This window comes from Rhizobium sp. P28RR-XV (assembly GCF_012641385.1).
GTDB lineage: Bacteria > Pseudomonadota > Alphaproteobacteria > Rhizobiales > Rhizobiaceae > Rhizobium.
Window position 1 is genome coordinate 282,161 of sequence record NZ_JABAIG010000009.1, and the last position, 57,398, is coordinate 339,558.

Consider the following 57,398-nt stretch of genomic DNA (forward strand, 5'->3'; position numbering starts at 1 on the left):
CATCAAGGGCGGCGAGCGCATTTACATCGGCAAGGCCGATCGAAGTCTCAATCCAGGCCCGCATACGTTCCGCATCACCTACGACACTAATCGTCAGATGCGCTATTTCGGCGATCACGACGAGCTTTATTGGAACGTCACCGGCAATGGCTGGCTGTTCCCGATCGTCAATGCCAAGGCGACCGTTACATTGCCAGATGGCGTCGAGCCTCAGCAGCTTGCCTTCTTCACCGGGCCGCTGGGCGCCAGCGGCAAGAACGCAAGCGCCAGCGCACAGGGCAATACGGTCACTTTCGTCACGACCAGGCCACTCGCCATGGCCGAAGGCCTGACGATCGCCGTCAAGCTGGCGAAGGGGGCGATCGCGCCGCCGAGCGCCAGCCAGCAATGGGGCTGGTTCCTTCGGGATCATCTCGACTCGACCATCGCCATCGGCGGGCTGATCCTGCTGTTTGCCTATTATATGCGCAGCTGGATCAGGGTGGGCCGCGATCCTGCGCCCGGCGTCATGGTTCCACGCTGGGATCCGCCTGAAGGCATCTCGCCGGCGCTGGTCAATTATATCGACAACAAGGGCTTCGCCAGTTCCCGCTGGACGGCATTCTCGGCGACGGCGATCGATCTTGCGGTGCGCGGCTATGTCATTCTCGACGACCTGAAGGGAAAAGTTGTCATTCGCCCCACGGGCAAGGCAGGCAGCGGTCTCAGCGGCGGCGACAAGGTGCTTATGCAGGCCGTCGGGCCGTTCTCACCGCTGGTCATCGACAAGGAAAACGGCGAGGCGGTGCAGCGGCTCGGCTCCAAGTTCCGCAGCGCGATCGAGCGCGATCATCGCGACGAATATTACAAGGCCAATTCGCTCTATGTCATTGTCGGCATTGCGCTGTCGATTCTCATTCTGGCCTCCATCGTCATCTTCGGGCGACTGCATGAGAATGCCCTGCCGCTCATCATCATGCCCGGCTTCCTGTCGATCTTCGTGACGATCTTTACCAGCATCATCGGACGGAGATTCCGCCGCCACGACGCCGGTCTCGCCCAGCGCATCCTTTCGGTCTTGATCTTCGCCTTTTTCGGCTTCGTCTTTGTATCGATTGCCGTCAGTGGTTTTGCCGCGGCGGTCGTGCCGCTCTGGGAAGCGGGCCTGTTGCCGCTGACGGCCGGCATTGTCGGCATTTTCGCGCTGAACGTCGTCTTCTATTTCCTGATGGGCGCGCCGACGCCGCTCGGGCGCAAGATGATGGATGGCATCGCCGGTCTCAGGCAATATCTGACGCTGGCTGAGCGCGACCGGATGAACATGCAGGGCGCGCCGCAGATGTCGCCGCAGCATTTCGAAAAGCTGCTGCCCTATGCAGTCGCGCTCGGCGTCGAAAAGCCGTGGTCCAGCGCTTTCGAGACCTGGCTTGCCACCGCTGCGGGTGCGGCCGCGGCGGCCGCCTATGCGCCGGTCTGGTATTCCGGCAACTTCAACCCGGGCAATATCGGCGGAACGATCGGTGACTTCTCCTCCTCCATGGCGTCCACCATCGCCTCGACCATTCCCGCACCCGTCTCCAGCTCCTCCTCGGCCTTTGGCGACGGGGGAGGCGGCGGTGGCGGTTCCTCCGGTGGAGGTGGCGGTGGCGGCGGTGGTGGCGGATGGTGAACAGACACCCTTCCCTTGAGGGGGGAGGTGTTCGTCCCAACGGTTCAACTTCGCTGATTTCGCCTGTCATCAGATCGGCCTGATCATCGAGCTTGACGGCAGCCAGCATGGGCAGGACACGGCAAGGCGTTACGATGCCGGGAGAACGGCCTTTCTTGAGCGCCAAGGTTATCATGTCCTCTGATTCTGGAATGCCGAGGTCATGGATGAAGGTCGAGGCTGTTCTGGATACGATATTTGCCATTGTGCAGCAGCGGCAAATTTTGCTAGCAGAGGCCGACCGTTTTCACCCCACTCCGGCACGCCGTGCCGACCCTCTCTTTCAAGGGGAGGGTGAGGAACCTTGACATGCCCGATCTCCTTCTCGAACTCCGCTCCGAGGAAATTCCCGCCCGCATGCAGCGCAAGGCCGCCGGCGATCTGAAGAAGCTGGTGACCGATGCCCTCATCGAAGCAGGTCTTTCCTATGAGGGAGCGAGGGAATATTGGACGCCGCGGCGGCTGACGCTCGATATTCGCGGCTTGACGGCGCGCTCGGCCGATGTGCGCGAGGAGCGCAAGGGGCCGCGCACCGATGCCAACGAGAAGGCGATCGAAGGCTTCCTGCGCGGCGCCGGGCTTTCTTCGATTTCCGAGGCTCAGGTGCAGAGCGATCCGAAGAAAGGCGATTTCTACGTCGCGATCATTTCCAAGCCCGGCCGTGCCGCGGAGGAAATCGTCGCTGCGGTCATGCCCGATATCATCCGCAACTTCCCCTGGCCGAAATCCATGCGCTGGGGCAAGGCATCGGCCAAACCCGGCTCGCTGCGCTGGGTGCGCCCGCTTCAGTCGATCGTCTGCACCTTCGGCACCGAGCATGAAGAAACCGCAGTCATCCCCTTCGAAATCGATGGCATCGTCGCCTCGAACGTGACCTACGGCCATCGCTTCCATGCGCCCGATGCGATCACGGTCAAGCGTTTTGAGGACTATGTCTCGAGTCTGGAAAAGGCCAAGGTCGTTCTCGATGCCGAGCGCCGCAAGGATATCATCCTGCATGATGCCCGCGACGTCGCTTTCGCCAACGGCCTCGAACTGGTGGAAGACGAGAGCCTGCTGGAAGAAGTATCCGGCCTCGTCGAATGGCCGCAGGTGCTGATGGGCTCCTTCGAGGAAGACTATCTGTCGATCCCGTCGGAAATCATCCGCCTGACCATCAAGACCAACCAGAAGTGTTTCGTCACGCGCCAGCAGGCCGGCGAGACGCTATCCAACCGTTTCATTCTCATCGCCAATATCCAGGCGACGGATGGCGGCAAGGAAATCATCCATGGCAACGGCAAGGTCGTGCGCGCCCGTCTGTCCGACGCGCTGCATTTCTGGAAGCGCGACCAGGGCGATCTGCCCGATCTCGAAACGCTGGAAGCCTCGGCCGCGAAATTCGGCCTCGATCTGAAGAAGCCGCTCGATCAGCGCATGGCAAAGCTTGACGCGCTTGATGTCACTTTCCACGCCAAGCTCGGCAGCCAGGGCGAGCGTGTTGCCCGCATCCGCGCGCTGGCCGCTGAACTCGCCAGGATTACCGGCGCCGATACCGCTCTAGTCGACCGCGCCGTCGTGCTCGCCAAGGCCGACCTGCGCACCGAAGCTGTCGGCGAATTCCCCGAGCTGCAGGGTCTCATGGGCCGCAAATACGCGTCGCTGCAAGGCGAGGATGCCTCGGTCGCTACTGCGATCGAAGATCATTACAAGCCGCAAGGTCCTTCCGACCGCGTCCCCGAGGACAAGGTCGCGATCACGGTCGCGCTTGCCGACAAGCTGGATACGCTCGTCGGCTTCTGGGCGATCGACGAGAAGCCCACAGGCTCGAAGGACCCTTATGCGCTGCGCCGCGCCGCCCTCGGTGTCGTCCGCATCCTCTTGGAGCGTGGCGTGCGCCTGCCGCTGCTCGCGACCACGAGGGATGTCGATCTGCTCGTCTTCTTCCATGATCGCCTCAAGGTCTATCTGCGCGATCTCGGCGCCCGCCATGACCTGATCGACGCCGTGCTGACGCCGGAGGCCGACGATCTCTTGATGGTCGCCCGCCGCGTCGAGGCGCTGACGGCCTTCATCACGTCAGAGGACGGCAAGAACCTGCTGGCCGGCACCAAGCGCGCCACGCAGCTTCTGGCAGCCGAGGAGAAGAAGGGCACGGTCGTTGCCGACGGCGTTTCGGAAGCCTTGCTGAAGCTCGATGCGGAAAAGGATCTCTTTGCCGCCGTCAAGTCTGCCTCCGCCGAGGCTTCCGATGCGATTGCCAAGGAAGATTTCCGCTCGGCCATGGCAGCCCTTTCCAAGCTGCGCGCACCCGTCGACCGTTTCTTCGAAGCCGTGCTCGTCAATGACGAAGACGCCGCCATCCGCGCCAATCGCCTGGCGCTGCTGCGCATGATCCGCGAAGCAACCGGCACGGTCGCCGACTTCTCGAAGATTGCGGGATAAGGCGTGGGGGCGCGATGACCGGAAAGATCCTCGTCAGCGCCTGCCTCATGGGCCACGCCGTCCGCTACGACGGCCGCTCCAAGCCACTCGTGCATCCAGCGATCGATCGCTGGCGCGAGGAGGGGCTGTTGGTCACGATCTGTCCGGAAATGTCCGCGGGCATGGCGGTTCCAAGGCCGCCGGCCGAGATTGCAGGCGGCGGAACCGGCGAAGATGTACTCGCCGGCACTGCGCGTGTGTTGGAGATTACCGGCGGCGATGTCACGCAGGAATTCCGTCAGGCGGCGGAAAATGCCCTGGCGCTTGCACGAGAAAGCGGCTGCCATTATGCCCTCCTGATTGACGGCAGCCCATCCTGCGGCTCCGGCTTCATCTATGACGGCACATTTTCCGGCGGCCGGCAGAGCGGCCGGGGCGTCACGGCGGCGCTGCTCAAGCAGGCCGGTATCGAGGTCTATTCCGATCGCGAGATAGAGAAACTGGTCGAGCGGCTGAAAGCCGCAGACTGAAGCAACAATCGCAGCTCAAAATAAAACCGCCGGACGCAAGCCCGGCGGTTCTCATTTTCTGACCTGTAAGGCTCAAGCGGCGCGGCGGTGATCCATAGTGGAGCGACCTTCGTTGACGCGGAAGCCGCGGATGAGGGCGAGAAGATCTTCCGTATCGGCGGCGAGCGTTTCGGCCGATGCTGTGGTCTCTTCGGCCATGGCGGCGTTCTGCTGCGTGGCCGCGTCGAGCTGGTTCATCGAAGACGAGATCGAGCGCAGCGTCGTATCCTGCTCGGAGGCGCTGTGGGCGATCTTCGAGACGATTTCGTTGGCAGCCTTGATCTGGTCGGAGATGCGCTTCAGCGCTTCGCCGGCCTCGCCGACGAGGCGCACACCCTGATCGACCTGACCGGAAGAGCGGGCGATCTGGTCCTTGATCTCCTTGGCGGCTGCCGCGGAGCGCTGGGCGAGCTCCCGCACTTCCTGGGCGACGACGGCGAAACCCTTGCCGGATTCGCCGGCGCGGGCCGCCTCGACGCCGGCGTTGAGGGCCAGCAGGTTGGTCTGGAAGGCGATCTCGTCGATCACGCCGATGATCTTGCCGATCTCGGACGAAGACTTCTCGATACCGCTCATCGCTTCGATTGCCTGGGCAACCACGGCATCGCTGCGCGATGCTTCGGCGCTGACGGCATGAACGCGCTTGCTGGCCTCATCAGCGCCTTCCGCTGTCTGGCGGACGGCAACGGTGAGCTCGTCGAGCGCTGCCGAAGTCTCTTCCAGGCTGGCAGCCTGGCGCTCGGTGCGCTGAGATAGTTCGTTGGAAGCGCGACGGATTTCTTCCTTGCTGAGGCCGATGTCGTTGCCCTTGGCATTGACGCGTCCCATCGCGGCTTCCAGATGCGACAGCGCCTCGTTGAAGTTGCTGCGAAGGCCGGCATAGCTGGCGCCGAGATCGCCGCAGCGTATCGTCAGGTTCCCCTGGGCGAGATCTTCAAGTGCCCGGCCGATGACCGAGACGACACGCGCCTGTTCGTGGGCCTCGTCCTGCTGCTGGCGCAGGTTCTGTTCGCGCTCGTTGCTGATCTCGAGTTCCTGCGCGGCCTGACGATCGGCCAGCATGTGGCGCTCGCGGATCTTTTCCTGCAGCGCCTGGGTCGCCTTGGCCATCAGGCCGATTTCGTTGCGCATTTCGGCATGGGGGATGGCCATCTTCACGTCTTCATCGGCGACTGCCTTCAGCGCGGTATGGACCTCGGCGAGCGGCTTTGTGATGCCGCGGATGAAGTAGAGGGCTGCACCGATGCCGATGACGAAGACGAGGCCGCAGATGAGCAGGGCACGCCACATCGTCGCATTGATCTGCGCATCGAGGTCGTCCATGTAGACGCCGCAACCAAGAACGATTTGCCAAGGCTCGAAAGCGGCCGAGTAGCTGCCCTTCAGGAAGAAATCGCTGTTGGGACGGCCAGGCTTGTTCCAGTAGTAGATCGTGCGGCCACCGCCCTTGATGGCCTTCTCCACCATTTCCTTGCTGAAATGCGTGCCGTTCTTGTCGACTTGGCCGGACATGTCCTTGCCGATATTGACCGGGCTCGGGTGAATGCGCTGCACCACATTATAGTCGAAGCCGAAGAAATAGCCTGATGGCGCGAAGCTGACATGCGACAATACCTTGAAGGCCTCGGCCTGGGCGGCCTCATGCGTCATCTCGCCGGCTTTTTCGCGCTGATAGTATTGGTTCAAAACGGAAATGCCGGATTCGACCTGCGTGCGCAGCATGTCGAAGCGGTCGTCATAGATGGAATCGGCCTGCGACCGGATCTGAAAATAGGTGGCCACGGCGAAGGCGGCCATCAGGACGCCGAGCAGGGCAAATAATTGATGCGCAATCTTGAGATTCTTCATGGTGCCTCTCACAGGTAGGTGAATACCGGTGCGGTATCCTACCGCCTGTGCGATCGCCTGAGAGAATCTCAATACGCTTGCCGCCGCTCGAATGACATGCTGCTGTCCGGTGATCAGTAAAATCGCCGTTTATGTCTAAAAAATCTTTAATTTTAGGGGGATGGTTGTATTTTTCGCAGGCTGAAACTGGAGATATGCCGCCTTGCTGCCAATAATACTTATGCAGGCTTACGAATAACTTCAGTTAATCCATATTCATTTCTTTGTAATTTAGAAAAACAAAATATTTCTAATGTATATCATAGGTGTGTTGCGAGCCGTTGCTCCTTCGGCTGAGCAATGATCGGCGAATGCCGTGGCAACGGATGGCCCGGCAGCTATTGGCGCAGCTGGAAGCCGGAGAGATCGAGGGATTTGGGAACCGCCGTGATACCAGGCAGGGCTGCGGTCTTTACCGCCAGGTCGATCCCATCGACCGGCTCACTGCTGGCGGCCAAGGCTTCCGGTGTCGGCTTGCTGACGAACATGACGGGGGATCCGCCCATCCAGGCCTCTGTCCGCACGACCTTCTTTTCGCCGTCAACGCTGCGGACCACGATCGATTGCGTGCCCGGCGTCAATGTCGGCACTGTATATTCCTTTTCAGCCACTTTCGGCTTGAGGGGAGGGCAGTTGGCGCAGCTCTTGTCGACGATGCTGCTGTCGCCGCTCTGCATCGTGCCATCGATAGACTGGATGGAGGAGGCCATGGCGGGGCCGCTGGCCAGAACGCATGCCAAGGTCAGAAAGAAGGAACGCATAACAACAACTCCGCCTATAGTGACGAAGACTTTAGCGTGCCTTTATTTCCATCCCGTCAGGAGATTAGGTAAACATTTAATGGACCCGCGCCCGCAGAAGCGCAGAGATATTTACGTCTCGCGCTCGACGGCACGCCAGCCGATATCGCTGCGGTAGAAGCCGTTCTCCCATTTCACCTCGCCGGCAAGGGCATAGGCGCGTCTTTTTGCTTCGCCCACCGTCTTGCCCGTCGCGGTGATGTTCAGCACGCGGCCACCGGTTGCGACCAGCGCGCCGTCCTTCAGGCCTGTGCCGGCATGAAACACCTTCGCACCTTCGCCGTCGGCCGGCAGCGCCGCGATCGGCGTGTTCTTGGCATAGGTGCCGGGATAGCCCTTCGAGGCCATGACGACGGTCAACGCCGGGTCGTCGCTCCATTCGGCCGCCACCTGATCCAGCGTGCCGTTGGCGCAGGCAAAGAGCAACGGCAGCAGATCGCTCTTCAGCCGCATCATCAGTACCTGGCATTCGGGATCGCCGAAACGGACATTATATTCGATGAGCTCGGGACCCTTGGCGGTGATCATCAGTCCGGCGAAGAAGACACCGCTGAAGGGATGGCCGCTTTCCGCCATGCCGCGCATCGTCGGCTCGATGATCTCCTTCATCGTGCGCTCGATCATTTCGGGCGTCATGACGGGGGCGGGGGAATAGGCGCCCATGCCGCCGGTATTCGGGCCGGTATCGCCGTCGCCGACGCGCTTGTGGTCCTGCGCTGTCGCAAGCGCCAGCGCATGCTTGCCGTCGCAAAGGCAGAAGAAGCTCGCCTCCTCGCCATCCAGATAGGCTTCGATCACCACTTCGGCGCCGGCCTCGCCGAAGGCACCCTCGAAGCAATCGTCGATCGCCGCAAGCGCCTCGTCGATCGTCATCGCAACGGTGACGCCCTTGCCCGCGGCAAGGCCGTCCGCCTTCACGACGATCGGAGCGCCCTCAGCGCGAACATAGGCCTTCGCCTTCGGTGCATTGTTGAAACGCTGGTATGCTCCCGTCGGAATATTATAGCGGGCGCAGATATCCTTGGTGAACCCCTTGGATCCTTCGAGTTGGGCTGCGGCTGCGGAAGGACCGAAGACGACAATGCCGGCGGCGCGCAATTTGTCGGCAATGCCGGCGACCAGCGGCGCTTCGGGGCCAACCACGACGAAGTCGATGGCCTTGTCCTTGCAGAAAGTAACAACGGCATCATGGTTGTCGATATCGAGCGCGGCGAGCGTCGCGTGCTCGGCAATGCCGGGATTGCCCGGAGCCGCGTAGAATTCGGTCATGTCTGGCGATTGCGCCAGTTTCCAGGCCAGCGCATGCTCGCGTCCGCCCGATCCGATCAACAGAACTCTCATGGCTTGCCCTCTCGTTGTATCCTTTTGCGCGGTTAAGCGGGGTTGGGCCAAAGGTCAAGCGTCAAATCCTGTGGAGGCAGGGCCGGCAACATTGCCATGCCTTTTTATCCCGTTAAAGCGGAAGCGGCTTCAGGTTCACGCCATCTCCATGCCCGGATTGGCGTATTCCGTGCCGAAACCGCTTCTTATGTCCGCGGGATCATGCTTATGGTCCCCTAACGATTGTCCAGTTCAGAGAGACACATGGCCGCCGATATCCGTTCCCTTGCCGCAACCATCGCCGCCGAGATCAATTCACGCCCGGATCAGGCCAAGTCTGCGATCGAGCTTCTCGATAAAGGCGCGACCGTGCCGTTCATTGCCCGCTATCGCAAGGAAGTGACCGGTGGCCTGGATGATACGCAGCTTCGGACGCTATCGGAGCGCCTTGTCTACCTGCGCGAGCTGGAAGCGCGCCGCGCCGCCATCATCGAATCCATCACCGGCCAGGGCAAGATGACCGATGAGCTGATGGGCAAGATCGCCACCGTTGCCACCAAGTCCGAGCTGGAAGACCTCTATCTGCCTTACAAGCCGAAGCGCCGCACGCGCGCCGAGATTGCGAGAGAGCGTGGCCTCGGCCCGTTGGCTGATACCATCCTTGCCGATCGTTCGAAGGAGCCTTCCGCTCTGGCCGAAGGTTTCATCACGGCCGATGTGCCCGACGTGAAGACGGCGTTGGAAGGCGCGCGCGATATCATCGCCGAAGGCATTGCCGAAAATGCCGATCTGCTCGGCAAGCTGCGCAATTACATGAAGACCAATGCCACCCTGAAGGCCGCCGTCGTCGACGGCAAGCAGGAAGCCGGCGCCAAGTTCTCGGATTATTTTGCCCATCAGGAACGCTGGGCGACAGCTCCTGGCCATCGTGCGCTCGCCATGCTGCGCGGCTGGAACGAAGAAATTCTGACGCTGAACATCGAAGTCGATACCGATGCCGTGTCGCCCAATAAGCCGGTCGAGCGTATGGTCATCTCGGCCTATGATATCGGCGCAAGCCGGCCCGGCGACCGCTGGCTGACGGAAGTCGCGAGCTGGACCTGGCGCGTGAAGCTTTCGATGTCGCTGTCGCTCGACCTGATGCGCGAGTTGCGGGAGAGGGCGGAGGAGGAGGCGATCCATGTCTTCGCTCGCAATCTGAAGGATTTACTGCTGGCAGCCCCCGCCGGCTCGCGCGCCACCATGGGTCTCGATCCCGGCATCCGCACCGGCGTCAAGGTTGCCGTGGTTGACGGCACGGGCAAGCTCCTGGAAACGACTACCGTCTATCCCTTTCCGCCGAAGAACGACGTGCGCGGCACACAGGCCACGCTTGCCTCGCTCACCCGCAAGCACAAGGTCGAGCTGATCGCGATCGGCAACGGCACCGGCAGCCGTGAAACCGAGAAGCTTGTGGCCGACATGCTGGCCGAACTGCCGGCGCCGAAGCCGACCAAGGTCATCGTTTCAGAGGCCGGCGCATCGGTCTATTCCGCCTCGGAAACGGCGGCGCTGGAGTTCCCCGGCCTCGACGTCTCGCTGCGCGGCGCCGTCTCGATTGCTCGCCGCCTGCAGGATCCGCTGGCGGAACTGGTAAAGATCGAGCCGAAATCGATCGGCGTCGGCCAGTATCAGCACGATGTCGACCAGCAGAAGCTGTCACGTTCGCTGGATGCGGTGGTCGAGGATGCGGTGAATGCCGTCGGCGTCGATCTGAACACGGCTTCGGCGCCGCTGCTTTCCCGCGTCTCGGGCCTTGGCCCGTCGATCGCCGATGCCATCGTCAAGCATCGTGACGGCGAGGGTCCTTTCGAGACGCGGCGTGATCTCTTGAAGGTCGCGCGCCTCGGCCAGCGCACCTTCGAACAATGCGCCGGCTTCCTGCGCATTCCCAACGGCAAGGAGCCGCTCGATGCTTCCTCCGTGCATCCCGAAGCCTATGGCGTCGCCAAGAAGATCGTTGCCGCCTGCGGGCGTGACCTGCGCACGCTGATGGGTGATATGGCGATGCTGAAGGCAGTCGATCCCAGGCAGTTCATTGACGATAAGTTCGGCCTGCCGACCGTGCGCGACATCATCTCCGAACTGGAAAAGCCGGGCCGGGATCCACGTCCGAGCTTCAAGACCGCAACCTTTGCGGAAGGCGTCAACGAGATCGGCGACCTCAAGCCTGGAATGCTGCTGGAAGGCACCGTGACCAACGTCGCCGCCTTCGGCGCCTTCGTCGATATTGGTGTCCATCAGGACGGTTTGGTGCATGTCTCGCAGCTGGCGGACCGTTTCATCAAGGATCCGCACGAAGTCGTAAAGGCGGGCGATGTCGTCAAGGTCACGGTTGTGGAAGTCGACGTGAAACGCAAGCGAATCGGCCTCTCCATGCGCAAAGATGGCGGCACTGTGGCGGCTTCGTCCGGGCGTGAGTCGCGCGAGCAGGCTAGCGCACGCAACGCTGGCGTCAGGGGGGATACCCGTCCGAAGGCCGAACAACAGGGTAGTTTCGGAGCCGCTTTGGCCGATGCCCTTAAACGAAAATAAGGACTTAGCGGAACTCTGTGCAAGAATGTCACACTCTGGCAGAGTTGTTGCCAGAGTGCCAATGACTGTGAAAAGGTAAGCTTGCCACAATGCTGTGAGGCGTTAAAGTTTGCCTTAATGTCATGTCATAACATTCGAGGCGTCCATGGCGTCGGCACTTTTTTCTCTCGTCAAGAAACTCATCCGTAAAGGTTCACTCAGGCTTACGCTTGCATCCGGCGAGACCCATATGGTCGGCGACGGAACCGGCGAGACGGTGGCCGTTCGTTTTGCCGATCAGCAGGCGGAAGATGCCGTCGCGCGCGATCCGACGCTCAAGCTCGGTGAAATGTATATGGAGGGCCGCTTCATCCTCGAGCAGGGGGATATCTACGAATTCCTCTCGCTGGTGAAGCAGAATACCACCAACGAGATTTTCGATTTCCGCATGGCGGCGTTGCTGCTCGGCCGCATCGCCTTGCAGCAGATCAAGAGCCGCTCGCCGGTCAACCGCAACAAGTATAATGTTGCGCATCACTATGATCTGTCGGCGAAGTTGTTCGATCTCTTCCTCGATGAGGACTGGCAATATTCCTGCGCCTATTTCAATCCGCCCGGCATCAGCCTCTACGAAGCGCAAGTGGCCAAGAAGCGCCATATCGCGGCGAAGCTGCTGGTCGAACCCGGCCAGAAGGTGCTGGAGATCGGCTCCGGTTGGGGCGGCATGGCCATGTATCTTGCCGAGGCCTATCCCGGCCTCGATGTGACAGGCATTACGCTCAGCGAAGAGCAGCTGAAAGTATCGCGTGATCGCGCGGCCAAGCGTGGCCTCTCCGATCGCGTCCGCTTCGAGCTGCAGGACTATCGCTATATGACCGGCCGGAAGTTCGACCGCATCGTCTCCGTCGGCATGTTCGAGCATGTCGGCATCGGTGATTACGGCAAGTACTTCCGCAAGGTTTCGGAACTTCTGGATGACAACGGCGTCATGCTGCTGCATTCGATCGCGCGTCCGAAGCCGAGCTATGCCACCAACGCCTTCATCGAAAAATATATCTTCCCGGGCGGCTACATCCCGTCGATCGGCGAGACCACGCCGCCGCTGGAGAAGGCTGGCCTGCTGACGAGGGACGTCGAAACCTTGCCGATGCATTATGCCTACACGCTGCGGCACTGGCGCAATCGCTTCGTGGCGCGCAAGGCCGATGCCGTCGCGCTCTACGACGAGAAGTTCTTCCGCATGTGGGAGTTCTATCTGGCCGGCTCCGAAATGGGCTTCCGCTGGGATGAGTTGTTCATCATGCAGATCCAGATCGCCAAGAACCAGTTCGCCGTCCCGGACAATCGCAATTACATCTGGGAACGCGAGGCGAAACTGAAGGAATTCGAGGCAGCGCGCGCGCCTCTGGAGAAGGTGACGTTCTGACCGTCGACATAACGCCGGGCCATGGAAGCCCATGATCCGGCGTTTCTGGTCTTGCTCCGTCAAGCCGCAAGGTCGTTATTTGCCGACATGGACGATGAACGTGCCGTCCTGCACGGTGCCGTCGGTATTCAGTCCCGTGAGTCGCATGGTGAATTGATCTGTGCCCGAGAAACCTGGGTTCGGCGTGTAGTAGACAATGTTTCCCTGAACCGCCTTGCCCGAGCACAGGTAGGCGTTGCTGTCTTTCGGAAACTTTGCTGCGACCGGGCCGTGCTCGACCTCAATCTTGCCATGGGCAGGCGCCTTGACGACACCCGTATAGGGAAACCCTGCAAACGTGCGGTCCTGCTTCACAAGAGAAGCGCTTGTAATCTTCGTCTTCTTGCCCGGCGCGATTTGGCGGGAAAACTGGCTTTGTTTTGCCCCGCCGATCGGGGCGCTGACGCAGCCGGAAAACGCCATGGTAGCGCTGAGAAACAGACCTAAGGAAATCAGAGATACGGTCTTCATTCGTTGCTCTTCTTTGAAAATCGAGGGGGGCTGCAAAATGGCGGGCGACAAAGGAAATGCCGACCGTTACCTGTGATTGAGTAACTCATGCGGCAATTAAATCACCGCGACAGATCACCGCATGCCCGATGCCACCGCCCACACAACCTGAATTTGGTTCTTTTCATCGAATTCAGCGTCTTGTGGTTAAGAGAGCGGTAACGCGATCCGAATATTTTGCGGCAACTCTAGGGCTGCGTTCATAGCCCTTTGTATTGCGTATCATGGAGTTGCAGTGTGTTTGCAAAGTCGCGTTTTCTTTTCGTTTTTGGCCTGTCCGTTGCCTGTGCCGGTGCCGCCTCCGCCGCCGATGGTCAGCATTTCTGGTCGGGTGATTGGTACCTAAGCGTCGGTGCGGCCGGTTTCTCCGCGCCGAAATTCGAAGGCGGCAGGCACAACAAGCTGCAGTGGTCGCCGCTGGTCTCGATCGGCCGGCAGGGTCCCGGGCCGCGCTTTTCATCACGCAACGACAATCCATCCTTCGCCCTGATCGAGACCAACGATTTTCGTGTCGGTATCGTCGGCAAGTTCGTGCCGAGCCGCGACAGCAGCGACGGGCGCGAACTGAGGGGGCTGAAGAAGGTGAAATGGGGTGCCGAAGCCGGTGGTTTCGCTGAAGCCTATCCGACCGATTGGCTGCGCGCCCGCATCGAAGTGCGGCAGGGCATTCGTTCCCACAGTGGCCTCGTCGCCGATGCGGCCATCGACGCCTTTACCGATATTACGCCGGAGCTGCGCCTCTCGGGCGGGCCGCGCATGACGATGGCCACCAACGACTATTTCAATACCTACTACGGCGTTGACGCGCGTGAATCCGCCGCTTCCGGCCTCGGCCGCTACAATCCCGGCGGCGGGGTGAAGTCCGTTGGTGTCGGCGGCGCCTTGACCTGGAAGGCATCGGAAAACTGGACCACCAGCACCTTCCTGGAATATACCCGGCTCACCGGCCCGGCTGCCGACAGCAGCCTCGTGCGCGAGCGCGGCGACCGCAACCAGCTGCTGATCGGCGTCTCGGCCAGCTACAAGTTCAATTTCACGACGCATTGAGAAATGGGCGGGGCCAGAGCATGATGCTGAAAGGTGTTTGAGCGGTCTTCGGACAACATCATGCTCTAATTCTTTGATTTTAGGGCGGATTCAGATTTTAGGTCGCTGCGACCTAAAATCATCCGACTCTAACGCCCCGCCGCTTGACCTCCGGCGCCGGATGTCACTACTACTCGCCTATGCAAAACACGGGCGACATCAATGGGCGCGTTGCTGACGCGCCATCCGGCAACTGGGTCTATCGCGTCCTGCCTCCCTGGCTGTGGCCCTATGCCCAGCTTGCGCGCTGGGACAGGCCGATCGGCTGGCAGCTTCTGATGTGGCCGTGTTTCTGGTCGGTCGCGCTGGCGGCCAATGCTTCCGTCGCCATGGGGCACGGCTCGCCAGGCTTCGTGGTGATCTATCACCTCGTTCTCTATTTTATCGGCGCGGTCGCCATGCGTGGCGCCGGCTGCGCCTACAATGATCTGGTCGATCATGAGATCGACATGTCGGTCGCGCGCACGCGCTCGCGTCCGCTGCCATCGGGCCGTGTGACGCGCGCGCAGGCCAAGGCCTTCATCGCGCTGCAGGCCCTGGTCGGTCTGCTGGTGCTGCTGCAGTTCAATTGGTTTGCCGTCGTTCTCGGCGTGCTGTCGCTCGGCATCGTCGCGTTCTATCCCTTTGCGAAGCGCTTCACCGACTGGCCGCAATTCTTCCTCGGTCTTGCCTTTTCCTGGGGTGCTCTGATGGGCTGGGCGGGCCTTTTCGGCAGCCTGTCGCTTGCTCCGATCGTGCTCTATCTCGCCTCCATCCTGTGGACGATCGGTTACGACACGATCTACGCCCACCAGGACAAGGAAGACGACGAGCTGATCGGCGTGCGCTCGACGGCCCGTCTTTTTGGCGATCGGACGCGCCTCTGGCTGGTCGGCCTTTATGGTGCCGCGCTGCTTCTGATGCTGACGTCCTTTGCGCTGGCCGGAGCGACCTGGCTTGCCTATCTCGGCCTGCTTGTCGCCGGCGGCATGTTCGCCTACCAGATTGCCGTGCTTGACATCAAAGATGGCGAGCAATGCCTTGCCCTGTTTAAATCGAACAATCGGGTCGGCCTGATCATCTTTGCCGGTCTCTTCCTGTCGTTCCTGTTTCTGATCCCGTGAGGGAATTGTTCCAAGCTGAAGCGGACAGCAAATCTTGCTGACACCATAAAAGATTTCGGCCGTGGGATTGTTCGTCCCACAGCCGGTCTTTCAGAATGGCCGGATTTCGGCGAATGCGGCTCAACGCCTTGCGATGATCTCGCGGCCTTCGATCTTCATCTTGACGCCGAGCTTGCCTGTGGTGCGGCGCACGAGGAAGCGCGGGCGGCGATCGGCGAAATAGGAGTGGCGGCGGCGCGGCTGGCTGTCCTGCGAGCGGACGCCGCCCAGATGTTCTTCCAGCGGGCGGGCGACGCCGTCGGCTTCGATCATCAGCATCGGAATGCGGAAGGCTTCCGACCAGGAACGCCAGTCGGCGGCGATGTCGCTCAGGTCGTGGGCGACGAGAAGGGGAATGCAGAGATCCGGATCGGAGTGATGCAGTTCCAGCGTGACGGTGACTTCGCCGTCGCCATGGTCGATGGCGCGGGCGGCGACGCCCTTGAAGGCACGTTTCGGCAAGGCGACGGACAGCGGCAGGCCGCTGGACGGCAGGATCTTGCGCAGCACAGCGCCGCGCTCGTCGATCGTAATGGTGACATCACCAACGGCACCGCGCATGGCATAGCTGACCTGTTGCGGGAAGCGCGCCGGATCGAGCCGCAGTGTGGTTCCAGCCCAATCGGGCTTCAGGACGGTATTTGTCATCGATTTTCTACCCTTGCTTTACCTGAGAGCCGGTTTTTCCGGTCTTCTCTCGGAGAACTTTTGTCCTCTCGTTGTTGGGCAGATTAGGCGCCGTCCCTTCCAGACAGCTTAAAAATCGAGGTTAAGAAAACTTTGCGTCCTCAAATGGTTAGCAAAATCGAATGCATCAGGGTTTCCATAAGATGAACACACGGCAGGGCAGCGCGCCAATATAGTGCACGCATAAGGCGAGCCTGTGTAAGTCTCAGGTAAGGTTTGTATGCAATAATGGCAAATAGATTCGTCCCCTTTATTAGAGATCTATTGGGATCCTGCTGATGATTTCCACTTATCTTGGTTATACGATCGCAACCAGAGATATGGCGACCTCGCTCAACCAGGTGGCATCACAGTCGCAAAACAAGCGTTTGATCGACTATTACAACGCCAATATCGGCAAAGTAACCGATGTCGATGACTTCCTGAATGACTATCAGCTATACAGTTACGCCATGGAAGCCTACGGGCTTTCGGACATGACCTATGCCAAGGCCTTTATGAAACAGGTGCTGACCAGCGACCTCAGCGACTCCAGCAGTTTCGCAAATAAGCTGACCGATCCGCGCTACAAGCAGTTCGCGGCCGCGTTCAATTTCGGTACGGGCAGCACGAATACGGCACAGACCAGCACGCAGGAAGACGATCTCATCGGCCTTTATCAGCAGTCGTTTACGAATGAGGAGACGGCCGCGGCGACCGAAACGAACTACTACAGCCAGAATATCAGCTCCGTTAAGACGGTCGATGATCTCCTCGGCAACACTCGCCTGCGCAACTATGTGCTGCAGGCCTATGGCATCGACCCGACCTATGCGTCGAACTCCATTCTGAAGCAGATGCTGACGAGCGATCCCAGCGATCCCAACAGCTACGTCAATCAGAACGGCAGCGCCGCCGACAAGGCCCTGGTGGCGGAATTCAATTTCAATGCCGACGGCACGGTCAAGACATCGACGGCGGACAGCGATACGGCCTATTACGAGGCCAATATCGGCAAGATTACCTCCGTCGATCAGCTGACGTCCAATCCGCAGCTGTTCCAATACGTCAAGACGGCATTCGATATCCCCGCCTATATCACGGCCGATCAGTTCAACGCTTCGGCCGAGGATGCGGGTACGGCGACTTCGAACGGGCTGACGGATGTCATGGCCAAGTTCAACTTTGAGAGCGATGGAACAGTCGCCTCCGGCTCGCAGGCGCAGACCGCGGATCAGATCAGCGCCACGACGACAGCCTATACCGCAAACTATCCGAGAGGCCCCCAGACCCTCGGCCAGCAGGCCGATGTGATGAGCGCCTATAATTCCACCGTGCCCTCGTTCGTCACGAGCGTCGGTGCGGCCGACAATGACCTTTACTACAAGAACCACATCGGTTCGATCACCTCCGTCGACCAGCTGACCTCTGATACGCGCCTCTTCGACTACATCAGGCAGGCCTACAACATCGATCCGACGACGCCGGCGGTCGTCTTCAAGAATGCTTTCGGCGATCCGTCGACCGCCGCCATATTCGGCCTGACTGATGTCGTTTCGCAGTTCAATTTCCAATCGGACGGCACGCTCGCCTCCGGCCAAACCGCGCAGTCACAGGATGAGATCGACGCGGCCTCCAAGGCCTATATGAGCAGCTACCAGTCGTCGCAGTCGACGCTGACGACGGATGCCGTCAACAATTACAAGAACCGCATCTCCGACGTGAAGACCATCAAGGATTTCTTCACGAGCAACACCGCCGACAGCGATACCACCAACGACAGCGCGCCGGAACTCTACGAGATGGCGCTACGGGCTTATGGGATCAGCGAGAACGAAGTCACCAAGTCCCAGCTGACGAAGATCCTCGAAAGCGACCCCTACGATCCGAAGAGCTATGTCAATTCGCTGAAGGATCCACGCTTTACCGAGCTTGCCAAGGCCTTCAACTTCGACAGCAAGGGCAATCTGAAGGCGCCGATCCAGTCCCTGTCGCAGACGCAGGTCAACAGCTATATCTCCGATTATTCCAGCCGGACCACGGCCGGTCTGACGGGCGCCGAGCTGACCAAGGCGACCAGCGACGCCAAGGACGCCGGCACCTATTTTGCGACCAATATCGTCAAGGTCACCAGCCTCAAGGATCTGCTGGCCGACAGCAAACTGACCAATTTCATCCTGACTGCCAACGGCATCGATCCGAAGACCGTCGATACGGCCACGTTGAAGAAGGCGTTTGCTTCGGATCTGTCCGATTCGAAGAGCTTCATCAACACGGATGACGGTGCCAAGTTCAAGAGCATCGTCGAAGCGTTCAATTTCGACACCGACGGAAACCTGACCGACAGTAAGTTGGGCACGGCGCAAAACCAGGGCACGCTCGCCGCAACCAACGATCTTTACCTGCATCAGACGCTGGAAGATCAGGAAGGCGAGACCAATGCCGGCGTGCGCCTGGCCCTCTACTTCCAGCGCAAAGCGCCGGATATCAATTCGGTCTATGACATCATGGGCGATTCGGCGCTTTATGAGGTCATCACCACGACCTACAATCTGCCGAGCTCGATCTCCAACATGGATGTCGATACCCAGGCCAAGATGCTGAGCAAATTCGTCGACGTTACCGACCTGCAGGACCCCGACAAGGTCAACAAGCTGCTGCAGCGATTCTCCGCGATGTACGACCTCGAGAACAATACGACCTCCTCGACATCTCCGGCGCTTTCGATTCTCACCGGCTCCTCTTCCAGCGCCGGCATCAGCGCCGACACGCTGCTTTCCATCGCGCAACTGTCCTCGTCGCGATAGCAGGCTCCCGCAAAAAATTTAACCTGTCTCCTCGTCGCGGTTTCGCGCCGGTAAAGGACCGCCATGCGCTTGTTTCCGTGGGGTTTACCGGGATGCGCAGGGGTCGTTCGACCGGGGCGGGATGGCTGCTTTCCACAACGGCAGGAAGGAACTTATTAACCATCCTTGCCCTATTCGATTTGGGAAGCCAACGGCAATATCAATGACTGGGTTGCAGGTCTCATGCGTCTTTCCCGAACGACAGTTTCCAATGCGTCACAAGGCGTCCAGCCGGAGGGCGATCTCGACCCGGAGCAGGCAGCCGAAGAGGCGCGCCGGTCCGAGCAGATCGCCGCTCGCCGCGCGTTTCTGGAAGAGAAGATTCGCAACGCCCGCGAAGCCAAGCGCAAGGCTGAAGAACAGCGCCGCGCCGAGGAAAAGCGCCTTGCCGAAGAGGTGAGACGGCGCACCGCCGCCGCACCGCCGCCGGTCGTGGAAGCGCTGCAGGCAGCCGCCGCTACGAGCGAGCAGGAAATGGCCATTCTGCCGCAGGGAATCTCCGCGGAAGATCTCGCATCGCCCGGCTGGCAGAATGCCTTCCTGATGGGTCCGAACGTGCGCTTCACCCGCACGCGCGAAAACGAAATCATCAGCCGCCGTCCGCCGGCCGAGCCGAAGGCCGAAGTCAGGCCGCAGGTCTCCGCGCACGCTACCATGCGCGTGATGGAGTCGCCGGTCGTCGAGGCGGCTGCAACCCCGGCTGCAACCATTGTCGTTCCGCCCGCGCGGCAGGACGAGTTCCACCTGCCGCCGCTTGAGGACATGCCTTTTGCGGTCGGGGGCTACATGCCCTCACTAATTCAGAATTCTCCGGCAACCGAGCCGGACGCATTGGAGATGACCGTTATCGCTACCGCATTTTCGAAAGCTCCCGCGATCGCGCTGGATGCTTCCCCTGTACAGTCAAGTGTTCCCGAGTCCCTAGCCGCGCCTGTGGTCGAGTCGCGTCTTGTCCATCTTTCCGATTTCGCCTTCTGGGATGCGATGCCGTTCGACGGTGAGTTCGTCTCTGCCCTCAAGGGTGGGCCGAAGCAGCCGGCAATGCCGCCCAAGCCGGAAGTCGATGCCGAATCGATCATTGCGAAGTTCCGCGTCGTCGAGTGCCGCCGTCCGGCCGCCGCTGTCGAGGCACAACCCATTGTCGTGCCGTCTTCGGTCGCCGAAACGATTGCCCCCGTCGGAACCGCTTCCAGCTTACTGGAGGCAGATCTGAGCACGCCGGCCATGGACGAGCTTGCCGCGCTTGAGGCCGCCGTTCTGGCCCCGGTCGTCGAGGCGGACCCCGTCATCGTCGAAGCACCTGCGGCCGAGCCGCGGACCGTCGCGGAGCCGGCCGAAACATTCGTGCCGCCCGCTTTCGTAACCGCCGTCTATGGTGCCGAAGCTGAAACCCGGCCCGCGCCTGTCATGGTCGTGGCGCCGATGCCGACCAAGGCCGCCGCGCCGGCTGCTGCCCAACCGGTCGCCAAGGCTGCGCCGACGATCCCCGCGGTCGAAGCCGCCGCTCAGCGTTTGATCGACGCACCACCATCGCGGATCTCGCCGCGCCGGCCCGCATCGCTGACGCCGCCCGAATGGCGGCCGATCGCCCGCTCCGCTGACGGCGAATACGAGCTGCCGCCGCGCGAACTGCTACAGGAACCTGCCGTTCGTTCCGGCGTGATCATGACGCAGGAAACGCTGGAGCAGAATGCCGGCCTTCTGGAAAGCGTGCTGGAGGACTTCGGCGTCAAGGGCGAGATCATCCATGTCCGTCCAGGCCCGGTCGTCACCCTTTATGAGTTTGAGCCGGCGCCAGGCGTCAAATCCTCGCGCGTCATCAACCTCGCCGACGATATCGCCCGTTCGATGTCGGCTCTTTCGGCTCGCGTCGCCGTCGTTCCCGGCCGCAACGTCATCGGCATCGAACTGCCGAACGTCAACCGCGAGACCGTCTATTTCCGCGAGATGATCGATTCGCCCGATTTCGAGAAGAGCGGCTATAAGCTGGCGCTTGGCCTCGGCAAGACCATCGGCGGCGAGCCCGTCATCGCGGAGCTGGCGAAGATGCCGCATCTGCTGGTTGCCGGCACCACCGGCTCGGGCAAGTCGGTCGCGATCAACACGATGATCCTGTCGCTGCTCTACCGCATGACGCCGGAACAGTGCCGCCTCATCATGGTCGATCCGAAGATGCTGGAACTTTCCGTCTATGACGGCATCCCGCACCTCCTGACCCCCGTCGTCACCGATCCCAAGAAGGCCGTCATGGCGCTGAAATGGGCGGTGCGCGAGATGGAGGATCGCTACAAGAAGATGTCGCGCCTCGGCGTTCGCAACATCGACGGCTACAACAGCCGCGTTGCCTCCGCCAAGGAAAAGGGTGAGACGATCCACGTCATGGTCCAGACCGGCTTCGACAAGGGTACCGGTGCCCCGATCGAGGAAAGCCAAGAAATGGACCTGACGCCGATGCCCTATATCGTCGTCATCGTCGACGAGATGGCCGACCTGATGATGGTCGCCGGCAAGGAGATCGAAGGTGCGATCCAGCGTCTGGCGCAGATGGCGCGTGCCGCCGGTATTCACCTGATCATGGCAACGCAGCGTCCCTCGGTCGACGTCATCACTGGCACCATCAAGGCGAACTTCCCGACGCGCATCTCCTTCCAGGTCACGTCGAAGATCGACAGCCGCACCATTCTTGGCGAGCAGGGTGCCGAACAGCTCCTCGGCCAGGGCGACATGCTGCATATGGCCGGTGGCGGCCGCATCTCCCGCGTTCACGGTCCTTTCGTGTCCGATGAGGAAGTCGAGAAGGTCGTCGCTCACCTGAAGCTGCAGGGCCGTCCGGAATATCTCGACACCGTCACCGCCGACGAGGACGAAGAAGACGAGGAAGAAGATACCGCAGTCTTCGATAAGGGCGCGATTGCCTCGGAAGACGGCGACGATCTTTACGAGCAGGCGATCAAGGTGGTCATGCGCGACAAGAAGTGTTCGACCTCCTACATCCAGCGTCGCCTCGGCATCGGCTACAACCGCGCCGCCTCGCTCGTCGAGCGGATGGAAAAGGACGGTCTGGTCGGCCCCGCCAACCATGTCGGCAAGCGCGAGATCATCACCGGCAACCGCAATGGCGGCGGCAATTCGGGTCAGGACGATTTCGATTAGTATAATTGGGGGATGACATTGGCTGCGATAATCGCGGAGAGTGTGCACCCCCCTCTGTCCCTTTCGGGACATCTCCCCCACAGGGGGGGGAGATTGGTGACCAGCGGCACATGCCTGCCTCAAACAAACGTCTCGCCCGCAGAAACCAAAATGCGCTGACTTAGTGAAGTGGTGCGACATACTCCCAACAATCTCCCCCTTGTGGGGGGATGTCCCGAAAGGGACAGAGGGGGGTATCGGACGCTCAGCAAACTCAGAGCTGGCTTCTCCTCAGGTGGAGGGCGTCAGATTGATCTCGATATTAAACCCGCTCAAGCTTGATGTGCGGCAGCGGCGGCAGCTCGACACGGATCGTATCGTCGCGCCGCACCCGGCCGCCCTGCGAGACGATGCCCATGATGCCGGCCTTGCGAACCAGTCCGCCATCGGCATCCTTATCGAGCACCGCATGCAGCAGGCCTTTCTGAAAGTTGTCGATCTGCTTGCAGGGATTGCGTAAGCCGGTCACCTCGACGATCGCTTCCTCGCCGATATGCAGGCGCGTGCCTTGAGGTAGGGAAAGCAGGTCGATCCCTCTGGTCGAGATATTCTCACCCATGTCGCCCGGCGCAACGGAAAATCCCTTTTCGGCTAGTTCGTCGAACAGCTCGTCATGGATGATATGCACCTGGCGCAGATTGGGCTGCGTCGGATCGACCGCGACGCGGGAGCGGTGCTTCACCGTCACCCCCATATGCGCATCTCCTTCCACGCCGAGCCCCGTCAGCAGTTGAATATGATCTCTGATCTGCTTGCTGAACTCGTGCACGCCGCTGCTGCTGACCGAGGTCACATATATGCGCTTGTCGCCCATGCCGAACCCTTCCATAAACAATCTGGATCTTTATAAATTGGTATATACCAATTTCAAGGTGACAGATTTGTGATGGATGAGAAAAATCAACGGGACGAAGGTGCAAAAGCTGTGGGAGGCTGGGCGACTGTTGCCGCCGAACTCAGACGCGCCATTGATGGGGGCCGGCATGCGCCGGGCAGCCGCCTGCCGAGCGAGCGTGCTTTGTCCGAACAATTCGGCGTCTCCAGGGTGACGATGCGGCGCGCGATTGCCGAGCTGGAGGGCGAGGGGCTCTTGCGCGTGGCGCGCGGCAGCGGCGCCTATGTCCGCGCCGACATGCCTGTCCGCTTCCAACTGGGCAACAAGGTGCGCTTCAGCAAGGATCTCACCGCGACGGATGCAAACCTCACCCGCAAGGTTCCTTCGGCAAGGGAAGTTCCGGCAACCGCCGATATTGCCGCGAGGTTGAACCTGCAGCCGGGCGATACTGTGCTGGAAATGTGCCTGGTCGCCTATGCCGACGCGCTTCCCGTCTCGGTCGTCATGCGCAGCTGCTCGGCAAAGCACTTTCCCGGCCTCGCGGAGAAATTCGCCGCAATGGGCTCGTTCACGGCGGCGCTGAAGGAGTACGGCGTGACGGATTATTGGCGCCGTTCCACCGACATCACGGCGCGCATGCCCACGGAAACCGAGGCGCGGCTTCTGCAGCAATCGCGCCTGACGCCCGTGCTTGCCTATGCCGGCGAAGACATCGATGCCGGTGGCACGGTCATTTCCTGCCAGGTCGGCTGCTTTGCTTCCGAGCGGGTCGTGGTGACCGTCTAGGATCAGACCTTGAGGACTTTCCCGGGATTCATGATCCCGGCCGGGTCGAAGGCCGTCTTGATCCGGCGCATCAGGTCCATCTCGATATCGGAGCGGATCGTCGCCAGCTCGTCGCGCTTCAGCTGGCCAATGCCGTGCTCTGCGGAGATCGAACCGCCGTGCTGTAGCACCAGCCCATGCACGATCTTGTTGATCTCGCGCCAGCGACCGATGAACTCCGCCTTGTCCGCGCCGACAGGCTGCGAGATGTTGTAGTGGATATTGCCATCGCCCATGTGGCCGAAGGCGCAGACGCGCGCGCCCGGCATGGCGGCGACAACGGCTTTTTCGGCTTCCGCCATGAATTGCGGGATCTGCGCCACCGGCACGGAAACGTCGTGCTTGATCGAGCCGCCTTCCGGCTTCTGCGCGTCGGACATGCTCTCGCGCATGTGCCAGATGGCCTTCTGCTGCGCCTCGGAGCTGGCGATGGTCGCATCCTGTATGAGGCCGTCCTCGTAGCCCTTTTCCAGCAGCGTCGTCATCATCCGCTCGGCCGTCTCAGTCGAATCCGAGGTGGAGATATCGATCAGCACATACCAGGGATGAGCCGTCTCCAGCGGATCGCGCACCCCCGGAATATGCCGTGTGGTGAATTCGACGCCGATGCGCGGCATCAGCTCGAAGCCGGTCAGTGCCGTGCCGCACAGGCTGGAGGCGTTCTTGAACAAGCTCAGCGCGTCATCGACCGATTGCAGGCCGGCAAAGGCGACCTGATGTCCGAGCGGTTGCGGAAAGAGCTTCAGCACCGCGCCGGTGATGACGCCGAGCGTGCCTTCGGCGCCGATGAAGAGATCGCGCAAATCATAGCCGGTATTGTCCTTCTTCAGCCGGCGCAATCCATTCCAGATTTCGCCCGTCGGCAGCACGACTTCGAGGCCGAGGCAGAGCTGGCGCATATTGCCATAGGCAAGAACGGCCGTGCCGCCGGCATTGGTGGAAAGATTGCCGGCGATGCGGCAGGAGCCTTCCGAGCCGAGCGAAAGCGGAAACATGCGGTCATGCTCCGCCACCGCCTTGTGGACATCGGCAAGAATGCAGCCGCCATCGACAACAATCGTATTGCCGACCGGATCGATGTCGCGCACCCGGTTCATGCGCTCCAGCGACAGGATGATATCGGAGCCTCCGTCGCGCGGTGTCTGGCCGCCGACAAGGCCGGTATTGCCGGTCTGCGGAACGATCGCCGCGCCGGTCTCGCTGGCAAGCTTGAGGATAGCGGAGACCTCCTCCACCGAACCGGGCTTTAGCAGCATGGGCGAAGCGCCGTGATAGAGCCCTCGATTTTCAACGAGATGCGGTGCGATCTCCGCCGGGCCCCGCACTGCATGTTTTTCGCCGACGATGGCGGCGAAGCGGTCAAGGAGGTCGGGAGAGGGGGCGGAGCTGCTCATGGCGTGTCCTTTACCGGATTTATTCTCTGGGCGCGGCGGCACGGCGCAGCCGATCGTTGATGGCCTCGCCGAGGCCCTCGTCGGGAATATGCGAAAAGGCAATGGTCGCAGCACCCGTAGCATCGGCGCGCTTCATGAAGTCGAAAAGGTTTGCGGCGGCCTCCGAAAGGTCGCCAGTGGCGCTCAGGTCCAGCACGGCGACGGCTTTATCGATGCCGGCAATCTCGGGCGTCCCGAAGCGGATCAGCGTCTCGTTTGCGGAGACATCCGTCGCGTCGAGCCGCACGGCAGCCCCCGGTGCGTAATGCGAGGCAAGCATGCCGGGTGCCTCAATGGCGGCCGAAGCCTTCTTCCTGCGCTTCAGCGGCTTGCCCGCCACCCGCTCGATCTCGCTTGCCGCAAGGCCACCGGGCCGCAGGAGGCGCAACTCGCCGTCCTCGACCTTGACGATGGTCGACTCTACGCCAACGATCGAGGCCCCGGCGTCGAGGATGAGCGTGATCCGCTCCCCGAGATCGTCATCGACATGATCTGCGCTGGTGGCGCTGATCTTGCCCGACGTATTGGCGCTCGGCGCGGCAAGCGGCCTGTCGAAGGCGCGGATCAGCTCGCCGGCAAAGCCCTGGGGCACGCGGATGCCGACCGTGTCGAGCCCGGCGGTCGCCAGCGGATGGATACCGCTATCGGGTCTGAGCGGCAGAACCAGCGTCAGCGGGCCGGGCCAGAAGGCCTCCGCCAGCTTGCGCGAGACGAGATCGAAGACCGCGTAGCGTTCCGCCATGGCGAGATCGCTCATATGGCAGATCAGCGGGTTGAAGCGCGGCCGCCCCTTCGTCTCGTAGATCCGGGTAATGGCTGTGGGATTGGTGGCATCGGCGGCGAGACCGTAGACCGTCTCCGTCGGCAGACCGATCGGCAGCCCTTCGGCAAGCGTTACCGTCGCAACCTCTATCGCCGTTTGCGGATGTTCGAGAATATCTATGTGTCGTGCCATGGCCTGCCTACTTGCAGTTCAGGCCGTTCTTATGCTCTTCGAGTTTTCGGATCAATCGTCAAAGCTGGCGAATGATGTCGCGAAGCTGCTCGTTGCGCGCGCCGAGCAGGAGAACATTGCGGATGGCGATCTGCGGATCGTGAGTGTGGAACAGCACGCCGTTGCCGCGAATGTCGCGATTGATCGTCAGCTTCTTATCTTCCGCTTGCCTGTCCGGATGGATGGCAACGGCGAAATACATCCGCGAATATTTCAGGCTGATGTCTTCGAAGAAGTTTTCTTCCTGGCCGATTCGGGCAAAGAAGTTGGCGATATAGAAGGCCCAGTTCACTTCCTCATATCGTGCGAACTGGGTCCGCGCGGCGGTAACGTGACAATAGCCGAGATGCGGCGTGTCCTTCAGCGTGTGATGAAAAATGAGTTTCGGAAAGCGGATGGACTTGTGGAAATTGTTGAGCCGGTCATGGGTCTTTTCACCGGCGTCCCGCAGCTTCAGCGCCGTGCGCTCGGCCACCTGCTCATGGCTGAGGTATTCCCGCTCTTCCGCCAGCCAATGCGGCCTGTTGCGGTTGATGCGGCCGGTACGCAGGAATTCGCTGTACCCCGTCGTCGATACCGCTGGCGCCGGTTCGGGCTCGGCGGGCTTCCCAGCGTCGAAATATCTGAGTTTGGCCATGCCGGATCTCGCTATAAAACTCTCTGGGCGTCATGATGGATCATGGAGCTTGAGCCGAGCTTAATCGCGCCGGAGCGACGGCTCTCGATGGCGGCTCTGCCGTCGCTCTCCGCCGCCCAATCATTCCCCTGATTATCAGCCGTTCGCGGATCTGTCGCAATCAAGATAAAGCGCCATTGGCGGAATGCGCATGCGATGCGCGGGCCATCTCCCATGCAAGCGCCTAAGAGATTGAATTGTCTCTCCATATTGTAACGACAGGCAACCGTCCCATCGTCCGGTTCCGTCTGTCGTCAATTTCGAAGCCGATGTCGCATTGCAGCACAGCGGCCGATCGGGCCGAGGGATATGATGAAATCAATCTCAAGGTGCCGTCTGCTAGGGAGACGGAGAATTGGGAAGCCGGTCAAAATCCGGCGCTGCCCCCGCAACGGTAGTGGAGTAAGGCATGGCGAATAAAGCCACTGGGTCGATCGACCTGGGAAGGTGCCATGGGGCCCTGGAAACAGGGCCGCTCCAGAGCCCGGAAACCAGCCTTGGGCACATATGGTTTACTGACCGCGGCGGGCGGTCGGGGCATTGCTTTGGGCTGTCTTCAACCAGCCACGCATGTCCTGCGCCCGTTTCCTGGTACTGCGAAGGATAGGCAAATGGATATTGGCAGCAAAGTTCTGCGGCAATTGAAGAACCACCGGACAGGTTTGAGCCTGGAGCAACCGTTCTATACCGATCCGGACTACTTCAAGCTCGATATGGAGACGATCTACTATCGCGACTGGCTGTTTATCGGCCATGATTGCGAAGTGCCGCGCGCGGGCAATTATTTCACCGTCCAGATCGGCGACTATCCAGTCGTGATCGTCCGCGGCCGCGATCAGGTCATCCGCGCCTTTCACAATAGCTGTCGCCATCGTGGCTCGCGCGTCTGCACGACCGAGCGCGGCTCCTCGGCAAAGCTTGTCTGCCCCTATCATCAGTGGACCTACGAGCTCGACGGCTCTCTGCTCTTTGCCCGCCAGATGGCCGAGGATTTCGACAAGAGCCAGCATTCGCTGAAGCCGGTTCATTGCGAAAGCGTCGGCGGCTACATCTTCATTTGCCTCGCGCAGAACGCGCCGGATTTCAAGCCGGTTCGCGCCGCGATCGAACCTTACATGGCACCGCATCGCATCAGCGAAGCCAAGGTTGCCTTCCAGAGCACCATCATTGAGAAGGGGAACTGGAAGCTCGTCTGGGAAAACAACCGCGAATGCTACCATTGCGCGGCCAATCATCCCGAACTTTGCCGCACTTTCCCGGAAGCGCCGACCGTGACCGGCGTGCAGGGCGCGATGAACGACCCCGTCATCACCGAACACTGGCAGCGCTGCGAAGCGGCCGGCCTGCCGAGCGAGTTCAAGATCTCGCCGGATGGACAGTTCCGCGCCGCGCGCATGCCGCTGATCGAGGGGGCCGAGAGCTACACCATGTCCGGCCAGAACGCCGTCAGGCGGCCGCTTTCGCCGGATGTGACGATCAACGGCATCGGCACGATGCTGCTGTTCCATTACCCGACGACGTGGAACCACATCCTCGGCGACCATGCGATTTCCTTCCGCGTCCTGCCGATCAGCGCCGACGAAACCGCCGTCACCACGAAGTGGCTCGTCCACAAGGATGCCGTCGAGGGCGTCGACTACAATCTCGAGGAGCTGACGCACGTCTGGACCGAAACCAACGATCAGGACCGCCGCATCGTCGAGGAGAATGCCTTTGGTATCCGCTCGCCGGCCTATGAGCCCGGCCCCTATTCGGAAATCCATGAAGGCGGCGTCATGCAGTTCGTCGAATGGTACACGACGTTCATGATCAACCGGCTGCAAGGCGACCAGGCCAAGCTGTCGGCGGTTGCCTGAGCATGAATATGACCGTCTCCCTTCCGCACCGCCACCTCGACCAGATGCAGCCCTGGAGCGACAGGCAGCATCTGCTCGAATGCCTCTCGGCAACGCCCGAAGCGCCCGACGTGATGACCTTCACGTTCCGGTCCGACAAGGACAACTGGTTCCGCTATCTGCCGGGCCAGTTCGTGACGCTGGAGCTGCCGACGGCTCCGGAGCCGGTCATGCGCACCTATACGCTGTCGTCGACGCCATCGCGGCCCTTCTCGGTCGCCGTGACGGTGAAGGCACAGAAGGACAGCATCGGCACCCGCTGGATGTTCGAGAACCTGAAGCCGGGCATGCGCATCAAGGCGTTCGGTCCGCTCGGCGATTTCAGCCATATCCGTCATCCCGGCGAAAAATATCTGTTCGTCTCCGCCGGCTCCGGCATCACGCCGATGATGTCGATGACGCGCTACATGGCTGATACCGCACCGCTGTCGGATATTACCTTCGTCAATTGCTCGCGCGGCCCGGCCGACATCATCTTCCGGTCCGAGCTCGAATATCTCGCCCGTTTCATGCCGAACCTCAATCTCGGCTTGATCGTCGAGGGCTGTGGCCGCACCGATCTCTGGTCCGGATTGAAGGGCCGCATCGACAAGGCGAAGATCGGCCTGCTGGCGCCCGATTTCATGGATCGGACCATCTTCTGCTGCGGCCCGGAAGTCTTCATGGATGCCGTGCGCTCCATGCTGGAGGCGCATGGCTTCGACATGTCGCGCTACCATCAGGAGAGCTTCCAGCCGGCGAATGCGGCAACGCCGCTTGCGGAGGTTTCCGACGATGCATCGGGTGAGGCCGCAACGACGATCCGCTTCACCATGGCCGGCAAGGATGTCGTTTGCGCGGCGGGGCAGACCGTGCTTCAGGCCGCGCGAGGCGCCGGCGTTCGCATCGGCGCGGCCTGTGAGTCGGGGCTCTGCGGCACATGCCGGGTGATGAAGCTTTCGGGCGAAGTCGAGATGAGCCACAATGGCGGCATCCTCGATGACGAGATCGAAGAGGGCTATATCCTCGCCTGCTGCTCCCGTCCGAAGACGGATGTCCAGGTCGAGGCCTAAAGCATGTCGCGCAAAATTGCGCAGCGGTTTTGCGGTAACGACATGCGCAAAATCAAAGACCCAAAGCGCGAAAGGCGAATCTGAAAGATTACGGCGCGCTTTAAAAATCCTGGTAGTTCAGCTCGTTGATCTCGACCGGCTTCGATTGCGGCGTTGACGCCGTGACGACTGGGTCGACGTCGACCATGAGCGAAACCAGCGTTTGTCGCGGCCCGTTGCATGTCGGCGCCTGTGCGATCATCAGATCGGGCGCGGGCAGCGGCTTGGCCGGCAGGAGATCGCCCTGCGGCCAGACCTTCGCGAGCTGAACTTGCGTCATCGGCACGACATTGACGTCGATATCAGTGAGCGTGCCCGGCACGCGATAGGGACAGCTCTTTTCGGAGCAATTGTCCGAAGAAGCGAACTGCCAGATGGCATAGCTGTCCCAGTTGCCGAGCGGGAAAGTGCCTTTCACATCGGGCTTGTAACGCGCGTACCACAAGGGGAGCCGCGACAGCAGCGGATAGGTGTCCCGATGATCGGCGATGTATCGCGCCGTGTTGTGGTTGATGTAGAGAATGGGGTAGCGCCCGGTCCTGACCTTGATGTGGGCAACGAAGATCTGGGCATCCTCCAGCGACATGAATTGCGCCGTGTCCATGCCATCTATGTCGAGCACCATCAGCTCGTCCGGCTGCGGATCGGCATAGTCGAGAAAATGATTGGCTTGATCGATCGGATTGCCGGGTCGCCCCAGATGATAGGCGCCCCATAATAGGCCATTCGTCTTTGCCAGCATGCGCCGCGTCTGGAACAGCTCGCGGCTGACAGCATATTTGCGCCACATCGTCCTGCAATGGGCCACCGTATCGCCGCCGTGGTCGCCGGTGCAGCTGAAGCTTTCGGGCAATCCGTCGGAGGCTTTGGAGATGAAGCCTGCGATCCGTTTGTCCTGCAGAAACGCGTTCCAGTCGATGGTGTTCAGCTCGTAAGCATCGACGATGAGGACATTTTTTGGATCGGTCCAGGGTTGGCTTTCGCCGGCCGAAGGCTTGGAGACCGGCCCCATGAGGGTCAGGATCGTCAGCAAGCCGCACATCAGGAGGTTACTCTTCCGGTATCCCTTCATGAAATAATAGTAAGGATTGCTGGTTAATCTTGGGTTAAGAATGCAATCACTATAAATTCATCGTGGAGCCCTGCATAACTCCTTAAATTGGTAGGGATTTGAGGAACTAAATAACGCGCTGCCGCGTTTCTTGTCGTTTACTCGGATATGCGACGAAGCAGGCGGCGAAACCTTGCTCGGGAAGCATTCCCGACATGAAACGCTATAGGCTTGAGTACCAAGTCGAACCAGGGAATGGAGATGAAAATGCTTGGTTTCCGTGCAAAAATCGCGACCGTCGCCGTCACGGCCGCCGTCGCTCTGACGAGCTTCACACCGTCTTTCGCCATGCAGATGCCCATGGCACCGATCGCCAGTCAGACCGTGCCCACCCAGGCGGCGCCCGGCAATGTCGAACAGGTTCAATGGCGTCACGGCGGCTACTATCGTCGTGGCTGGTATGGAGGCTATCGCGGCTATTCAGGCTACCGTCACGGTTATCGCTATCACGACGGCTATTGGTTCCCGCTGGCTGCCTTCGGCGCCGGCGCGCTTATCGGCGGCGCGATCGCCAGCCAGCCGCGTTACTATGCGCCGGCTCCGGCCCCGAGCGTCGGCATCAATCCGCGTCACGTTGATTGGTGCGAGTCGCGCTATCGCTCCTACCGTGCTTACGACAACACGTTCCAGCCGAACTACGGTCCGCGCCGCCAGTGCTACTCGCCGTATTTCTAAAGCAAATCCAGGAAAAGTGCTGAGCGGTTTTCCGTCCGGAATTGCAAAACAATCACAAGCCGTCCGGCCTATGCCGGGCGGCTTGTGCATGTTTCGACCTTAGAGAATGTTGACCCGCTTGAGCAGCCACCATGCCAGCAGCATGGAGGCGACGATGAAGCCGACGGCATATTCCGTACCACCCGCGCCGCCTGAAAGCGGCAGGTTCGAGGTGTTCATGCCGAAGAAGCCGGTCACCAGCGTCGGCGGCAGCAGAAACGCGGTCATGATCGACAGGATGTAGAGATGGCGGTTGATCTCGGATCCGAGCTTCGAGTCGATTTCTTCGTGCAGCAGCCTGGCTCGCTCCTGCAATGCATAGACATCGTGCTCGACTGCTTCGAGCCGGCCCGTCAAGCGCCCGGCAACATCCTCGAAACCGAGCGGCATTTCCTCGTCGTCGGAGGCGGCCGCATGGCGCATCAGCGACAGGACCGTGCGCAGATGCCGGTGCAGCCGCACGATCGTCCGCCGCACGGGCGGCAGCCGCGCGCGTTCGTCGCGTGACGTATTTCCGTGGACGAAGTCCTCAATGAGGTTGAGCTCTTCGCTGATCTCGATGACGATCGAAATCAGGGTGCGCTGGAATTCGACGACCAGCAGCTCGAAAATGTCGAGCGGCCGCGAAAACCTCGTGGCATTCTTGTCGATCAGCATTCGCACGCGATCCAGGCTGCGAAGCGGCTGCAGCCGGCTGGTGATGAGCATGCGGTCGGTCACGGCGAAATGCAGCCAGCCGATATCGTGCGTGTCTCTGGCAAAGTCGCGCTGAAAATCGACTAGCGTGCCGAAGAGCATCTGATCGTCGACGGTGACCGTCGCATGCGTCTCATGACTTGTCAGCGCTATGCGGGCAGCTTCATTCAGGCTCGGTGCATCCTCGAGAAAAGCCGGTACGCGTGCGTCGACAAGATTGAGATGCAGCCACAGGAAACCGTCATCCGTAAAGAGCGCTGAACGATCGGTATCGTCGGGCAGCCGTTCCGGCTTGGTTTCGCCTGGACGGAGACGATAGGCCCATATGAAGCCGGGTATCGTGTTGACTGACGTGATCGTGTTCATGGCCGTATCATTCGCGTTGTCCGAACAGTTGCCTTAGTCTTCGTTCATGACGATTGTTTATGCAAGTCCGCGCTTTGGTCGAATAATCGCGGCTGCGAGCGGCGATGTCACAGCCGCGCAGCGCGCGCAAGACGTATATGATGTCGGGGTTCGCGAGAGGGTGGAAATCAACATCTTTGCCGCTTCGATAAAATTGACGTTTACGTAAAAATAAACTAGCTATGACCACAGATGAGCGATGATCCGGGTGAGGCGGATCATTGCCGGCACCAATGCGGAGGAAGCAGCATGTACAAGGCGCCAGTCGAAGAAATCGCATTCACGCTGAAGCATGTCGCCGGCATGGAACGCGCGATGGAGGAGGGCATCCTCGGCGATCTGAGCGCCGATGTCGTCGATGCCATTCTGTCGGAAGCCGGCCGTTTTGCCGGAGATGAGATGGAGCCGCTTGCCGAGATCGGTGACCGGCAGGGCGCGCGTCTGGTCGATGGCAAAGTGGTGCTTCCCGATGGATGGGAGAAACTCTATCGCGATTGGATCGCCGGTGGTTGGAACGGCTTGACCGCGCCCGAGGAATTCGGCGGGCAGGCCCTGCCGCATATGTTGAATGTCGCGACGCTGGAAATGTGGAACTCGGCTTCCATGGCATTCGGCCTTGCGCCGACGCTGACCATGGGAGCGGTCGAGGCACTGATTGCCCATGGCAGCGACGACCTCAAGAAGACATATCTGGAAAAGCTCGTATCGGGGCAATGGTCAGGCACGATGAACCTGACGGAGCCGCATGCCGGCTCCGACGTCGGGGCGCTGCGCACCCGCGCCGAACGCCGCGACGACGGCACCTATCGCCTGTTCGGCCAGAAGATATTCATCACCTGGGGCGATCACGAGGCGGCGGAGAATATCGTCCATTTCGTCCTCGCCCGTCTTCCGGATGCACCGGCCGGCACGCGCGGCATTTCGCTGTTCCTCGTGCCGAAATTCCTTGTCAACGACGATGGCTCGCTCGGCGCCCGCAATGACTATTTCGCCCATTCGCTCGAGCACAAGCTCGGCATCCATGGTTCGCCGACCTGCACGATGATCTACGGCGATGGCAAATACGGGCCGGAGAACGGCGCCGTCGCCTGGCTCGTCGGTGAGGAGAACAAGGGCCTCGCCTGTATGTTCACCATGATGAACAATGCGCGTCTTGCCGTCGGCATCCAGGGGGTTGCGATTGCCGAGGCTGCGACGCAGAAAGCCATTGCCTATGCCAGGGAGCGCACCCAGGGCCGCGCGCCGGGCACGACCTCGTCGGGCATGAGCCCGATCATCGAGCACCCCGACGTTGCGCGCATGCTGCTGACGATGAAAGCCTTGACGCAGGGCTCGCGCGCCATCTGCTACGCCTGCGCCGAGGCGATCGACATGTCGCATCGCGATCCGCAGAGGGGCAGCTTTTGGCAGGAACGCGCCGCATTGCTGACGCCGGTCGCCAAGTCCTTCTCCACCGACGCCGGCGTCGATGTCGCCTCGCTCGGCATTCAAGTCCATGGCGGCATGGGTTTCATCGAGGAGACCGGTGCGGCGCGGCTGCTGCGTGATGCTCGTATCGCACCGATCTATGAGGGTACCAACGGCATTCAGGCGATCGATCTGGTGACGCGCAAGCTGACGATCGCCAATGGCGATCATGTGCGTGGCTTCATCGCCGAATTGCTTGAGATCGCCGATACGGTCGCAAAATCCAATCTCGAAGGTTTCGGCGAGACCGCGTCGCGGCTGCAGGCGGCCATTGCCGATCTCGAGAAGGCGAGCGACTGGCTTTTGTCGAGGCAGGCCGAGGGCGCCGTCGCTGAAGCGCTGGCGGGCGCCACACCCTACCAGCGGCTCTTCGGACTGGTGCTGACCGGAAGCTATCTGGCCAAGGGAGGCCTCGCCGATGCGGGAGACGGCGAAGGGGGCAAGCGCATCGCGCTTTGCCGCTTCGCCGCCGAGAACCTCCTGGCCGAAACCGCCGCCCTTGCCGACCGTGTCATTGCCGGAGCCGGCAGCCTCGAAGCCGCCCGCATCGCGCTTGCCTAAGGACATATGATGACCGACCATATCCTCATCGAACGCCCCGAAACCGCGCCGAAGGTCCAGATCATCCGGTTCAACCGGCCGGAAAAGAAGAATGCCATCACCCGCGCCATGTATCAAACCATGACCGAGGCGTTGAAGGCGGCTGAGGATGCGCCGGACATCCGCGTTCATGCCTTCCTCGGCACGGAAGGCTGCTTCTCGGCCGGCAACGACCTGGCCGATTTCCTTGCCTTCGCCATGAGCGGCAACATGGGACGCGAAGTGATTGATTTTCTCGTCGCGCTGGCGAGCACGAAGAAGCCGGTCGTCTCCGGCGTCGATGGCCTGGCGATCGGCATCGGCACGACGATCCATCTGCATTGCGACCTGACGGTTGCCTCCGATCGCAGCCTGTTCAAGACACCCTTCGTCGATCTCGCGCTCGTTCCCGAAGCAGCCTCGAGCCTGCTTGCTCCGCGCGTCATGGGGCATCAGCGCGCCTTCGCCCTGCTTGCGCTGGGTGAAGGCTTTTCAGCTTTGGAAGCAAAAGAAGCCGGCCTCATCTGGAAGGTGACAGCACCGGAAGCGGTAGAGGCCGAAGCACTGTCGCTGGCCGTTAAGCTCGCCGCCAAACCACCCGAGGCTTTGCGGATCGCGCGCGACCTGATGCGCGGCCCCCCGGATGCCGTCCTCGATCGAATCCAGAAAGAGGCCGAGCATTTCGCCGCCCAGCTGAAAAGCGCCGAGGCCCGCGCGGCTTTCGAGGCCTTTATGAAGCGGTGAAGCTCAACCCGCCCTCAAGAGAACTACTTCTCCAGTGCCGCAACCACTTCGACATGCGAGGTCCACAGGAACTGGTCGATCGGTGTCACCCGCGTGATGCGGTAACCGCCTTCGACCAGCAGGGCTAGATCGCGGGCGAGTGTCAGCGGATTGCAGGAGACGGCGACGATCTTCTTGACCTGGGAACGGGCAAGTTCCTTGCTCTGGAATTGCGCGCCCGCGCGCGGCGGGTCGAAGACGACGGCGTCGTAGGCTTTCAGCTCCTGCGTCATCAACGGACGGCGGAAGAGATCGCGGCGTTCGACGGTCACGGGCTTCAGCCCCTGTATGGTGCGTGCGGCCTGGTCGAGTGCCGCGAGCGGCTTTTCCTCGCTTTCCACCGCATGCACTCGCCCAATCCGCGCCAGGCGAAGCGAGAAGGTGCCGCTGCCGGCAAAGAGGTCGGCGACACGCTTTGCCTTGCCGACATGGGCTGCAACCAGCTCGGCCATGGCGTCCTCGGCCTGCTTCGTCGCCTGTGTGAAGGCGCCCGGCGACGGAGAGACCGGCACGCCGCCGAAATCGATGATCGGCTTCGCCGGCTCCACAAGAATCTCGCCGTTCAGCGAAAGACGGGCAATGCCGCGAAGCGACAGCACGGTTTCGATCGTGCTGCGGCGCTGCTTGTCAGAAAGCGACTTGATGCCGTCGACGGCGAGATCGAGGCCTGTCTGCGTCTCCAATACCGAGATGCGGAAGGCTTCGGCGTTGATGGCGATCGCCGCCGCGATCGTCTTGATCGCCGGCAAGCGGGCCATGATGCCGGCCGAAGCAATGGGACATTCCTCGATGGCGACGATATGATGGCTTTCGGCCTGGTTGAAGCCGATCAACATGTCCTTTTCGGTGTTGCGCGCGGCGAAGACGACCCTGCGGCGCTCGCCAGGATGCGCGGCGACGATATCGTCCACCTCGGGCGTCAGGCCTTTCGAGCGCAGTGCATCGATGACGAGCTGGCGCTTGAAGGCGCGGTAGGGTGCGTCGGCATAATGCTGGAGGGTGCAGCCGCCGCAGGTACCGTTGACGCCGTCCGGACCGAAGTGCCGACAGTGCGGTTCCTGCCGGTCCGGCGAGGCAGACGCGATCGACATCAGCGTGCCCTGGCTCTTCATCCGCGCGATGGCGACGCTTTCGCCGGGCAGCGTGAAGGGCACGTAGATCGGGCCATCGGCGCCCTGCGCGATACCGTCGCCCTGGGCGCCGAGCTTCTGGATGGTGACGTTTTCAGTGCTCATGGCTTGATCCCTGCGAGAAGAAATTCATGGTTGCCGTCGCCGCCTGCGATCGGCGAGGCGATGAGGCCGAGGCTGCGCCAGCCCATGTCTTCGGTGAACCAGCGCTCGAGTTCGGCCGCAACCGCCGGAGCGGAGGAGGGGTCCTTCAAGAGGCCGGCCTTGCCGATCGCATCGCGACCCGCCTCGAATTGCGGCTTTACGAGCAGCACCGCCCGCGCGCCGGCTTCGGCAAGCCCAAGCGCCGGCGTGAGAGCCAGCTTCAGCGAAATGAAGGAGACATCGGAAACGACGAAGGAGAAAGGTGCGCCGATATCCTCTGTCGTCAAGTTGCGTGCGTTCAGCCCCTCGATATTGGTCACGCGCGGATCGGCCGCTATGCGCGGATGCATCTGGTCGTGACCGACGTCGATCGCCGTCACACGCGCGGCACCCCGCTGCAGCAGCACTTCGGTGAAGCCGCCCGTCGATGCGCCGACATCGAGACAGTGCTGCCCGCGCGGATCGAGGCCGAAATGGTCGAGTGCCGCCACCAGCTTCAATGCCGCGCGCGAGACGTAATCCTGCGCCGGATCATCGATGCTGATCTGTGCGTCTTCGGTGAATAGCGCACCCGGCTTTGTCACGACCTTGCCGTTCACGGTCACCGTGCCGCGCTGGATCGCATCGCGAGCGCGCGAGCGGCTGGCGAAGAGAGAAAGGGTGACGAGAAGCTGGTCGAGGCGTTGCGGTTCGGACATGGGCTGTCCATGCCGGGCAATGCGTTATGTTGCAAGCCTTTTATGCTGATATCGGCGTTGACGCCGGATCGCAACCGGCCATAATCGCCGCAATCAACAGGCGAGGGGCATCATGCGAAAGATCGGTGGCTATGCGGCGCTAATGGCGATGTTCGCCGTTCCGGCTATGGCGAATGACACCATGGCCGAGCTGAGAACGGGCGGTCTCGCCTATGTCCGCACCGGCGATATCAGCATGGCGCAGGAAAAGCTGTTCATTTCGGCAGAGCAGGTCCGCGTCGATTACATCTTCGAAAACACCTCAGACAAGGATGTCGAAAGCGTCGTCGCCTTTCCCATGCCCGATATCAAGGGTGACATAGACAGCATGGTCGACGCCGGAAATGTCGACGCCGACAATTTCCTCGGCTTTACCGTGCTGCAGGACGGCAAGCCCATTGTGCCGACCCTGCAGCAGCGCGTATCGGTTGCCGGCGTCGACATGACGGATGAGTTGAATGCTCGCGGCATCCCGCTGCTGCCGCTGAGCAAGGCGGCGACGGAGGCCGTCGCCAAGCTGCCCGCCGACGTGCTCGATGATTGGACGGCCCGCGGCCTGATCGCCGATGACGAATACGACACGGACGGCCAGGGCATGAAGCATCACCCGACGCCGATGTGGACGCTGCATACCACCTATTGGTGGCGCACGAAGTTCCCGGCCAAGGCCAGGATCGCGGTCGAGCATCGCTACAAGCCCAGCGTCGGCGGCACTGTCGCCATCACCTTCGCTGGCGAGGAAGACTATCAGAAGCAGCAGCTGCAGACCTATCGCGCCAAGTACTGTCTCGATGAACCCTTCCTCAAGACGGCGGTCAAGCTCGCTGCCGCAGCCGACAAGGGCGGACGCGGCTACACCGAAAGCTGGATCTCCTACGTGCTGACGACGGGTGCCAACTGGTCCGGTCCGATCAAGCATTTCGAGCTGACGGTCGATAAGGGCAGCCCCGACAATTACATCAGCTTCTGCGGCAAGGACGTGAAAAAGATCGGCGCGACCACCTTCCAGATGGCGGCGCAGGATTTCTATCCCGAACACGATTTGGATATCCTCATTCTCGCTGCCGTGCCGGTGAATTAGGGCTGTTTGAAGGAGGGTGCGCGGTCGTTCGACTGCACTTCAATGCGGCCTCGCGCAATTAAATAAATTTAAAGTCCAAGTCTCTACTGATGCCTGTGATTGCGGTGATCCATTTCGAGGTCATCGCCTGCCATGAAGGCTTCGCGCGTCTGCGTCCCAATCATGCCCCTCCGTGAATTCTCCGAGCAACGGCCGCGTCCCCTCCCAAGCGCGTCCGATGATGCTCGCCAGGACCGGCGCTCAGGAGGCGCTCGCCCATGTTTGCGAAAAAACTCTCGCTGAATGGCAAGCTTGCCATCACGTTTACGGCGCTGATCGCCGTCTTCGCCTGCGTTTCCGCATTCGTCTATTCCAAGGAAGAAGTATCTGCCGGTGCTGCCCTCGAGCAGGCCAAGTCGCAGCAGCTCGTCAGCCTGATCGACGATTCCCTGCAGGCCATGTTGGAACAGGCGGTCAATCTGCGCGGCTTCCTGCTGCTGCGCAGCGACAGCACCTATGGCGATGTCTTCAACAATCGCGAACGGATGTTGAAGAGCATCGCCGCGGCCAAGCAGGCCGCCGCCGATTCACCGGATCTGCTGCAGGCCATCGACAACATGCAGAAGGCGGCCGATCTTTATTTCCATCAGCTTGCGGAGCCGCAGACCAAGGCCCGCAAGGAAACCGATATGCCGCTCGACCAGATCGTCAAGATCGGCCAGAACGAGACCAAGGGCCAGCTCGATGGCTTCCGCGACGCTGCCGCCAAGATCAAGCAGGCCGCCCGTGCCAAGGCCAGCGACCTGGCAGCCATGCAGGACGACGCCAACGGCGATCTGCGCCTGACGCTGATCGTCGGCGGCATCTTTGCCTCGTTCGCAGCCGCCGTGCTTGCCTGGCTGTTGTCGCGCCTCATCGTTCGCCCGATCGTCGGCATGACGGCTGCGATGGGCCGGCTGGCGAACGGCGAGCATGATGTCGAAGTTCCGGCGGTCGGCCGTGGCGACGAAGTCGGCCGCATGGCCGATGCCGTCCTGGTCTTCAAGCAGGCGGGGATCGAAAAGCTGCGTCTCTCGGGCGAAACCGAGCGCATGCGCGGCGATGCCGAGCGCGAGCGTCAGATGAACGATGAGCAGAAGGCGCGCGAAGAGGGCGAAATCCGCTTTGCCATGGAAGCGCTCGCGGACGGCCTCTCCGCCCTGTCTTCCGGCAATGTCGCCACCCGCCTGCGCAATAGCTTCGCGCCGCAGTTCGACAGCGTCCGCGCCGACTTCAACAATGCGGTGGAAAAGCTGGAAGCCGCTCTGCAGTCCGTCGGTCGCAATGCCTCCGCCATCAATGCTGGCGCCGACGAGATCCGCTCGGCCGCCGACGATCTGGCGCACCGCACCGAGCAGCAGGCTGCCGCAGTCGAGGAAACGGCCGCCGCACTGGAGCAGGTCACTATAACGGTTCGCGACTCCGCCAAGCGCGCCGAAGATGTCGGCCATCTCGTCGAGCGCGCCCGCCTCGGCGCGGAACGCTCCGGCGAAGTGGTGCGCAATGCCGTCTCGGCCATGCAGCAGATCGAAAAGTCCTCGGGCGAGATCAGCAACATCATCAGCGTCATCGACGATATCGCCTTCCAGACCAACCTGCTGGCGCTGAATGCCGGTGTCGAGGCCGCCCGCGCCGGCGAGGCCGGCAAGGGCTTCGCCGTCGTTGCCCAGGAAGTGCGCGAGCTCGCCCAGCGCTCCGCCAATGCCGCCAAGGAGATCAAGGCGCTGATCACGACATCGAGCGATCAGGTCAACACCGGCGTCTCGCTGGTCGGCGAAACGGGCAAGGCCCTCCAGTTGATCGTCTCCGAAGTGCAAGAGATCAACCGCCATGTCGGCGCGATCGTCACCGCGACCCGCGAACAGTCGACCGGCCTGCAGGAGATCAACACGGCCGTCAACAACATGGATCAAGGCACGCAGAAGAATGCCGCCATGGTCGAGGAACAGACGGCCGCAAGCCATGCGCTCGCCCGCGAAGCCGCGGCACTCAACGAGCTGTTGCGGCAATTCCGCCTCGGCGATGCCGTTCAGGCCGTATCCGCGCGTCCGGTCGCGGCGACAGCACGTTCGAGGCCGGCTGCGTCTCCGGCCCGTGCCCTTGGGCGCACCGTCGCCAAGGCTTTCGGCGGCAAGGCAACGGCGACGACTGCCGCCGCCGCCCGTGACGATTGGGAGGAGTTCTGATTGACGAACACCTTCTCTCCGGCGGAGAGAAGGTGGGCGCGAACGATTGAGTGAAACGAAATCGTGAGGGACCGGATGAGGGGGCCTCGGAGCACCGGCGACGAGTGCCTTGAGCGGTGAGCGAAAGGCGACTTCGAGTATGCTGGAATGCCCCCTCATCCGCCCTTCAGGCACCTTCTCCCCGAGGGGAGAAGGAAAAAACTAGAGCATTTCCAGGAAAAGTGCGCAGCGGTTTTCCGTCCGGAATGCGTAAAAACAAGAGCGTAGAGCGTTTTCGCGATTCGAAGAAAAGCGGAAGCGCTCTAGCTGGCGGCTTCGACGATGCGGCCGTGGCCGAGTGTGCGGAATACCGTCTGCACGATGCCGGCACGGTCGAGACCGGCCCTGGCATTCATGGCTTCGGGCTTTGCCTGCTCCATCCAGATGTCCGGCATGACGAGCGAGCGGATCTTCAGGCCATTGTCGAGCAGGCCCTCAGTGGCGAGAAACTGCATGACCTGGCTGCCGAAGCCGCCGACCGAACCTTCCTCGATGGTGATCAGCATCTCATGATGGGCGGCAAGCTGGCGGATGAGGTCGTGATCGAGCGGCTTGGCGAAGCGCGCATCGGCGACCGTCGTCGAAAGCCCGGCGGCATCGAGATCCTCGGCCGCGGCAAGACTGTCGGCCAGGCGCGTGCCGAAGGACAGCAACGCGACTTTCGAACCCTGCTTCACCACGCGTCCCTTGCCGATTTCGAGGATCTGACCCCGTTCCGGCAGCTCGACGCCGACACCTTCTCCGCGTGGATAGCGGAAGGAGATGGGACCGAGGTCGTAGGCGGCGGCGGTGCGCACCATATGCTTCAGCTCCGCCTCGTCGGAAGCGGCCATGACGACGAAGCCCGGCAGCGTTGCAAGGAAAGCCGTGTCGAAGGAGCCCGCATGCGTCGGGCCATCGGCGCCGACGAAACCGGCACGATCGATGGGGAAGCGGACGGGCAGGCCCTGGATCGCCACGTCATGCACTACCTGGTCGTAGGCGCGCTGCAGGAAAGTGGAATAGAGTGCGGCGAACGGCTTGTAGCCTTCGGCGGCAAGGCCGGCGGCAAAGGTTACGGCATGCTGCTCGGCGATACCGACGTCGAAACAGCGCTTGGGGAAGAATTCCTGCAGCTTATCGAGGCCGGTACCGTTCGGCATGGCGGCGGTGATGCCGACGATCTTGTCGTCGAGCGTCGCTTCCTGCACCAAAGCGTCCGCAAAGACGCTTGTGTAGCTCGGCGCATTCGGCTTCACCTTCGTCTGTGCGCCGGTGATGACGTCGAACTTATTGACGCCATGATATTTGTCGGCAGCCGCTTCGGCCGGCGGATAGCCCTTGCCCTTCTGCGTCACGACATGGATCAGCACTGGGCCTTGCGCATTGTCGCGCACATTGCGCAGCACTGGCAGCAGATGCTCGAAGGAATGGCCGTCGATCGGGCCGATATGGTAGAAGCCCATCTCCTCGAACATGGTGCCGCCGGTCACATAGCCCCGTGCGTGCTCGACCGCTCGCGTGATCGCACGGTCCACCTTCTTGCCGAGATAAGCCGTCAGCTTCTTGCCGAAATCCCGGAAGCCCATATAGGTGCGGCCGGAGGCGAGGCGGGCAAGATAGGCGCTCATTGCCCCTGTCGGAGGGGCAATGGACATGTCGTTGTCGTTGAGGATGACGATCAGCCGTGCATCGAGCGCGCCGGCATTGTTCAGGGCCTCGTAGGCCATGCCGGCCGACATGGCACCGTCGCCGATGACGGCGATGACGCGGCGGTCGGCATTATCGAGCTCGGCGGCAACTGCCATGCCGAGACCGGCAGAAATGGATGTCGAGGAATGCGCGGCCCCGAAGGGATCGTATTCGCTTTCGGCCCGGCGGGTAAATCCGGAAAGGCCGTCTTCCTGGCGCAGCGTACGGATGCGGTCGCGCCGCCCGGTCAGGATCTTGTGCGGATAACATTGATGTCCGACATCGAAGATCAGGCGATCGTCTGGTGTATTAAAGACGCTGTGGATTGCGATGGTCAGTTCGACGACGCCGAGGCCGGCGCCGAGATGTCCGCCGGTACGCGATACCGCATCGATCATCTCGTCGCGAAGTTCGCGGGCGAGCTGCGGCAATTCGCGGTCCTCCAGCTTTCGCAGGTCGGAAGGATTTTGGACCCGGTCCAGCAGCGGCGTCTGTGGCATTTGTGTCAAGGCTGATGCCTCTTTCTTGCTATTCTTGGGCGGTTGCCCGCCTTGTCAAAACAGATTGCGACAAAAGACGCCGAATTCAAGGTGCTCCCGAACAAGAAACATGTGGGAGTGTTATGAACCCGTTAGCCTTCCGGCAGGGGAATGAACTCTTCCTCGTCGCCCGGTACGATATCGAAGCGGCCGGTGCGCCATTCTTCCTTGGCCTTTTCGATGCGCTCCTTCGAGGACGAGACGAAATTCCACCAGATATAGCGCTTAGAATTGAGCGCTGCACCGCCAAAAAGCATAAGATGACAGCCTTTTTCGGCAGCCTCCAGCGTTATAGCATCGCCGGGACGGAAGACGAGGAGCTGATCCTGCTCGAAACGGTCGCCGGCGACGACAAGCGAACCGGAGAGAATGTAGACCGCGCGCTCCTCATGCGCTGCCCCAAAAGGAAACGTCGTGTTCGGCTGCAGCTGCAGATCGACGTAAAGCGTGTCGGAGAAGGACTTTACCGGCGATTTGAGGCCTTCGAAGTCGCCGATCACCACCCGTCCGGTCACGCCGCCATCGGCGATGAATGGCAAGTCGTCTTTTTCCGTATGGGCGAAGGAAGGATCGATCTCTTCTTTTTCGTCGGGGAGCGCCAGCCACGTCTGCAGGCCGGACATGGCGAATGCGTGGTCGCGCAGGTTCTCCGGCGTGCGCTCGGAATGCACGATGCCGCGCCCGGCCGTCATCAGGTTGATGTCGCCGGGACGGATCACCTTGGCCGTGCCGAGGCTATCCATATGGCGGATTTCGCCGTCGAACAGGTAGGTAACGGTGGAAAGCCCGATATGCGGATGCGGGCGCACATCGAGCGCCTGGCCCGGCCGCAAAATTGCAGGCCCCATGCGGTCGAAGAAGATGAACGGCCCCACCAGCCGCCGCCGGCTGCTCGGAAGCGCGCGCCGCACGGAGAAGCCGCCAAGGTCGCTGGTGCGCGGAATGATAAGGTTCTCGATCGCATCGCAGGCGAAGGCATCACCGGCTTGAGGATCGTTGCCTGGGAAGAAGGACATGAAGGCTCTCCTTTCGGTTGGGACTCAACCTAGCGAGAAAGGCTGGGAAACTCAAATTTTGCTGTTAGATGCGTTTGTAAAGGTTGTTTCAAAGGGTTGTTTAACATTGCGTCCTATGTGAACAGCCGGGTAATTTGGGGAGACGAATAAGCATGGACATTGATGGAAGCAAAGCGCTGGTTGCCGTTCTCTTGGGAGGGATGCTCGCCGCATGCAGCACAACGAATGGTGCGCCTGAGCAGCAGGCTACAAAAAAACCGGCCGGCCCGACGGCAATTGAGCCTGCGGTTGCTGCGTTTCGCGATATTTGCTTTGCTTATAGGCCGCCATACACGCAGGCTCGCGCGGCTGCGGCTCGATATGGGGTTAAGACGTTCGAAACCAAGCAAGGCTCGAGTTTGATCTCCGGCAAATATACATATCTTGAGGGAGCAACAGACGACCGGTCGCTGATTGTTATCATCAATCCTGACGGACTATGTGACACGAAATATCGACGCCATCCGGGGATGGCGGACGATGAGACAATCGAGCGTCAGTTCGCAGACGTCATCAGAACGAAATATCCGGATGCGTTCAAAATCGGCGATAGAGGCCATGAGTATCACGTGTCCATAAACGGGAAGCGGACCAGTTTCGGTTTTTCGCTCAATCACGATGGCTATATACAGTTCATGTAGCCTTGACGAAATCGCTCAGCCGCATCGAACCATTTTCTCGAGGCTGAAAAGGCGGCCTTTCCTGTAGGTGCCTGCACTTACTACCCGTCCAGCGCTTCCGTGCCCTGCGGCTTGCCGGCGCGGTCGAGCCGGATCTTCTCGATGCGGTTTTCCGCCGCGGAGAGCAGCGCCTCGCAGTGCTTCTTCAGCGCTTCGCCGCGCTCGTAGATGGCGATGGATTCGTCCAGCGCCACATCGCCGCGTTCCAGCCGCGCAACGATGCTTTCAAGCTCCGCCACGGCCTTCTCGAAGGAATAGCCTGATACATCTGCCTTGGCGCTCTCGCTCATCGTCAACCTTTCATCATGCGTAGAATATGCATCCCCGCCGACTCGGCGAGGCCTTCCAGATCATAGCCGCCTTCGAGCAGGCTGACGACCCGGTTCTTGGCGCTGCGGTCGGCGACCTCAAGCAGCCGTCCCGTCGCCCAGTCGAAATCCTCGCCCGTCAGGTTCAGCTGCGCCAGCGGATCGCGATGATGGGCGTCGAAGCCGGCCGAGATGATAATGAGGTCGGGGCGGAAATCATTGAGCGCCGGCAGGACGCGTGACTTGAAGGCCTCGCGGAAATGATCGCCGCCGGTATTGGGCGACAGCGGCGCATTGACGATGGTGTTGTGCGCGCCGCACTCCTCCTTCTTGCCCGTGCCCGGATAGAGCGGCATCTGATGGGTGGAACAGAAGAGCACGGACGGATCGTCCCAGAAAATGTCCTGTGTGCCATTGCCATGGTGCACATCCCAATCGACGATGGCGACGCGCTCGGCGCCGTGGGCCTTTTGCGCATGGCGTGCGGCGATCGCGGCATTGTTGAAGAAACAGAAGCCCATGGCCTTGGTCTTCTCGGCATGGTGCCCGGGCGGACGGGCCGCGACGAAGACATTGTCCGCAGCACCGGAGAAAACGTCGTCCACCGCCGCCATGGCGCCGCCGACGCCGTGCATGATCGCCTGCAGCGTCTTCGGGCTGGCATAGGTGTCGGCCTCGAGCTGGTTGATCTCGCCGTCGCCGCCTCTGTCCGGTATCGATCGCAGCACGAAATCCAGATGCTTTTCGGGATGCACGAGTAGGATCGCATCCTCATGGGCGGGTGGGGCTTTTCGCCGGTCCAGCCGCTCGAAATTCGGATGCTCCAGCGCGATATTCAGCGAGCGCAGCCGGTCAGGGCGCTCCGGGTGGCCTGGCGGAACAATATGTTCAAGAAAGATCGGGTGTTCGTAAAGACGTGTGCTCATGGGGCCAATCTATAAATGAGGTGTGACGCCTATTACAGGACATGGACAATGTCACTACAATGTCAACAACCCATCTTAACCACTCTGAATGGCGCCCGTTTACATATCGGGGCGCGGTGTTAAGCTTTCATTAAGGCGGGTATGGCGTCGGCCGAGGTTATTGCGTGATGGCGAGAACAGAACGATCCGATGTCATCGAGGTAAGGGTGCCGCCGCGCGATGTCGACCGGCACGGCCAGATGTTCATCGCTTCCTATATCTCCCAGGCGGAAACGGCGCTTTCGAATTTCTGGCGCACGCGGCCGCTGGTCGACGATGAGCCTCTCTATATCGCCAGGAAGGCATCCTGTTCGCTGCACCGGGCGTTGCACTACGACGATCTCGCCCGCTTCTCGATCAGCGTCAACAAGATCGGCGGCAAGTCGATCGGCTTCGTCGTCATGGTCGAGACCGGCAACGAGCTGGCGGCGGAGGTGGAAATTCTCTGGCTGGCGGTTCGTGGCGATGAACATGATCCCGCGCCGCTGCCGGAAGACACGCGCGACTGGCTCTACAAATATCTGGCTTGAGCCGGGCTAGCCGCATGTCGTTACCGTAAAACCGCTGCACGCTTTTACGCGATGTGCTTCAGCTCCGCTGCGGCAGAAGCGGGTAGCCGGCCATGACGGCGCGGCCGACGAGCGCTGCGACGACAGCCTTGATGACATCGCCCGGCACGAAGCCCAAGGAGCCCAGAAACGCCTTGCTGAAGCCGATGTTGAGGGCCAGCCAGGCGATACCGAACGCATAGAGCACGACTACACCGCCGATAACGGCGGCGATGAAGAAGCCGGTGCCCTGAACGAGGCCGCTCTGCTCCGGCTTCACCAGCCTCTCCGAGAAATAGCCGGTGACGAAGGCCGCGAAGATCCAGCCGACGAAGAAGCCCGCCGTCGGACCGGCAAACACCGCAAGACCGCCACGCCCGCCCGACAGCACCGGCAGGCCAATGGTGACGAGCACGACGACCAGCAGCACCGCGATCGTGCCGCGCTTGGCGCCGAGCACGACACCGGCGAGCATGACGCCGAGCGACTGCGCGGTGATCGGCACGGGAATGATGCCGATCGGGATCGGCGGCAAGAGGCCGAGTGCCACGATGATGGCGGCAAAAAGCGCCGAGAGGACGAGATCGCGGGTATTCATGGCGGCTCCTTCGAAAAGACCCATGTTCATTGACGCCGAATGCCGCGCGCGTCAATCGCCGCCGCGATATTGTCCGCATCGCGCAGCGTCAGGATGATCAGCGGCGCGAGCGTGGTTGCCAGGCGTATCTTGATTCCCCGTGCCTCATGCGCCTCGCGGATCGCGCGGTAACGATCGAGAATCTCGGGCACGAAACGGATCACGAGACCGATCGCAAGCCCGATATCGGCGGCTTTGAGCAGGCCGAGTTTTTCGAGCGGCATTGCAAGGGCGGTGATCTCGTCGATGAAAGCGGCCATCGATGTCGTCGCCGTCACCGTGGCGGCAAACAGCGCCAGTGCCGTCAGCCGTAGCGCGGTGACGATTGCGGCCTGCAGCGGACCGACCAGGGCCGCGAAAATTGCCAGCACGGCAATCGAGATCAGGATCGGCCGCAGCCGCATCAATGCGCTGGGGATCGGCAGGCCCGTGCTGAAATAGAGCCCTGCGCCAATGAGGTTTGCACAGGCAAGCACCGCAATAGAATTCGTCAGAAACAGCAGAATGCCAAGTGCGGCGAGTGCCAGGAGCTTCACGCGCGGCGAGAGCCGGTGCAGCCAGGTATCGACGTCGACATGCAGCGTCTGCATCAGCCCGCCATCTCCCTGTAGCGCGCGATCGCTTCCGCCGCGGGAGCGTCGGCGACGAGCCGGCCCTGGTCGAACAGCAGTACCCGCTCGAAATCCTCGAGCAGAGGCAGGTCGTGGCTGATGACGATGGTGCTTTCCGGCAGGCCCATGATGGTCTTTTGCACCAGTGCCCGGTTCTTCAGATCGAGCTGGTTCGTCGGCTCGTCCAGAATGAGGATGTCGGGGCCGGTCACCAGCACTGAGCAAAGGGCCGCCATCTGCAATTCGCCGCCGGAAAGCTCGTGTGCCCGCCGCGCGCCAAGATGGCCGACGCCGAACCGGCTGAGAATGCCCTCGACGGCCGCCTCGATCTCGGCCTTGCCGTATCCGCGCGCCTTGAGCCCAAAGGCGATGTCGTCGCGCACGATGGGCAGGATGATCTGGTTCTGCGGCGACTGGAAGATATAGCCGACCTTGCCAAGGACCTTGCCGGCGTCGCCGACCGTATCGAGGTCATTGACGGTGACACGTCCCGTCGTCGGCTTGACGAGCCCGTTGATCAGCCGCGCGAAGGTCGTCTTGCCGGAACCGTTAAGGCCGATCACTCCGATGCGACGCTCCTGAAGCGTCAGGCTCAGCGGAAACAGCGCGGTGCGCGTGCCGTAATCGACGCCGGCATTGTCGAAGCGGATATCCAAGCGGTTTCCCTGTTCGATAAGCTGGAGCGGTTCAGCGTTTCACGGAACCTCGGTGCCGCTCCAGCCTGTTGTTTTCACGCAATCCCGGACGGAAAACCGCTACGCACTTTTCCTGGAATTGCTCTATCGCGGAGCTATAGCGCATCGCGCCGATTTATCAAATCAGGGCCTCTTTGAAAGCATGGGAATTTATGCCTATGATCCGCCCATGACGAATCTGCTCTCGAATCGTGATGCCCGCCGCGTGTTCCTTGCCAAGCAGGGGCTTGCCAATCCGCCGAACCGCGCCTTGACCAAAGCGGGCCTGCTGCAGCTCATCCACGACATCGGTTTCGTGCAGGTGGACAGCATCTCGACTGTCGAGCGCGCCCATCACCAGATCCTGTTTTCGCGCAACCAGACCTATCGGCGCGAGCATCTGACGGAGCTTCTGGAAAAGGATGGTGCGCTGTTCGAGAACTGGACTCATGATGCCTCCATCCTGCCGAGCGCCTTCTTCGTCTACTGGAAGCATCGCTTCCGCCGCGAGGACGAGGCGATTATCGCACGTTGGCGCAAATGGCGCGGCGAGGGGTTCGAGGCGGCTTTCGAGGAAACCTACGAGCGCGTGCTGAAGAACGGCGCGATCACCGCCCGCGAGGTCAAGGCGGAGGATCATGTCTCCGGCGGCTGGTGGAACTGGCATCCGAACAAGACGGCGCTCGAATATTACTGGCGCACCGGCAAATTCGCCATCGCCGGCCGCACCAATTTCCAGAAGGTCTATGACCTTGTCGAACGCGTGCTGCCGAGCCATTTCCACGAGCCGGAGGTGGAACATGACGAATTCGTCGACTGGGCCTGTCGCAGCGCATTGCAGCGCCTGGGTTTTGCCACGTCGGGCGAAATCGCGGCCTTCTGGGATCTGGTGACACCGCAAGAGGCAAAGAGCTGGGTCGAGACGCATCGGGACGAACTGATCGATGTGTTGATCGAACCCGCCGGCGGCGGTAAGCCGCGGCCTTCCTTTGCCTTCCTCGATTTCCATGCGACGCTGGACGACTATGCGGAAGCGCCGGCGCGCATCCGCGTTCTCAGCCCCTTCGATCCGACCTTGCGCGACCGCAACCGCACCGAACGACTGTTCGGCTTCTTCTACCGCATCGAGATTTTCGTGCCGGAACCGAAGCGCGAATACGGCTATTACGTCTTCCCATTGCTGGAAGGAGACCGTCTGATCGGACGGATCGACATGAAGGCCGACCGCAAGGCGGGAACATTGGATGTCAAACGCCTGTGGCTGGAACCGGGTATCAAGGCATCGGCAGGCCGATTGGAAAAGCTCGAAGCCGAGCTAGAGCGTGTCGCGCGCTTTGCCGGCGTCGAGAAAGTGGTGTTTCTCGAGGGCTGGCGGGGATGATCGGCCTCCTTCTTTTCGGGAGATCGACAGCCAATTGCCTTGACGCGTAAGCGAAACTGCCTCTGACCTATGGGGACTGCGATCGCATGGACACTATTCGGATCTTCGACGGGCATAATGATGCGGTCCAGTTCATGCTGGATTATAGGCCTGAGGGCCGCGATTTTCTGGCTCGATCGGAGGCCGGGCATCTCGATCTTCCGCGAGCGCTCGAAGGAGGCTTGGCCGGCGGATTGTTCGCGATGCATGCCTCGCCGGAGCATGAGCCGGTGGATGATCTGACGATCACGGACGATGGATATGAGGTTCGCTATGCAGAAGCCGTGCGTCCCGACCATGCTCGGCTGCAGATCGATGGGCAGCTTTCAGCCGTAAGGAAGCTGATTGGGCGCTCGGGTGATAAAATACGTCTTGCAACGAGCGTCAGCGAGATTGAAGCGGCACGATATGACGCCGCCTTTGCCATCGTACTTCACATGGAAGGGGCCGACGCCATCGACCCCGATCTCGGCTATCTGGATAGCCTGTACAATGTCGGTCTTCGATCCCTGGGCATCGTGTGGAGCCGCCCGAATATCTTCGGCTATGGCGTTCCGTTCGCCTATCCGAGATCGCCCGATACGGGACCGGGACTGACCGATTTAGGAAAGAGCCTGGTCAGAAGATGCAATGAACTCGGGATAATGATCGATGTTTCGCATCTGAACGAGCGCGGATTTTGGGATGTCGCGGCATTGAGCACCGCTCCGCTGGTGGCTACGCACGTTTGCGCCCATGCCATATGTCCGTCGACCCGTAACCTCACCGATCGGCAATTGGATGCCATCCGCGATACCGGCGGGGTCGTCGGGTTGAACTTGGCCGTCAATGACATTCGCGCGGACGCCCATCTTGAGGAAGATACCCCGCTTGAAGCCGTTGTTCGTCAGATTGATTATCTCATTGCCCGGGTTGGAACGGATGGGGTCGCTCTTGGATCGGATTTTGATGGGGCTGTCATGCCTCGTAAGATCAAGGATGCAAGCGGCTTGCCCCATCTCATGGAGGCCATGCGCAAAAGCGGGTTCGATGAACCGATCCTGCAAAAATTCGCCTATGATAATTGGCTTCGCGTATTCGGCCTCACATGGCCATAGAGCTGACCGCCATTTCGTAAAATTCCTGCGTTTTGCAGAAATCGGGTCGGCTCGAAACGGATATCTTTAAAGTGCGGAGGGTTTGCTGTTGTCAGCCGTTCTAGTGGGTAAGAATGTCAAGATTCGCTTACCTTGCAATGACGATATGGAAACGCGTCTCGCCTTGGGGAGCCATGCCGAGATCGCGGAGATGTACGGCGTAAACAAGGACGACATGAAGCCCGTTACCCGGGAAGGCGCCGCCCGTTGGCTGCAATGGCTCACCGATCATCCGCATGCGTGGGTCATCGAAATCAATGGCGTCTTTGCCGGCGAAATCAGATTGGACAACGTCAATCGCCAGGACAGGCGCGCGACGATGGCAATCGGTATCAACAATCCAGCCTTGCTTAGCAAAGGCTTTGGCACGGAAGCAATCACGCTTCTGCTAGGCCATGCCTTCGGCGAGATGGGATTGCATCGCATCGGAATCCGCGTGCTCGCCTACAACAAACGTGCCATCCGCGCTTATGAAAAATGCGGCTTTATTGTCGAAGGAAGAGAGCGGGAGACCGCCTACGTCAACGGCAGCTGGCACGACGACATCATGATGGGCCTGCTGGATCGAGAATTCCTGTCGGGAAGCCACCCCTAATTTGAACTTGGAATTCGGCGGCCTGAAAAAGTCGTCGCCGTGCAAGAAAAAGCGGATGCAGGATTTCCGCTCTTCGCGGCAGTTTCGCAAACGAGGTTCGAGGAGCCCACCATTCTTTATCTCAACGGCAGCTCGAAGCTTTGCTTCAGCGTTTCCATCGGCACATCCGTCTTGACATTCAAAATGCTGGGAATGCGTGTCAGATAATCGGCCTGGAAGCGCCAATAGCTGTGTAGATCCGCGGTGACAATCCGCAGGATCGCATCGCATTCCCCGGTCGTGAGGTAGCATTCCATCACTTCCGGAAAGCGCCGGATTGCCTCACCGAACTGGACCGTTATCTCGGCATCCTGTGTTTTGAACCAGACACGAGCAAAGACCGTAAGGCTGGCGCCGACCTTTGTCGGATCGAGCACGGCAACGTAGCGGTCGATGACGCCTGCTTCCTCCAGCAGGCGTACTCTGCGAAGACAGGGTGAAGGCGACAACCCGACCTCCTTCGCCAGTTCCACATTGGAAATACGCCCATCTCGTTGAAGTACTCGCAAGATGCGGCGGTCAATATCGTCTAAATTCATTGGCGTTTTCGGCCTCTCAATCCGTAGAATTTGGCATTTTATGCCAATTCCTGAACCTTCCCTGCATTCTTCGCAAGCTCGTTGCGCGCAAGTTAGCCTAACATTCCATCCGTTCAACGCGAAGATGGAAACTCATTCATGCCGAAAAAGCTCAAGAAGATCGTGCTCTCTTACTCGGGCGGTCTGGACACGTCGATCATCCTGAAATGGCTGCAGGAGACCTATAAATGTGAAGTCGTAACCTTCACCGCCGATCTGGGCCAGGGCGAGGAGCTGGAACCGGCACGCAAGAAGGCTGAAATGCTTGGGATCAAGGATATCCGGATCGTGGATGTCCGCGAGGAATTCGTGCGCGACTTCGTTTTCCCGATGTTCCGCGCCAATACGCTCTACGAGGGCCAGTATCTTCTTGGCAGCTCTATCGCCCGTCCGCTGATTGCGAAGCATCTGGTCAGCATTGCGCAGGAAGTCGGCGCGGACGCTATTGCCCACGGAGCGACCGGCAAGGGCAACGACCAGGTCCGCTTCGAATTAACCGCCAATGCGCTCGATCCCTCGATCGGGATCATCGCGCCATGGCGCGAATGGGACATTCAGTCCCGGACGCAGCTTATCGACTACGCTGAAAGGCATCGGATACCCGTCCCCAAGGACAAGCGAGGAGAGGCGCCCTTCTCGGTCGATGCGAATTTGCTGCATACCTCGACCGAAGGCAAGGTGCTGGAGGACCCGGCCGATATCGCGCCCGAGTATATCTATCAGCGCACGGCCGATCCCATGGATGCACCCGACCTGCCGGAGGTCATTACCATTGGGTTCGAGAAGGGCGACGCGATTTCGCTCAACGGCGACAAGCTGTCTCCGGCAGCCCTTCTGACAGCGCTCAACGAACTTGGCGGCAGACATGGAGTGGGGCGGCTCGATCTGGTCGAGAACCGGTTTGTCGGCATGAAGTCCCGCGGGGTCTATGAGACACCGGGCGGCACGATCTTGCTGGCAGCTCATCGCGGGATCGAGTCGATCACGCTCGACCGCGCGGCTGCTCACCTGAAGACGAGATCATGCCCCGCTATGCGGAGCTCATCTATAACGGTTTCTGGTATGCGCCGGAGCGCGAAATGCTGCAGGCGCTGATCGATGTGAGCCAAACTTACGTCAGCGGCGAGGTGACGGTCAGGCTCTACAAGGGGTCGGCGAGTGTCATCGCACGCAGCTCACCCCATTCGCTCTATTCGGCGGATCTGGTTACCTTCGAGGAAGGTTCGGGCATCTACGACCATCAGGATGCCGAAGGCTTCATCAAGCTCAACGGGCTGCGTCTTAGAAGCTGGGCGGCTCGCAACGGGAAATCGGGCAGACCCGGCCTGGCGCAAAATTCATAAGTTGCGGAGATGAGCCGAGTTTGAGGGCCGACAGCTTCAATCACCTCCCCCTTGAAGGGGAGGGTGGAATCAGCAAATCTCCGTCGTGGCGATCTTGATGCCGAAGCCTTCGAGGCCGACATAGTGCCGCTCGCGGCTGGTGAGCAGCTTGATCGAGCTGACGCCGAGATCCTTGAGGATCTGTGCGCCAAGGCCGATTTCCAACCACTCGCTGTCGCGCGCCTGCGCCTCGGCATGGCTTTCGCGTTCGGCCTGGCGCGCCTTGCGGCCATTGTCGAAATGGCCGACGCCGACGGAGCCTTCGCGCAGATAGACGATGATGCCGCGGCCTTCCTCGGCGATCTTCTTCATATAGAAATCGACCGGACGGCGCTTGCCGAACAGATCCTCGGCGACGCTTTCTGGATGCAGGCGCACCGGGATGTCGACACCGTCGCGGATATCGCCGAAGACGACGGCGAGATGCTGCATCGGATCCCAGGGCAGGGAATAGGTATGCGCGCGCGCCTTGCCGAACGGCGTCTCGATATCGAAGCTGGTGCCGAGCTCGATCAGGGTTTCCTTGCGCTGGCGATAGGCGATGAGATCGGCGACGGAAACAAGCTTCAACCCGTGCTGCTCGGCAAATTCGACGACCTGCTGGCCGCGCGTCACCGTGCCGTCGTCATTGACGAGCTCGCTGATGACGCCGATCGGCGGCAGGCCGGCGAGCTTGCAGAGGTCGACCGCGGCTTCCGTATGGCCAGAACGCATCAGCACGCCGCCTTCGCGTGCAATGAGCGGAAAGATGTGGCCGGGCCGGACGAAATCGCTTGCGCCGATGTTCGGGTTGGCCAGGTTGCGCACCGTCAACGTCCGGTCGTCGGCGGAAATGCCTGTTGTCGTACCGTGCTTGAAATCGACGGAGACTGTAAAGGCCGTCGTATGCGCGGAATCGTTTTCCGCCACCATGGCGTTGAGGTTGAGCCGCTTGGCTTCCTCGCGCGGCATCGGCGTGCAGACGATGCCGGAGGTATGCCGGACGATGAAGGCCATCTTTTCGGGCGTGCAGTGAACGGCGGCAACGATCAGGTCGCCTTCGTTTTCGCGGTCGTTATCGTCCATGACGACGACGATCTCGCCGGCCTCGAAAGCCCGGATGGCATCGACAACGCGCTTCTGGTCGTAAGACATCTCGAAATTCCTACCTCTGCTGGCCCGTCTGGCCGCGATCCCTCAGATAGTGGTCGGCAACGGCGCAGGCAACCATTGCCTCGCCGATCGGCACGGCGCGAATGCCGACGCACGGATCGTGGCGGCCTTTGGTGCGCACATCGACATTGTTGCCGTCGGCATCGATCGACTGGCGTTCCGTCAGGATCGAGGAGGTCGGCTTGATGGCGAAGCGCGCAACGATCGGCTCGCCCGTGGAAATGCCGCCTAGTATGCCACCGGCATGATTGGACAGGAAGATGCGCTTGCCGTCATTGCCCATGCGCATCGCATCGGCATTTTCCTCGCCTGTGAGTTCAGCGGAGGCGAAGCCTTCGCCGATTTCGACGCCCTTGACGGCGTTGATCGACATCAGCAGCGAGGCGATATCCTGGTCGAGCTTGCCGTAGATCGGGGCGCCGAGACCCGCCGGCACACCTTCGGCCACGACTTCAACCACGGCGCCGATCGAGGAGCCGGCCTTGCGGATGCCGTCGAGATATTCTTCCCACACCGGCACGATTTCCGGATCGGGCACAAAGAATGGATTCTGGTCCACCTGCGCCCAGTCCCAGTTGGCGCGGTTGATCTTGTGCTTGCCGATCTGCACCAGCGCGCCGCGGATGGTCACGCCGGGCACGACGAGGCGGGCAATGCCGCCGGCCGCGACGCGTGCGGCTGTCTCGCGCGCCGACGAGCGCCCGCCGCCGCGATAGTCGCGGATGCCGTATTTGACGTCATAGGTATAGTCGGCATGGCCGGGCCGGTAGCGCCGCGCGATCTCGCCATAATCCTTCGAGCGCTGGTCGGTATTCTCGATCAGCATCGAGATCGGCGTGCCGGTCGAGATCATCGTCTCGCCGTCCTCGTCCATCATCACGCCCGAGAGAACCTTGACGAGATCGTCCTCGCGCCGCTGCGTGACGAAGCGCGATTGTCCGGGCTTGCGTTTGTCGAGCCAGGCCTGGATGTCTGCGAGCTTGAAGCGGAGGCCGGGAGGGCAGCCATCGACGACACAGCCGAGCGCCGGACCATGGCTTTCGCCCCAGGTAGTGACGCGGAAAAGGTGACCGAATGTATTGTGCGACATGGGAAATGACCGGTTTGCTGCAGCCTGCCGGCAGGCTGCGTCTTGTCTCTTGCAATTGCGGCCCACTCATAGAGCATGATGCCGAAAAGTGTAAGCGGTTTTCGGGTGACATCATGCTCTACTTATTTGATTCCCATGCCGGATGATCGAGGCCGGTTTGACCTCGATTATCCGGAGGGGCCAAAAAGCCGGCAAGACAAAATCTTTCTTTCGCTGCCACGGAAGCGCCGTTCGACGCCGGCTTCCGCCGTTCATCGGCATGGTAAACAAAGATTAATCCGCACTGTGGATTGTGACGGCACATTCACCAATTGGGCGAGCGAAGCCACTATTGGGGGCAACTTCCGCCATATTCGCCGTGTTTTCTAGGCCGCATAAGAAATCACAATCAAAACGACCTGAAGGGTAACCACCATGCGCTTTTTTGTAGCGACGCTTTTGGCCACGGCAAGCCTGCTTGCGCCCGTCGCAGGCTTTGCCGAAAGCGCCGACGTCGAGGCAACGATCAAGAAGGTCGATGCGAAGAACTTCAGCATCACCCTGGATGATGGCAAGAACTATCAAGTGCCGGAGGATTTCGATTTCAATGGCCTTCAGGCCGGCGTGAAGGTCGTGGTCTTCTATACGGAAGTCGACGGCAAGCGCGTCGTCAATGATCTGGATATCGTCCAGTGAATAGCGTGTGATTGCCGCCCGCGGCTTTTAGAGTATTTTAAGAAATTCGTTACCGAAAATGGTGCAATCAAGCGGAAAATGCCTCCAGCTTTGGATGTGTCTCTGGCGACTGCTTCGCTCCAACGGCGATCATTGCGGCGATACCGAAATAGTCTATTCTCTTTTAGGTAGCGAATTTCCCATGGTGAGCCATGCCGCAGAATATTTACAATGAGCCCATTTTCTTTGAAGGTTACAAGAAGCTCCGACTGAACGACACCGGCATAAATGGGGCTTTGGAGGTCCCGGCTCTTCGTGCGGCGCTCCCTGATCTCGCCGGGCTTCGCGTCCTCGATATGGGATGCGGCTTTGGCGATTTTGCTCGCTATGCCAGATCGTGTGGTGCCGCTTCGGTCACCGGATTGGACGTGTCTGAGAACATGATCGCAGAGGCGAGGGTTCTCACCAATGATTCTCAAATCGAATACCTCTGCGGCTCGATTGAGGAAATCGCATTTCCTCCAGAAAGTTTTGACCTGGTCGTTTCCTCAATGGCCATTCACTATGTTAATGACTACGCTTCCATGGTGCTGAGTGTGCATGCGTGCCTTCCCAACAAGGGTCAGTTCATCTTCTCCGTGGAGCATCCCGTCTGTACGGCAAATCCGGTTGGTTGGACGAAGGATGCGGATGGCAATC

Annotated in this window: 49 protein-coding genes, 1 pseudogene and 1 riboswitch (2 of these 51 running past the window's edge); of the genes and pseudogenes, 27 read left to right on the plus strand and 23 right to left on the minus strand. The window is 60.8% G+C overall.

What is annotated here, in order from left to right; genetic code table 11:
* From HGP12_RS20700 to HGP12_RS20720, 5 genes are all read left to right on the plus strand, one after another.
* Positions 1-1,648 carry the 3' portion of a DUF2207 domain-containing protein gene (locus HGP12_RS20700; RefSeq protein WP_409526840.1) on the plus strand. The gene continues 296 nt to the left of window position 1, outside the view, so 1,648 of the gene's 1,944 nt are visible here — the last part of the coding sequence; its start codon lies beyond the left edge, outside the window; it ends in the stop codon at positions 1,646-1,648.
* An 85-nt stretch (positions 1,649-1,733) separates the two neighbouring features.
* The gene (locus HGP12_RS34845; RefSeq protein ID WP_409527228.1) at positions 1,734-1,832 is read left to right on the plus strand and encodes a DUF559 domain-containing protein; all 99 of its coding nucleotides are present in this window, start codon (positions 1,734-1,736) and stop codon (positions 1,830-1,832) included.
* Positions 1,804-1,995 (plus strand): hypothetical protein, encoded by a 192-nt coding sequence (locus HGP12_RS20710; protein ID WP_168840857.1) that lies wholly within the window; start codon positions 1,804-1,806, stop codon positions 1,993-1,995. The genes HGP12_RS34845 and HGP12_RS20710 overlap by 29 nt, the downstream gene beginning before the upstream one ends.
* Before the next feature lies 1 nt (position 1,996).
* Positions 1,997-4,111 (plus strand): glycine--tRNA ligase subunit beta, encoded by a 2,115-nt coding sequence (glyS, locus tag HGP12_RS20715; RefSeq protein ID WP_168840856.1) that lies wholly within the window; start codon positions 1,997-1,999, stop codon positions 4,109-4,111.
* A gap of 14 nt (positions 4,112-4,125) precedes the next feature.
* Entirely contained in the window at positions 4,126-4,620 is a 495-nt protein-coding gene (locus HGP12_RS20720; protein ID WP_168840855.1) for a DUF523 domain-containing protein, read from the plus strand.
* 72 nt (positions 4,621-4,692) lie between these two features.
* On the opposite strand, the gene HGP12_RS20725 is transcribed toward HGP12_RS20720, so the two are convergent.
* The 3 genes from HGP12_RS20725 to purD all read right to left on the minus strand — a co-directional run bounded on the left by HGP12_RS20725 (position 4,693) and on the right by purD (position 8,687).
* The gene (locus tag HGP12_RS20725; protein ID WP_168840854.1) at positions 4,693-6,507 is read right to left on the minus strand and encodes a methyl-accepting chemotaxis protein; all 1,815 of its coding nucleotides are present in this window, start codon (positions 6,505-6,507) and stop codon (positions 4,693-4,695) included.
* 377 nt (positions 6,508-6,884) lie between these two features.
* Positions 6,885-7,307 (minus strand): plant virulence effector HPE1-like domain-containing protein, encoded by a 423-nt coding sequence (locus HGP12_RS20730; RefSeq protein ID WP_168840853.1) that lies wholly within the window; start codon positions 7,305-7,307, stop codon positions 6,885-6,887.
* A gap of 111 nt (positions 7,308-7,418) precedes the next feature.
* On the minus strand, positions 7,419-8,687 hold the full coding sequence (gene purD / locus HGP12_RS20735; RefSeq protein ID WP_168840852.1) for a phosphoribosylamine--glycine ligase: 1,269 nt from the start codon (positions 8,685-8,687) through the stop codon (positions 7,419-7,421).
* Between the two features lie 243 nt (positions 8,688-8,930).
* Here purD and HGP12_RS20740 point away from each other — a divergent pair, with 243 nt between their 5' ends.
* A complete protein-coding gene (locus HGP12_RS20740; RefSeq protein WP_168840851.1) occupies positions 8,931-11,240 on the plus strand; it encodes a Tex family protein in 2,310 nt (769 codons plus the stop codon).
* A gap of 145 nt (positions 11,241-11,385) precedes the next feature.
* Positions 11,386-12,645 carry an SAM-dependent methyltransferase gene (locus HGP12_RS20745; RefSeq protein WP_168840850.1) on the plus strand — a complete coding sequence of 420 codons (1,260 nt, stop codon included), beginning with the start codon at positions 11,386-11,388 and terminating at the stop codon, positions 12,643-12,645.
* Positions 12,646-12,720: 75 nt separating this feature from the next.
* Here the strand turns inward: HGP12_RS20745 and HGP12_RS20750 are convergent, their stop codons facing one another.
* Positions 12,721-13,155, minus strand: coding sequence for a hypothetical protein (locus HGP12_RS20750; RefSeq protein WP_168840849.1), 435 nt, complete (start codon positions 13,153-13,155; stop codon positions 12,721-12,723).
* 312 nt (positions 13,156-13,467) lie between these two features.
* Between HGP12_RS20750 and HGP12_RS20755 the strand changes: the two genes are divergently transcribed.
* Positions 13,468-14,241, plus strand: a complete 774-nt coding sequence (locus tag HGP12_RS20755; RefSeq protein WP_205926572.1) for a MipA/OmpV family protein — start codon at positions 13,468-13,470, stop codon at positions 14,239-14,241.
* A 179-nt stretch (positions 14,242-14,420) separates the two neighbouring features.
* Positions 14,421-15,383, plus strand: a complete 963-nt coding sequence (ubiA, locus tag HGP12_RS20760; RefSeq protein WP_168840847.1) for a 4-hydroxybenzoate octaprenyltransferase — start codon at positions 14,421-14,423, stop codon at positions 15,381-15,383.
* A gap of 120 nt (positions 15,384-15,503) precedes the next feature.
* On the opposite strand, the gene HGP12_RS20765 is transcribed toward ubiA, so the two are convergent.
* A complete protein-coding gene (locus HGP12_RS20765; protein ID WP_168840846.1) occupies positions 15,504-16,070 on the minus strand; it encodes a DUF6101 family protein in 567 nt (188 codons plus the stop codon).
* Positions 16,071-16,387: 317 nt separating this feature from the next.
* Here HGP12_RS20765 and HGP12_RS20770 point away from each other — a divergent pair, with 317 nt between their 5' ends.
* Both HGP12_RS20770 and HGP12_RS20775 read left to right on the plus strand, forming a co-directional pair.
* Complete coding sequence (locus HGP12_RS20770) at positions 16,388-18,895, plus strand: DUF1217 domain-containing protein (protein WP_168840845.1); 2,508 nt, start codon at positions 16,388-16,390, stop codon at positions 18,893-18,895.
* Positions 18,896-19,117: 222 nt separating this feature from the next.
* The gene (locus tag HGP12_RS20775) at positions 19,118-22,087 is read left to right on the plus strand and encodes a DNA translocase FtsK (protein WP_205926573.1); all 2,970 of its coding nucleotides are present in this window, start codon (positions 19,118-19,120) and stop codon (positions 22,085-22,087) included.
* 301 nt (positions 22,088-22,388) lie between these two features.
* Here HGP12_RS20775 and HGP12_RS20780 read toward each other — a convergent pair whose 3' ends face one another.
* On the minus strand, positions 22,389-22,940 hold the full coding sequence (locus HGP12_RS20780) for an MOSC domain-containing protein (RefSeq protein ID WP_168840843.1): 552 nt from the start codon (positions 22,938-22,940) through the stop codon (positions 22,389-22,391).
* A 72-nt stretch (positions 22,941-23,012) separates the two neighbouring features.
* Here HGP12_RS20780 and phnF point away from each other — a divergent pair, with 72 nt between their 5' ends.
* Positions 23,013-23,747, plus strand: a complete 735-nt coding sequence (phnF, locus tag HGP12_RS20785; RefSeq protein WP_168840842.1) for a phosphonate metabolism transcriptional regulator PhnF — start codon at positions 23,013-23,015, stop codon at positions 23,745-23,747.
* 2 nt (positions 23,748-23,749) lie between these two features.
* Here the strand turns inward: phnF and HGP12_RS20790 are convergent, their stop codons facing one another.
* Genes HGP12_RS20790 through HGP12_RS20800 form a run of 3 tightly spaced genes read right to left on the minus strand, consistent with a single transcriptional unit; the run spans position 23,750 to position 26,850 of the window.
* Positions 23,750-25,180 (minus strand): FAD-binding oxidoreductase, encoded by a 1,431-nt coding sequence (locus HGP12_RS20790; RefSeq protein ID WP_168840841.1) that lies wholly within the window; start codon positions 25,178-25,180, stop codon positions 23,750-23,752.
* Between the two features lie 19 nt (positions 25,181-25,199).
* Entirely contained in the window at positions 25,200-26,174 is a 975-nt protein-coding gene (locus HGP12_RS20795) for an L-threonylcarbamoyladenylate synthase (RefSeq protein ID WP_168840840.1), read from the minus strand.
* 58 nt (positions 26,175-26,232) lie between these two features.
* Positions 26,233-26,850: a DUF6656 family protein gene (locus HGP12_RS20800; protein WP_168840839.1), complete on the minus strand. Its 618-nt coding sequence runs from the start codon at positions 26,848-26,850 to the stop codon at positions 26,233-26,235.
* 349 nt (positions 26,851-27,199) lie between these two features.
* Positions 27,200-27,404, plus strand: a riboswitch (cobalamin riboswitch).
* A 96-nt stretch (positions 27,405-27,500) separates the two neighbouring features.
* Between HGP12_RS20800 and HGP12_RS20805 the strand changes: the two genes are divergently transcribed.
* Entirely contained in the window at positions 27,501-28,745 is a 1,245-nt protein-coding gene (locus HGP12_RS20805) for an SRPBCC family protein (protein ID WP_168840838.1), read from the plus strand.
* Positions 28,746-28,747: 2 nt separating this feature from the next.
* Positions 28,748-29,836: a hybrid-cluster NAD(P)-dependent oxidoreductase gene (locus HGP12_RS20810; protein ID WP_168840837.1), complete on the plus strand. Its 1,089-nt coding sequence runs from the start codon at positions 28,748-28,750 to the stop codon at positions 29,834-29,836.
* A gap of 100 nt (positions 29,837-29,936) precedes the next feature.
* On the opposite strand, the gene HGP12_RS20815 is transcribed toward HGP12_RS20810, so the two are convergent.
* Positions 29,937-30,887: a glycoside hydrolase family 25 protein gene (locus HGP12_RS20815; protein ID WP_409526845.1), complete on the minus strand. Its 951-nt coding sequence runs from the start codon at positions 30,885-30,887 to the stop codon at positions 29,937-29,939.
* Between the two features lie 306 nt (positions 30,888-31,193).
* Here HGP12_RS20815 and HGP12_RS20820 point away from each other — a divergent pair, with 306 nt between their 5' ends.
* Positions 31,194-31,661 (plus strand): BA14K family protein, encoded by a 468-nt coding sequence (locus tag HGP12_RS20820; protein ID WP_168840835.1) that lies wholly within the window; start codon positions 31,194-31,196, stop codon positions 31,659-31,661.
* 99 nt (positions 31,662-31,760) lie between these two features.
* On the opposite strand, the gene HGP12_RS20825 is transcribed toward HGP12_RS20820, so the two are convergent.
* The gene (locus tag HGP12_RS20825) at positions 31,761-32,762 is read right to left on the minus strand and encodes a transporter (RefSeq protein ID WP_168840834.1); all 1,002 of its coding nucleotides are present in this window, start codon (positions 32,760-32,762) and stop codon (positions 31,761-31,763) included.
* Between the two features lie 288 nt (positions 32,763-33,050).
* Between HGP12_RS20825 and HGP12_RS20830 the strand changes: the two genes are divergently transcribed.
* Together HGP12_RS20830 and HGP12_RS20835 are read left to right on the plus strand one after the other, a co-directional pair.
* Complete coding sequence (locus HGP12_RS20830; RefSeq protein ID WP_168840833.1) at positions 33,051-34,829, plus strand: acyl-CoA dehydrogenase; 1,779 nt, start codon at positions 33,051-33,053, stop codon at positions 34,827-34,829.
* Between the two features lie 9 nt (positions 34,830-34,838).
* Entirely contained in the window at positions 34,839-35,591 is a 753-nt protein-coding gene (locus HGP12_RS20835; RefSeq protein WP_168840832.1) for a crotonase/enoyl-CoA hydratase family protein, read from the plus strand.
* A gap of 23 nt (positions 35,592-35,614) precedes the next feature.
* Here the strand turns inward: HGP12_RS20835 and HGP12_RS20840 are convergent, their stop codons facing one another.
* Complete coding sequence (locus HGP12_RS20840) at positions 35,615-36,865, minus strand: class I SAM-dependent RNA methyltransferase (RefSeq protein WP_168840831.1); 1,251 nt, start codon at positions 36,863-36,865, stop codon at positions 35,615-35,617.
* Complete coding sequence (locus HGP12_RS20845) at positions 36,862-37,602, minus strand: TlyA family RNA methyltransferase (protein ID WP_168840830.1); 741 nt, start codon at positions 37,600-37,602, stop codon at positions 36,862-36,864. The genes HGP12_RS20840 and HGP12_RS20845 overlap by 4 nt, the downstream gene beginning before the upstream one ends.
* 112 nt (positions 37,603-37,714) lie before the next feature.
* On the opposite strand from HGP12_RS20845, the gene HGP12_RS20850 reads away from it, so the two are divergent.
* Positions 37,715-38,722, plus strand: a complete 1,008-nt coding sequence (locus HGP12_RS20850) for a DUF4424 domain-containing protein (RefSeq protein ID WP_168840829.1) — start codon at positions 37,715-37,717, stop codon at positions 38,720-38,722.
* A 257-nt stretch (positions 38,723-38,979) separates the two neighbouring features.
* Positions 38,980-40,926 carry a methyl-accepting chemotaxis protein gene (locus tag HGP12_RS20855; RefSeq protein ID WP_168840828.1) on the plus strand — a complete coding sequence of 649 codons (1,947 nt, stop codon included), beginning with the start codon at positions 38,980-38,982 and terminating at the stop codon, positions 40,924-40,926.
* Between the two features lie 302 nt (positions 40,927-41,228).
* Here HGP12_RS20855 and dxs read toward each other — a convergent pair whose 3' ends face one another.
* Positions 41,229-43,145, minus strand: coding sequence for a 1-deoxy-D-xylulose-5-phosphate synthase (gene dxs / locus HGP12_RS20860; RefSeq protein WP_168840827.1), 1,917 nt, complete (start codon positions 43,143-43,145; stop codon positions 41,229-41,231).
* A 122-nt stretch (positions 43,146-43,267) separates the two neighbouring features.
* On the minus strand, positions 43,268-44,191 hold the full coding sequence (locus HGP12_RS20865; protein WP_168840826.1) for a pirin family protein: 924 nt from the start codon (positions 44,189-44,191) through the stop codon (positions 43,268-43,270).
* 152 nt (positions 44,192-44,343) lie between these two features.
* Between HGP12_RS20865 and HGP12_RS20870 the strand changes: the two genes are divergently transcribed.
* Positions 44,344-44,871 carry a hypothetical protein gene (locus tag HGP12_RS20870; RefSeq protein ID WP_168879625.1) on the plus strand — a complete coding sequence of 176 codons (528 nt, stop codon included), beginning with the start codon at positions 44,344-44,346 and terminating at the stop codon, positions 44,869-44,871.
* Between the two features lie 80 nt (positions 44,872-44,951).
* Here HGP12_RS20870 and HGP12_RS20875 read toward each other — a convergent pair whose 3' ends face one another.
* Both HGP12_RS20875 and HGP12_RS20880 read right to left on the minus strand, forming a co-directional pair.
* A complete protein-coding gene (locus HGP12_RS20875; protein ID WP_168840824.1) occupies positions 44,952-45,200 on the minus strand; it encodes an exodeoxyribonuclease VII small subunit in 249 nt (82 codons plus the stop codon).
* A 2-nt stretch (positions 45,201-45,202) separates the two neighbouring features.
* On the minus strand, positions 45,203-46,144 hold the full coding sequence (locus HGP12_RS20880; protein WP_168840823.1) for a histone deacetylase family protein: 942 nt from the start codon (positions 46,142-46,144) through the stop codon (positions 45,203-45,205).
* A 167-nt stretch (positions 46,145-46,311) separates the two neighbouring features.
* Here HGP12_RS20880 and HGP12_RS20885 point away from each other — a divergent pair, with 167 nt between their 5' ends.
* On the plus strand, positions 46,312-46,713 hold the full coding sequence (locus HGP12_RS20885; protein WP_168840822.1) for a thioesterase family protein: 402 nt from the start codon (positions 46,312-46,314) through the stop codon (positions 46,711-46,713).
* Between the two features lie 58 nt (positions 46,714-46,771).
* Here HGP12_RS20885 and HGP12_RS20890 read toward each other — a convergent pair whose 3' ends face one another.
* The 3 genes from HGP12_RS20890 to HGP12_RS20900 are packed head-to-tail and all read right to left on the minus strand — an operon-like array spanning position 46,772 to position 48,635.
* The gene (locus HGP12_RS20890) at positions 46,772-47,329 is read right to left on the minus strand and encodes a biotin transporter BioY (RefSeq protein ID WP_168840821.1); all 558 of its coding nucleotides are present in this window, start codon (positions 47,327-47,329) and stop codon (positions 46,772-46,774) included.
* Between the two features lie 26 nt (positions 47,330-47,355).
* Positions 47,356-47,958, minus strand: a complete 603-nt coding sequence (locus HGP12_RS20895; protein WP_168840820.1) for an energy-coupling factor transporter transmembrane protein EcfT — start codon at positions 47,956-47,958, stop codon at positions 47,356-47,358.
* Complete coding sequence (locus HGP12_RS20900) at positions 47,958-48,635, minus strand: energy-coupling factor ABC transporter ATP-binding protein (RefSeq protein WP_168840819.1); 678 nt, start codon at positions 48,633-48,635, stop codon at positions 47,958-47,960. Before HGP12_RS20900 ends, HGP12_RS20895 begins: the two co-directional genes overlap by 1 nt.
* A 208-nt stretch (positions 48,636-48,843) precedes the next feature.
* Between HGP12_RS20900 and HGP12_RS20905 the strand changes: the two genes are divergently transcribed.
* The 3 genes from HGP12_RS20905 to HGP12_RS20915 all read left to right on the plus strand — a co-directional run bounded on the left by HGP12_RS20905 (position 48,844) and on the right by HGP12_RS20915 (position 51,804).
* A complete protein-coding gene (locus HGP12_RS20905) occupies positions 48,844-50,034 on the plus strand; it encodes a winged helix-turn-helix domain-containing protein (RefSeq protein WP_168840818.1) in 1,191 nt (396 codons plus the stop codon).
* A gap of 86 nt (positions 50,035-50,120) precedes the next feature.
* Positions 50,121-51,170 carry a dipeptidase gene (locus HGP12_RS20910; protein ID WP_168840817.1) on the plus strand — a complete coding sequence of 350 codons (1,050 nt, stop codon included), beginning with the start codon at positions 50,121-50,123 and terminating at the stop codon, positions 51,168-51,170.
* 103 nt (positions 51,171-51,273) lie between these two features.
* Entirely contained in the window at positions 51,274-51,804 is a 531-nt protein-coding gene (locus HGP12_RS20915; protein WP_312862920.1) for a GNAT family protein, read from the plus strand.
* 116 nt (positions 51,805-51,920) lie between these two features.
* Here the strand turns inward: HGP12_RS20915 and HGP12_RS20920 are convergent, their stop codons facing one another.
* Positions 51,921-52,382 (minus strand): Lrp/AsnC family transcriptional regulator, encoded by a 462-nt coding sequence (locus HGP12_RS20920; protein ID WP_168840815.1) that lies wholly within the window; start codon positions 52,380-52,382, stop codon positions 51,921-51,923.
* Between the two features lie 138 nt (positions 52,383-52,520).
* Between HGP12_RS20920 and HGP12_RS20925 the strand changes: the two are divergent.
* Positions 52,521-53,764 (plus strand): annotated as a pseudogene (locus tag HGP12_RS20925) (argininosuccinate synthase).
* Positions 53,765-53,833: 69 nt separating this feature from the next.
* Here HGP12_RS20925 and ribB read toward each other — a convergent pair.
* Positions 53,834-54,937 (minus strand): 3,4-dihydroxy-2-butanone-4-phosphate synthase, encoded by a 1,104-nt coding sequence (ribB, locus tag HGP12_RS20930; protein ID WP_168840814.1) that lies wholly within the window; start codon positions 54,935-54,937, stop codon positions 53,834-53,836.
* Positions 54,938-54,947: 10 nt separating this feature from the next.
* On the minus strand, positions 54,948-56,045 hold the full coding sequence (gene aroC / locus HGP12_RS20935) for a chorismate synthase (RefSeq protein WP_168840813.1): 1,098 nt from the start codon (positions 56,043-56,045) through the stop codon (positions 54,948-54,950).
* A gap of 414 nt (positions 56,046-56,459) precedes the next feature.
* Here aroC and HGP12_RS20940 point away from each other — a divergent pair, with 414 nt between their 5' ends.
* Together HGP12_RS20940 and HGP12_RS20945 are read left to right on the plus strand one after the other, a co-directional pair.
* Positions 56,460-56,720, plus strand: coding sequence for a DUF1344 domain-containing protein (locus HGP12_RS20940; RefSeq protein ID WP_112341176.1), 261 nt, complete (start codon positions 56,460-56,462; stop codon positions 56,718-56,720).
* Between the two features lie 191 nt (positions 56,721-56,911).
* Positions 56,912-57,398 carry the 5' portion of a bifunctional 2-polyprenyl-6-hydroxyphenol methylase/3-demethylubiquinol 3-O-methyltransferase UbiG gene (locus tag HGP12_RS20945; RefSeq protein WP_168840812.1) on the plus strand. Its footprint extends 257 nt past the window's final position, so only the first 487 of its 744 coding nucleotides appear in the window; it begins with the start codon at positions 56,912-56,914; the stop codon falls past the right edge of the window.

Bases quoted from the DNA above. Each gene is read 5' to 3' on its own strand.
- glyS (WP_168840856.1), top strand. From the start codon at position 1,997: ATGCCCGATCTCCTTCTCGAACTCCGCTCCGAGGAAATTCCCGCCCGC.
- HGP12_RS20720 (WP_168840855.1), top strand. From the start codon at position 4,126: ATGACCGGAAAGATCCTCGTCAGCGCCTGCCTCATGGGCCACGCCGTC.
- HGP12_RS20725 (WP_168840854.1), bottom strand. From the start codon at position 6,507: ATGAAGAATCTCAAGATTGCGCATCAATTATTTGCCCTGCTCGGCGTC.
- HGP12_RS20730 (WP_168840853.1), bottom strand. From the start codon at position 7,307: ATGCGTTCCTTCTTTCTGACCTTGGCATGCGTTCTGGCCAGCGGCCCC.
- purD (WP_168840852.1), bottom strand. From the start codon at position 8,687: ATGAGAGTTCTGTTGATCGGATCGGGCGGACGCGAGCATGCGCTGGCC.
- HGP12_RS20740 (WP_168840851.1), top strand. From the start codon at position 8,931: ATGGCCGCCGATATCCGTTCCCTTGCCGCAACCATCGCCGCCGAGATC.
- HGP12_RS20745 (WP_168840850.1), top strand. From the start codon at position 11,386: ATGGCGTCGGCACTTTTTTCTCTCGTCAAGAAACTCATCCGTAAAGGT.
- HGP12_RS20750 (WP_168840849.1), bottom strand. From the start codon at position 13,155: ATGAAGACCGTATCTCTGATTTCCTTAGGTCTGTTTCTCAGCGCTACC.
- ubiA (WP_168840847.1), top strand. From the start codon at position 14,421: ATGCAAAACACGGGCGACATCAATGGGCGCGTTGCTGACGCGCCATCC.
- HGP12_RS20765 (WP_168840846.1), bottom strand. From the start codon at position 16,070: ATGACAAATACCGTCCTGAAGCCCGATTGGGCTGGAACCACACTGCGG.
- HGP12_RS20770 (WP_168840845.1), top strand. From the start codon at position 16,388: ATGATTTCCACTTATCTTGGTTATACGATCGCAACCAGAGATATGGCG.
- HGP12_RS20775 (WP_205926573.1), top strand. From the start codon at position 19,118: ATGCGTCTTTCCCGAACGACAGTTTCCAATGCGTCACAAGGCGTCCAG.
- HGP12_RS20780 (WP_168840843.1), bottom strand. From the start codon at position 22,940: ATGGGCGACAAGCGCATATATGTGACCTCGGTCAGCAGCAGCGGCGTG.
- phnF (WP_168840842.1), top strand. From the start codon at position 23,013: ATGGATGAGAAAAATCAACGGGACGAAGGTGCAAAAGCTGTGGGAGGC.
- HGP12_RS20790 (WP_168840841.1), bottom strand. From the start codon at position 25,180: ATGAGCAGCTCCGCCCCCTCTCCCGACCTCCTTGACCGCTTCGCCGCC.
- HGP12_RS20795 (WP_168840840.1), bottom strand. From the start codon at position 26,174: ATGGCACGACACATAGATATTCTCGAACATCCGCAAACGGCGATAGAG.
- HGP12_RS20800 (WP_168840839.1), bottom strand. From the start codon at position 26,850: ATGGCCAAACTCAGATATTTCGACGCTGGGAAGCCCGCCGAGCCCGAA.
- HGP12_RS20805 (WP_168840838.1), top strand. From the start codon at position 27,501: ATGGATATTGGCAGCAAAGTTCTGCGGCAATTGAAGAACCACCGGACA.
- HGP12_RS20810 (WP_168840837.1), top strand. From the start codon at position 28,748: ATGAATATGACCGTCTCCCTTCCGCACCGCCACCTCGACCAGATGCAG.
- HGP12_RS20815 (WP_409526845.1), bottom strand. From the start codon at position 30,887: ATGGGGCCGGTCTCCAAGCCTTCGGCCGGCGAAAGCCAACCCTGGACC.
- HGP12_RS20820 (WP_168840835.1), top strand. From the start codon at position 31,194: ATGCTTGGTTTCCGTGCAAAAATCGCGACCGTCGCCGTCACGGCCGCC.
- HGP12_RS20825 (WP_168840834.1), bottom strand. From the start codon at position 32,762: ATGAACACGATCACGTCAGTCAACACGATACCCGGCTTCATATGGGCC.
- HGP12_RS20830 (WP_168840833.1), top strand. From the start codon at position 33,051: ATGTACAAGGCGCCAGTCGAAGAAATCGCATTCACGCTGAAGCATGTC.
- HGP12_RS20835 (WP_168840832.1), top strand. From the start codon at position 34,839: ATGACCGACCATATCCTCATCGAACGCCCCGAAACCGCGCCGAAGGTC.
- HGP12_RS20840 (WP_168840831.1), bottom strand. From the start codon at position 36,865: ATGAGCACTGAAAACGTCACCATCCAGAAGCTCGGCGCCCAGGGCGAC.
- HGP12_RS20845 (WP_168840830.1), bottom strand. From the start codon at position 37,602: ATGTCCGAACCGCAACGCCTCGACCAGCTTCTCGTCACCCTTTCTCTC.
- HGP12_RS20850 (WP_168840829.1), top strand. From the start codon at position 37,715: ATGCGAAAGATCGGTGGCTATGCGGCGCTAATGGCGATGTTCGCCGTT.
- HGP12_RS20855 (WP_168840828.1), top strand. From the start codon at position 38,980: ATGTTTGCGAAAAAACTCTCGCTGAATGGCAAGCTTGCCATCACGTTT.
- HGP12_RS20865 (WP_168840826.1), bottom strand. From the start codon at position 44,191: ATGTCCTTCTTCCCAGGCAACGATCCTCAAGCCGGTGATGCCTTCGCC.
- HGP12_RS20870 (WP_168879625.1), top strand. From the start codon at position 44,344: ATGGACATTGATGGAAGCAAAGCGCTGGTTGCCGTTCTCTTGGGAGGG.
- HGP12_RS20875 (WP_168840824.1), bottom strand. From the start codon at position 45,200: ATGAGCGAGAGCGCCAAGGCAGATGTATCAGGCTATTCCTTCGAGAAG.
- HGP12_RS20880 (WP_168840823.1), bottom strand. From the start codon at position 46,144: ATGAGCACACGTCTTTACGAACACCCGATCTTTCTTGAACATATTGTT.
- HGP12_RS20885 (WP_168840822.1), top strand. From the start codon at position 46,312: ATGGCGAGAACAGAACGATCCGATGTCATCGAGGTAAGGGTGCCGCCG.
- HGP12_RS20890 (WP_168840821.1), bottom strand. From the start codon at position 47,329: ATGAATACCCGCGATCTCGTCCTCTCGGCGCTTTTTGCCGCCATCATC.
- HGP12_RS20895 (WP_168840820.1), bottom strand. From the start codon at position 47,958: ATGCAGACGCTGCATGTCGACGTCGATACCTGGCTGCACCGGCTCTCG.
- HGP12_RS20905 (WP_168840818.1), top strand. From the start codon at position 48,844: ATGACGAATCTGCTCTCGAATCGTGATGCCCGCCGCGTGTTCCTTGCC.
- HGP12_RS20910 (WP_168840817.1), top strand. From the start codon at position 50,121: ATGGACACTATTCGGATCTTCGACGGGCATAATGATGCGGTCCAGTTC.
- HGP12_RS20920 (WP_168840815.1), bottom strand. From the start codon at position 52,382: ATGAATTTAGACGATATTGACCGCCGCATCTTGCGAGTACTTCAACGA.
- ribB (WP_168840814.1), bottom strand. From the start codon at position 54,937: ATGTCTTACGACCAGAAGCGCGTTGTCGATGCCATCCGGGCTTTCGAG.
- aroC (WP_168840813.1), bottom strand. From the start codon at position 56,045: ATGTCGCACAATACATTCGGTCACCTTTTCCGCGTCACTACCTGGGGC.
- HGP12_RS20940 (WP_112341176.1), top strand. From the start codon at position 56,460: ATGCGCTTTTTTGTAGCGACGCTTTTGGCCACGGCAAGCCTGCTTGCG.